Source organism: Micromonospora sp. S-DT3-3-22, assembly GCF_015354745.1.
GTDB classification, from domain to species: Bacteria; Actinomycetota; Actinomycetes; order Mycobacteriales; family Micromonosporaceae; genus Micromonospora; species Micromonospora wenchangensis.
Map to the genome: position 1 here is coordinate 1 of NZ_JACGMO010000023.1, position 57,671 is coordinate 57,671.

Annotated in this window: 51 protein-coding genes and 1 pseudogene (1 of these 52 running past the window's edge); 37 read left to right on the top strand and 15 right to left on the bottom strand. The window is 72.8% G+C overall.

Going from position 1 to position 57,671, the window contains the following annotated elements; all coding sequences use genetic code 11:
- Positions 1–172: 172 nt before the first annotated feature.
- A complete protein-coding gene (locus H1A17_RS09375) occupies positions 173–1,018 on the top strand; it encodes a polysaccharide deacetylase family protein (RefSeq protein ID WP_194821680.1) in 846 nt (281 codons plus the stop codon).
- An 11-nt stretch (positions 1,019–1,029) separates the two neighbouring features.
- Entirely contained in the window at positions 1,030–2,274 is a 1,245-nt protein-coding gene (locus tag H1A17_RS09380) for an MFS transporter (RefSeq protein ID WP_194821663.1), read from the top strand.
- 28 nt (positions 2,275–2,302) lie between these two features.
- Here H1A17_RS09380 and H1A17_RS09385 read toward each other — a convergent pair whose 3' ends face one another.
- Entirely contained in the window at positions 2,303–2,821 is a 519-nt protein-coding gene (locus tag H1A17_RS09385; protein WP_194821664.1) for a hypothetical protein, read from the bottom strand.
- A gap of 107 nt (positions 2,822–2,928) precedes the next feature.
- Here H1A17_RS09385 and thrB point away from each other — a divergent pair, with 107 nt between their 5' ends.
- The 4 genes from thrB to prfA all read left to right on the top strand — a co-directional run bounded on the left by thrB (position 2,929) and on the right by prfA (position 8,184).
- Positions 2,929–3,873, top strand: coding sequence for a homoserine kinase (gene thrB / locus H1A17_RS09390; RefSeq protein WP_194821665.1), 945 nt, complete (start codon positions 2,929–2,931; stop codon positions 3,871–3,873).
- Positions 3,874–4,167: 294 nt separating this feature from the next.
- Positions 4,168–6,252: a transcription termination factor Rho gene (gene rho, locus H1A17_RS09395; protein WP_194821666.1), complete on the top strand. Its 2,085-nt coding sequence runs from the start codon at positions 4,168–4,170 to the stop codon at positions 6,250–6,252.
- A 498-nt stretch (positions 6,253–6,750) separates the two neighbouring features.
- On the top strand, positions 6,751–6,975 hold the full coding sequence (gene rpmE, locus H1A17_RS09400) for a 50S ribosomal protein L31 (protein ID WP_088642795.1): 225 nt from the start codon (positions 6,751–6,753) through the stop codon (positions 6,973–6,975).
- Between the two features lie 120 nt (positions 6,976–7,095).
- Entirely contained in the window at positions 7,096–8,184 is a 1,089-nt protein-coding gene (gene prfA / locus H1A17_RS09405; RefSeq protein WP_145921464.1) for a peptide chain release factor 1, read from the top strand.
- 104 nt (positions 8,185–8,288) lie between these two features.
- Here the strand turns inward: prfA and H1A17_RS09410 are convergent, their stop codons facing one another.
- The gene (locus H1A17_RS09410) at positions 8,289–9,833 is read right to left on the bottom strand and encodes a GGDEF domain-containing protein (RefSeq protein ID WP_145921463.1); all 1,545 of its coding nucleotides are present in this window, start codon (positions 9,831–9,833) and stop codon (positions 8,289–8,291) included.
- 75 nt (positions 9,834–9,908) lie between these two features.
- On the opposite strand from H1A17_RS09410, the gene prmC reads away from it, so the two are divergent.
- From prmC to H1A17_RS09430, 4 genes are all read left to right on the top strand, one after another.
- Positions 9,909–10,856 (top strand): peptide chain release factor N(5)-glutamine methyltransferase, encoded by a 948-nt coding sequence (prmC, locus tag H1A17_RS09415; protein WP_194821667.1) that lies wholly within the window; start codon positions 9,909–9,911, stop codon positions 10,854–10,856.
- Entirely contained in the window at positions 10,856–11,503 is a 648-nt protein-coding gene (locus H1A17_RS09420; protein ID WP_145923016.1) for an L-threonylcarbamoyladenylate synthase, read from the top strand. The genes prmC and H1A17_RS09420 overlap by 1 nt, the downstream gene beginning before the upstream one ends.
- Entirely contained in the window at positions 11,504–12,115 is a 612-nt protein-coding gene (locus H1A17_RS09425; protein WP_145921462.1) for a phosphotyrosine protein phosphatase, read from the top strand.
- Positions 12,116–12,279: 164 nt separating this feature from the next.
- Positions 12,280–14,397, top strand: a complete 2,118-nt coding sequence (locus tag H1A17_RS09430; RefSeq protein ID WP_194821668.1) for a transglycosylase domain-containing protein — start codon at positions 12,280–12,282, stop codon at positions 14,395–14,397.
- A 130-nt stretch (positions 14,398–14,527) separates the two neighbouring features.
- Here H1A17_RS09430 and H1A17_RS09435 read toward each other — a convergent pair whose 3' ends face one another.
- A complete protein-coding gene (locus H1A17_RS09435; RefSeq protein ID WP_145921460.1) occupies positions 14,528–15,985 on the bottom strand; it encodes an SDR family oxidoreductase in 1,458 nt (485 codons plus the stop codon).
- 123 nt (positions 15,986–16,108) lie between these two features.
- Here H1A17_RS09435 and H1A17_RS09440 point away from each other — a divergent pair, with 123 nt between their 5' ends.
- From H1A17_RS09440 to H1A17_RS09495, 12 genes are all read left to right on the top strand, one after another.
- Entirely contained in the window at positions 16,109–16,540 is a 432-nt protein-coding gene (locus tag H1A17_RS09440; RefSeq protein ID WP_145921459.1) for a hypothetical protein, read from the top strand.
- A gap of 173 nt (positions 16,541–16,713) precedes the next feature.
- A complete protein-coding gene (locus H1A17_RS09445) occupies positions 16,714–16,950 on the top strand; it encodes an AtpZ/AtpI family protein (protein WP_088642787.1) in 237 nt (78 codons plus the stop codon).
- Between the two features lie 11 nt (positions 16,951–16,961).
- Positions 16,962–17,759 (top strand): F0F1 ATP synthase subunit A, encoded by a 798-nt coding sequence (gene atpB / locus H1A17_RS09450; RefSeq protein WP_145921458.1) that lies wholly within the window; start codon positions 16,962–16,964, stop codon positions 17,757–17,759.
- Positions 17,760–17,891: 132 nt separating this feature from the next.
- Positions 17,892–18,125 carry an ATP synthase subunit C gene (locus tag H1A17_RS09455; protein ID WP_067312849.1) on the top strand — a complete coding sequence of 78 codons (234 nt, stop codon included), beginning with the start codon at positions 17,892–17,894 and terminating at the stop codon, positions 18,123–18,125.
- A 29-nt stretch (positions 18,126–18,154) separates the two neighbouring features.
- The gene (locus H1A17_RS09460) at positions 18,155–18,694 is read left to right on the top strand and encodes a F0F1 ATP synthase subunit B (RefSeq protein WP_088642785.1); all 540 of its coding nucleotides are present in this window, start codon (positions 18,155–18,157) and stop codon (positions 18,692–18,694) included.
- Positions 18,694–19,515, top strand: coding sequence for a F0F1 ATP synthase subunit delta (locus tag H1A17_RS09465; protein ID WP_145921457.1), 822 nt, complete (start codon positions 18,694–18,696; stop codon positions 19,513–19,515). Before H1A17_RS09460 ends, H1A17_RS09465 begins: the two co-directional genes overlap by 1 nt.
- A gap of 86 nt (positions 19,516–19,601) precedes the next feature.
- Positions 19,602–21,245, top strand: a complete 1,644-nt coding sequence (gene atpA / locus H1A17_RS09470) for a F0F1 ATP synthase subunit alpha (RefSeq protein ID WP_194821669.1) — start codon at positions 19,602–19,604, stop codon at positions 21,243–21,245.
- A gap of 9 nt (positions 21,246–21,254) precedes the next feature.
- The gene (locus H1A17_RS09475; protein ID WP_145921455.1) at positions 21,255–22,184 is read left to right on the top strand and encodes a F0F1 ATP synthase subunit gamma; all 930 of its coding nucleotides are present in this window, start codon (positions 21,255–21,257) and stop codon (positions 22,182–22,184) included.
- Complete coding sequence (atpD, locus tag H1A17_RS09480) at positions 22,184–23,641, top strand: F0F1 ATP synthase subunit beta (protein WP_088642781.1); 1,458 nt, start codon at positions 22,184–22,186, stop codon at positions 23,639–23,641. Before H1A17_RS09475 ends, atpD begins: the two co-directional genes overlap by 1 nt.
- Positions 23,642–23,878: 237 nt before the next feature.
- Complete coding sequence (locus H1A17_RS09485) at positions 23,879–25,078, top strand: LCP family protein (protein ID WP_194821681.1); 1,200 nt, start codon at positions 23,879–23,881, stop codon at positions 25,076–25,078.
- 135 nt (positions 25,079–25,213) lie between these two features.
- The gene (locus H1A17_RS09490) at positions 25,214–25,492 is read left to right on the top strand and encodes a F0F1 ATP synthase subunit epsilon (RefSeq protein WP_067312863.1); all 279 of its coding nucleotides are present in this window, start codon (positions 25,214–25,216) and stop codon (positions 25,490–25,492) included.
- Positions 25,493–25,504: 12 nt separating this feature from the next.
- Positions 25,505–25,960, top strand: a complete 456-nt coding sequence (locus H1A17_RS09495; protein WP_088642779.1) for a DUF2550 domain-containing protein — start codon at positions 25,505–25,507, stop codon at positions 25,958–25,960.
- Between the two features lie 34 nt (positions 25,961–25,994).
- On the opposite strand, the gene H1A17_RS09500 is transcribed toward H1A17_RS09495, so the two are convergent.
- Both H1A17_RS09500 and H1A17_RS09505 read right to left on the bottom strand, forming a co-directional pair.
- Positions 25,995–26,420 carry a VOC family protein gene (locus H1A17_RS09500; RefSeq protein ID WP_145921454.1) on the bottom strand — a complete coding sequence of 142 codons (426 nt, stop codon included), beginning with the start codon at positions 26,418–26,420 and terminating at the stop codon, positions 25,995–25,997.
- On the bottom strand, positions 26,396–26,968 hold the full coding sequence (locus H1A17_RS09505; RefSeq protein ID WP_145921453.1) for a cob(I)yrinic acid a,c-diamide adenosyltransferase: 573 nt from the start codon (positions 26,966–26,968) through the stop codon (positions 26,396–26,398). The genes H1A17_RS09500 and H1A17_RS09505 overlap by 25 nt, the downstream gene beginning before the upstream one ends.
- On the opposite strand from H1A17_RS09505, the gene murA reads away from it, so the two are divergent.
- Both murA and H1A17_RS09515 read left to right on the top strand, forming a co-directional pair.
- Entirely contained in the window at positions 26,967–28,406 is a 1,440-nt protein-coding gene (gene murA / locus H1A17_RS09510; RefSeq protein WP_145921452.1) for a UDP-N-acetylglucosamine 1-carboxyvinyltransferase, read from the top strand. The two genes, H1A17_RS09505 and murA, sit on opposite strands and share 2 nt — an antisense overlap.
- A gap of 94 nt (positions 28,407–28,500) precedes the next feature.
- Positions 28,501–29,349: a 3-hydroxyacyl-CoA dehydrogenase family protein gene (locus H1A17_RS09515; protein WP_145921451.1), complete on the top strand. Its 849-nt coding sequence runs from the start codon at positions 28,501–28,503 to the stop codon at positions 29,347–29,349.
- An 89-nt stretch (positions 29,350–29,438) separates the two neighbouring features.
- Here the strand turns inward: H1A17_RS09515 and H1A17_RS09520 are convergent, their stop codons facing one another.
- The 3 genes from H1A17_RS09520 to H1A17_RS09530 form a co-directional block, all read right to left on the bottom strand.
- A complete protein-coding gene (locus H1A17_RS09520) occupies positions 29,439–30,284 on the bottom strand; it encodes an ABC transporter permease (RefSeq protein ID WP_145921450.1) in 846 nt (281 codons plus the stop codon).
- Complete coding sequence (locus H1A17_RS09525) at positions 30,284–31,186, bottom strand: ABC transporter ATP-binding protein (protein WP_145921449.1); 903 nt, start codon at positions 31,184–31,186, stop codon at positions 30,284–30,286. Before H1A17_RS09525 ends, H1A17_RS09520 begins: the two co-directional genes overlap by 1 nt.
- A gap of 175 nt (positions 31,187–31,361) precedes the next feature.
- Positions 31,362–31,658, bottom strand: a complete 297-nt coding sequence (locus tag H1A17_RS09530; RefSeq protein WP_067312880.1) for a DUF1540 domain-containing protein — start codon at positions 31,656–31,658, stop codon at positions 31,362–31,364.
- A gap of 779 nt (positions 31,659–32,437) precedes the next feature.
- Here H1A17_RS09530 and H1A17_RS09535 point away from each other — a divergent pair.
- Entirely contained in the window at positions 32,438–33,034 is a 597-nt protein-coding gene (locus H1A17_RS09535; protein ID WP_194821670.1) for a hypothetical protein, read from the top strand.
- A 65-nt stretch (positions 33,035–33,099) separates the two neighbouring features.
- Here the strand turns inward: H1A17_RS09535 and H1A17_RS09540 are convergent, their stop codons facing one another.
- The gene (locus H1A17_RS09540; protein WP_145923013.1) at positions 33,100–33,717 is read right to left on the bottom strand and encodes a DUF4126 domain-containing protein; all 618 of its coding nucleotides are present in this window, start codon (positions 33,715–33,717) and stop codon (positions 33,100–33,102) included.
- A 71-nt stretch (positions 33,718–33,788) separates the two neighbouring features.
- Here H1A17_RS09540 and nucS point away from each other — a divergent pair, with 71 nt between their 5' ends.
- Complete coding sequence (gene nucS, locus H1A17_RS09545) at positions 33,789–34,448, top strand: endonuclease NucS (RefSeq protein ID WP_145921447.1); 660 nt, start codon at positions 33,789–33,791, stop codon at positions 34,446–34,448.
- A gap of 32 nt (positions 34,449–34,480) precedes the next feature.
- Here the strand turns inward: nucS and H1A17_RS09550 are convergent, their stop codons facing one another.
- A complete protein-coding gene (locus tag H1A17_RS09550) occupies positions 34,481–35,980 on the bottom strand; it encodes an aldehyde dehydrogenase family protein (RefSeq protein ID WP_194821671.1) in 1,500 nt (499 codons plus the stop codon).
- 192 nt (positions 35,981–36,172) lie between these two features.
- Between H1A17_RS09550 and H1A17_RS09555 the strand changes: the two genes are divergently transcribed.
- The 4 genes from H1A17_RS09555 (at position 36,173) to H1A17_RS09570 (ending at position 39,795) form a co-directional block, all read left to right on the top strand.
- On the top strand, positions 36,173–36,640 hold the full coding sequence (locus tag H1A17_RS09555) for an FHA domain-containing protein (RefSeq protein ID WP_194821672.1): 468 nt from the start codon (positions 36,173–36,175) through the stop codon (positions 36,638–36,640).
- Positions 36,641–36,737: 97 nt separating this feature from the next.
- Positions 36,738–38,516: a 3-hydroxyacyl-CoA dehydrogenase family protein gene (locus tag H1A17_RS09560; protein WP_145921444.1), complete on the top strand. Its 1,779-nt coding sequence runs from the start codon at positions 36,738–36,740 to the stop codon at positions 38,514–38,516.
- 64 nt (positions 38,517–38,580) lie between these two features.
- The gene (locus H1A17_RS09565) at positions 38,581–38,907 is read left to right on the top strand and encodes a hypothetical protein (protein ID WP_088642767.1); all 327 of its coding nucleotides are present in this window, start codon (positions 38,581–38,583) and stop codon (positions 38,905–38,907) included.
- An 87-nt stretch (positions 38,908–38,994) separates the two neighbouring features.
- Positions 38,995–39,795 (top strand): alpha/beta hydrolase, encoded by an 801-nt coding sequence (locus H1A17_RS09570; RefSeq protein WP_194821673.1) that lies wholly within the window; start codon positions 38,995–38,997, stop codon positions 39,793–39,795.
- Between the two features lie 16 nt (positions 39,796–39,811).
- Here H1A17_RS09570 and H1A17_RS09575 read toward each other — a convergent pair whose 3' ends face one another.
- The 4 genes from H1A17_RS09575 to mce form a co-directional block, all read right to left on the bottom strand.
- Positions 39,812–40,900, bottom strand: coding sequence for an AI-2E family transporter (locus H1A17_RS09575; RefSeq protein WP_145923012.1), 1,089 nt, complete (start codon positions 40,898–40,900; stop codon positions 39,812–39,814).
- A 459-nt stretch (positions 40,901–41,359) separates the two neighbouring features.
- Complete coding sequence (locus H1A17_RS09580; RefSeq protein ID WP_194821674.1) at positions 41,360–43,555, bottom strand: hypothetical protein; 2,196 nt, start codon at positions 43,553–43,555, stop codon at positions 41,360–41,362.
- A gap of 177 nt (positions 43,556–43,732) precedes the next feature.
- On the bottom strand, positions 43,733–44,998 hold the full coding sequence (locus H1A17_RS09585) for a DivIVA domain-containing protein (RefSeq protein ID WP_088642764.1): 1,266 nt from the start codon (positions 44,996–44,998) through the stop codon (positions 43,733–43,735).
- 365 nt (positions 44,999–45,363) lie between these two features.
- Entirely contained in the window at positions 45,364–45,840 is a 477-nt protein-coding gene (gene mce, locus H1A17_RS09590) for a methylmalonyl-CoA epimerase (protein ID WP_145921440.1), read from the bottom strand.
- Positions 45,841–45,903: 63 nt separating this feature from the next.
- Here mce and H1A17_RS09595 point away from each other — a divergent pair, with 63 nt between their 5' ends.
- The 6 genes and pseudogenes from H1A17_RS09595 to H1A17_RS09620 all read left to right on the top strand — a co-directional run.
- On the top strand, positions 45,904–47,097 hold the full coding sequence (locus H1A17_RS09595) for an acetyl-CoA C-acetyltransferase (RefSeq protein ID WP_145921439.1): 1,194 nt from the start codon (positions 45,904–45,906) through the stop codon (positions 47,095–47,097).
- 249 nt (positions 47,098–47,346) lie between these two features.
- The gene (gene meaB, locus H1A17_RS09600) at positions 47,347–48,282 is read left to right on the top strand and encodes a methylmalonyl Co-A mutase-associated GTPase MeaB (protein WP_228543233.1); all 936 of its coding nucleotides are present in this window, start codon (positions 47,347–47,349) and stop codon (positions 48,280–48,282) included.
- A gap of 87 nt (positions 48,283–48,369) precedes the next feature.
- On the top strand, positions 48,370–48,783 hold the full coding sequence (locus tag H1A17_RS09605; RefSeq protein WP_145921437.1) for an Asp23/Gls24 family envelope stress response protein: 414 nt from the start codon (positions 48,370–48,372) through the stop codon (positions 48,781–48,783).
- Positions 48,784–49,070: 287 nt separating this feature from the next.
- Positions 49,071–50,759, top strand: a complete 1,689-nt coding sequence (locus tag H1A17_RS09610; RefSeq protein WP_145921436.1) for a methylmalonyl-CoA mutase — start codon at positions 49,071–49,073, stop codon at positions 50,757–50,759.
- 145 nt (positions 50,760–50,904) lie between these two features.
- Positions 50,905–51,828, top strand: coding sequence for a tetratricopeptide repeat protein (locus tag H1A17_RS09615; RefSeq protein ID WP_145921435.1), 924 nt, complete (start codon positions 50,905–50,907; stop codon positions 51,826–51,828).
- Between the two features lie 64 nt (positions 51,829–51,892).
- Positions 51,893–52,828: pseudogene (locus H1A17_RS09620) on the top strand (arginase family protein); the annotation flags it as partial.
- A gap of 190 nt (positions 52,829–53,018) precedes the next feature.
- On the opposite strand, the gene H1A17_RS09625 reads toward H1A17_RS09620, so the two are convergent.
- Positions 53,019–54,980 carry a penicillin-binding transpeptidase domain-containing protein gene (locus H1A17_RS09625; protein WP_145921434.1) on the bottom strand — a complete coding sequence of 654 codons (1,962 nt, stop codon included), beginning with the start codon at positions 54,978–54,980 and terminating at the stop codon, positions 53,019–53,021.
- A 362-nt stretch (positions 54,981–55,342) separates the two neighbouring features.
- On the opposite strand from H1A17_RS09625, the gene H1A17_RS09630 reads away from it, so the two are divergent.
- Positions 55,343–57,671: the beginning of an NAD-glutamate dehydrogenase gene (locus tag H1A17_RS09630; protein WP_194821675.1), read on the top strand. Its footprint extends 2,738 nt past the window's final position; the window shows 2,329 of its 5,067 coding nt (coding positions 1–2,329); it begins with the start codon at positions 55,343–55,345; its stop codon lies beyond the right edge, outside the window.

The window sequence follows — 57,671 nt, forward strand, 5'->3', positions numbered from 1 at the left end:
GACCCGCCGCGACCGGGTCGGGGGAGGGCCGCCGACGCGCCACGACGCGCCCCCGGTCCGGGGTCACCGGGCCGGGGGCGCGTCGCGTCGCGCCCGGGACAGCCGGCCGTTCACCGGGTACGGTCACCCCTGTGTTCCTCTACTGTCGGTCAGCGTCGATCCACCCTGGGTGATGGACGTAGATCGGGCGGAGCCGGCCGGGCCGGGCGGCGGGCGGTGGGGCCGGCGACGGGTGCTGAGCGGCGGGGCACTGCTGGCCGGCGGCGTCGCGCTGGGGGCCGCCGGCATGTCCCAGGGGGCCTGGCTGGCCGACCGGCACCTGCCGTTGTCCGCCGGCCCGGCCAGCGCCACCGTCGGCAACCGGCGGCAGGACGTCGGCTCCGGCGGGCTCCAGGTGGTGTGGCACGCCCCGACCACGCGACCGCTGGTCGCGCTGACCTTCGACGACGGCCCGCTGCCGCGGTGGACGCCGACCGTGCTGGACACCCTGGACAGCCACGCGGTGCCGGCGACCTTCTTCCTGGTCGGGGAGCGGGTGCGCCGGCACGCCGGGCTGATCCGGGGGCGGCTGGACCGGCACGAGGTGGGCAACCACAGTTGGCGGCACCGGGACCTGGCCCGGCTGGCCGCCGCCGACGTGCACGACGACCTGCGCCGGTCGCACGAGGCCATCGCCGAGGTCACCGGAACGCCGCCCCGGCTGCTCCGGCCCCCGTACGGGCACCTGGGCGGCGGGGTGCTGCACGCCGCCGTACGCCTCGACTACCGGGTCGTGCTCTGGTCGTTGCAGATGGTGGAGGGGGAGTACCCGGACGACCCGGCGGGGCACGCCCGGCGCATCGTGTCCGACGTCGTGCCGGGCACCATCCTGCTCGCCCACGACGCGGGCCCGGAGAACCGTCAGGTGGCGTTGCGGGGACTGGACTCGATGATCACCGGCCTGCGGGCCCGGGGGTACACCTTCGTCACGGTCTCCCAGCTGCTGGGCCATCCGATCGGCTCCCGACCCGGGGGGTAGGGTCCGGGCACGTGTCCTCTCCGCTCTCCGTTCTCGTCCGTAACCGGGACTTCCGCAATCTCTTCCTCGCCGAGCTGGTGGTCTTCGGCGCCGACTGGTTCGTCATGGTGCCGCTGCTGGTGCTGCTGCCGGAGCTGACCGGCAGCGGGGTGTGGGGCGCCCTGGTGCTGGCGCTGGACACCGGGGTGTTGGCGCTGCTGCTGCCGTACACCGGGACCATCGCCGACCGGTTCGACCGCCGGAAGATCATGATGGCCGCGAACGGCGTGACGCTGCTCGGTGTGCTGCTGCTGCTCGGTGTCCGCAACGCCGGTACGGCCTGGCTGGCCATGGTGGCGATCACGGCGGTGGCGGTCGGCAAGGCGTTCTACTCGCCGGCCGCCCAGGCCGCCCTGCCCAACGTGCTCGATCCGGCCGACCTGGCCGTCGGCAACGCCGTCGCCGGCTCCGCCTGGGGGACGATGACCGTGGTCGGGGCGTCCCTCGGTGGCGTGCTGACCGCGGCCGTCGGGCCGTACGCCTGCTTCTGGGTGGGGGTGGTCGGCCTGGTGGCGGCGGCGGGTCTGGCGGCGCTGATCCGCCGGCCGTTGCAGGCCGCCCGGGAGGCCGACCGGTCGACGCCGCGCACCTGGACGGCGATCCGCGAGGCGCTGGGGCACATCCGGCACCGGCCCCGGGTGCTGGCGCTGGTGACGGTGAAGTCGGCGGTGGGGCTGGGCAACGGCGTGCTGACCGTCTTCCCCCTGCTGGCCGCCGTGTACGGGGCGGGGCCGGTCGGCACCGGCCTGCTCTTCGCGGCGCGCGGGGCGGGGGCGCTGGTGGGGCCGATCCTGATGAGCCGGGTGCTGACCAACCGGGCCTGGCTGCTGCCCGGCCTGGCCCTGTCGATGTCGCTGTACGGGCTGGCCTACCTGGGCGCGGCGGTGGCGAGCTGGTTCCCGCTGGTGCTGCTGCTGGTCTTCGTGGCCCACTTCGGCGGCGGCAGCAACTGGGTCCTGTCGAACTTCGCCCTCCAGGGCGAGGTGCCGGACCGGCTGCGCGGCCGGGTGTTCGCCACCGACATGATGCTGGCGACCCTGGCCATCTCGGTCAGTCAGCTGGTGGTGGCCGGTGTGGTCGACCGGGTCGACGAGCGGGTGGTGCTGGCCGGCTGCGGCCTGGTCACCGTCGTGTACGCGGTGGGCTGGCGGATCGCCACCCGCCGGCTCTCGCTCACCGACCCGGCCACCGGGGGCGACCCGTCGACCGTCCGCTGACGGCCGGAGGCGGCGCGGTCGATCCGGCTCAGTCGGCGCGGTCGGCCTGTGGCGGGGCGGCCGGCGGGTGGTCGCTCCCGCCCCACCCGCCCCGACCCGGGTGCTCCGCGGCCTGACCGGCGGCGTAGCCGGGCGGCGGGCCACCCGGGTGCCCGGTCGGGGGGCCACCGGCCGGCGGCGTCCAGGTGCCCCACGGCTGACCGGGCACGGGGGACGGGGACGCGGCGCGGCGGCCGACGAAGACGGCGGCGACGATGAGGCCCAGGCCGATCGGGTAGCCGATCCAGCCGACCGCGCTGACGGCGAGGCTCCACATCTGGTACTGCCGTATCCCGCCGGAGCGGATCAAGTCCGGCAGGGCCGCGACCCAGGCGGTGGTGAGCAGTTCCAGCAGCAGCAGGACGACGGCCCCGGCGAGCAGGAACGACCGGGACCGGCCGGGCAGCCGGCGGCCGGCGGTGGCGCCGAGCACCAGGACGGTCAGCAGGGTCAGCAGGATGGGTAGGTGCCCCAGCACCTGGGTGAGCCGGTAACCGAGCATTGCCACGTCGCCTCCCGACCGGTCGATGGATCGGCGTCAGGCTAGCCGAGCTGATCCAGTTCCACCTTCCGGGCGAGGCGGTCCCCGTCGGTCCCGGGCCCTAGCATGATCCCGTGCCGACGACTTTCACCTCCGGGCCGGTGCGGGTGCGGGTGCCCGCGACCAGCGCCAACCTGGGCCCCGGGTTCGACGCCCTCGGGCTCGCCCTCGCCCTGCACGACGACGTGGCCGCCGAGGTGACCCCGGACGGCGTCCGGGTGGCGGTGACCGGCGAGGGCGCCGGCGACCTGCCGCCGGACGACCGGCACCTGGTGGTCGTGGCCATGCGGGCGGCCTTCGACCTGCTCGGCGCGCAGCCGCCGGGGCTGGCCCTGGAGTGCGTGAACCGGATTCCGCAGGCCCGGGGCCTGGGTTCCTCTTCGGCGGCGATCGTGGCCGGGGTGCTGCTGGCCCGGGGGCTGGTCGCCGACGGCGCGCAGCGGCTCGACGACGAGGCGGTGCTGCGGCTGGCCGCCGAGATCGAGGGGCATCCGGACAACGTCGCGCCGTGCCTGCTCGGCGGGTTCACCATCGCCTGGATGGAGCCGACCGGTGGCCGGGCGGTCTCGCTGCCGGTCGCGCCCGGGGTCTCGCCCACCGTCTTCGTGCCGGCCGTGCGGGGGCTGACGGCCACCGCGCGGGCGGCGTTGCCGGCGACGGTGCCGCACGGGGACGCGGCGCTGAACGCGGGTCGGTCGGCGTTGCTGGTGCACGCGGTGACCGCCGCGCCGGAGCTGCTGCTGCCGGCCACCGTCGACCGGCTGCACCAGGACTACCGTGCGGCGGGAATGCCACAGACCGCCGCCCTGGTCAGCGAGTTGCGTGTGGCCGGTGTGGCGGCTGTGGTCAGTGGGGCGGGCCCGACGGTGCTGGCGTTCACCGCACCGCCCGACGGGTTCGACCCGGGAACAGAATGGGAAGTCTGGCGGTTGCCGGTAGAGGTGCGCGGAGCGACGCTCGCACGGGGTAGACTGGGACACGCCGAGCGGGACCCTGTTGCCGCAGGTCGGAAGAGTTGATTACGCTCTAGACTCAGCACAGCCGCGAAGCACGCGATCTCTCTGCGGGTCGGCGCACCCCGAAGCTCTCGGCGGTCAGCCCGTCACCCCTGCCAAGGCCCACGCCGCACCGCAGTTTCCGCAGGTCGCCGCAGACGGCGAGACCTGCTCACCGACGTTGGTGAGTTGGGAAACCGCCCGGCTGCTGTGCCACAGACTCCCGCGACGCGTCATGCGAGGCGGGTGCACCGAGGCCGCCCGGCCACCTTGCTTGTCGATCCCGGGCAGTCCCGGCCTATCGAGGGAAGGAATCCATTGAGCGACACCACCGACGTGACGTCGGATGTTTCCAACGTCGCTGGCGATGCCACCACCGCCGCCCCCGCCCGCCGTCGGCGCAGCGGTACCGGTCTGTCGGCGATGCTGCTGCCGGAGCTGCAGAGCCTGGCCGCGTCGCTCGGCATCTCCGGGACCGCTCGCATGCGCAAGGGCGAGCTGATCAGCGCGATCTCCGAGCGGCAGCAGGGCGGCGCCGCGACCGGCACCCCTCGACCGCGGGCCGAGGTGGCGGCTGCGGCTGCTCCCGTCCGGGAGGAGGTGCACGCTGAGGTGACCCCGGAGCGTGCCGCCGAGCCGGCGTCGGCCACCCCTGCCGCCACCACCGAGACCGAGGGTCGGACCCGGACCCGGCGCAGCCGGGCCAGCACCGCCGAGTCGCGGCCGGCCGCCGAGGCACGGCCCGTCGAGACCCGTACCGAGGAGCCGCCGGTCGAGGCCGGTGAGCGTCCCGAGCGGGCCGAGGGTCGTACCGGCCGGGACCGTGGCGAGCGCGCCGGGACCGAGCGGGCCGGTAACGAGCGGACCGGGACCGAGCGGACCGGTAACGACCGGGCCGAGCGGACGGACAACGACCGGGCCGGCCGTGGCGACCGGGCCGAGCGCGCGGGCAACGACCGGGGCGAGCGGGCCGAGCGGGCCGGTAACGACCGGGCGGAGCGGACCGAGCGCAGCGACCGGGGCGACCGCAACGACCGGAGCGAGCGCAACGACCGGGGCGAGCGGGCCGACCGCAACGACCGGGGTGGCGACCGTGGTCAGCGCGACAACCGCGACAACCGGGACGACTCCGACGACGACGAGGGCGGCGGCCGGCGGGGCCGGCGCAGCCGGTTCCGGGACCGTCGTCGGGGCCGGGGTGACCGGGCCGAGGGCGGCAACGACACCGGCGGTGGCCGGGAGCCGCAGGTCGGCGAGGACGAGGTGCTGGTCCCGGTGGCCGGCATCATCGACGTGCTCGACAACTACGCCTTCGTGCGGACCACCGGCTACCTGGCCGGCCCGAACGACGTCTACGTCTCCATGTCGCAGATCAAGAAGTACGGCCTGCGCCGGGGCGACGCGATCACCGGCGCGGTCCGGGCCGCCCGGGACAGCGGAGGCGGCGGCGACCAGCGGCGGGACAAGTACAACCCGCTGGTGCGGCTGGACACCATCAACGGCATGGAGCCGGACGAGGCCCGCCGCCGTCCCGAGTTCTACAAGCTCACCCCGCTGTACCCGCAGGAGCGGTTGCGGCTGGAGACCGAGCCGCACATCCTGACCACCCGGGTGATCGACCTGGTGATGCCGTTGGGTAAGGGGCAGCGGGCGCTGATCGTGTCGCCGCCCAAGGCCGGCAAGACCATGGTGCTCCAGGCGATCGCGAACGCGATCACGCACAACAACCCGGAGTGCCACCTGATGGTGGTCCTTGTCGACGAGCGGCCCGAAGAGGTCACCGACATGCAGCGGTCGGTGAAGGGCGAGGTCATCGCGGCCACGTTCGACCGTCCGCCGCAGGACCACACCACGGTCGCCGAGCTGGCGATCGAGCGGGCCAAGCGACTGGTCGAGCTGGGGCACGACGTGGTCGTGCTGCTCGACTCGGTGACCCGGCTCGGCCGGTCGTACAACCTGGCGGCGCCGGCCTCCGGCCGGATCATGTCCGGTGGTATCGACTCGACGGCGCTCTACCCGCCGAAGCGGTTCCTGGGTGCGGCCCGCAACATCGAGAACGGCGGCTCGCTGACCATCCTCGCCACCGCGCTGGTGGAGACCGGGTCGATGGCGGACACGGTCATCTTCGAGGAGTTCAAGGGCACCGGCAACGCGGAGCTGAAGCTCGACCGGAAGATCGCCGACAAGCGCACCTTCCCGGCCGTGGACGTCAGCGCCTCGGGTACGCGCAAGGAGGAGATCCTGCTCGCGCCGGAGGAACTGGCCATCATCCACAAGCTCCGCAAGGTGCTGCACTCGCTGGACTCGCAGGCGGCGCTGGACCTGCTGCTCGACCGGCTCAAGCAGTCCCGCACCAACATCGAGTTCCTGATGCAGATCGCCAAGTCGACACCGGGGGAGTGACCCGCTCCGGGTGAGACCGCCACGAAGGGCACGGCCGCAGCGGCCGTGCCCTTCGTCGTACCCGGGAATTGCGTTTGTGGACTTTTCTTTCGATGGGCCTGGCGGCTCTTGAAAATTCTGTACGTGGCCGGGTTGACTGGGGGCGGGCCGGTCCCGGCCGAGCGGGCCGGGCCCGGCCACCGACGGGCGGCGGGGGAACCTGGGGAGGCGTCCGCCGCCCGGCGGCCCGGCCGGGTGGGCTTCTGAACCTGGGGGAGGAGCCCACCCGGTCCGCCCGCCGGGCGAGGAATGCGGGGCCTGAGCGGCGGGAATGCGGATGGCGGGACGGGCGTTACCACTGCCGGACCGATCGTGCGGCCCGCCCGTCGGGTCGGCTCACGCCCATGGCACACTGGTCAATCGGCCACCGGTTCCGGTTCACGCCCGAGTCCGTCGCGCACCAGGCGGCGGGGGATCAGCGGCGACCCGGCGACCACCTGACGAAAGGACCGAGGCGACATGAAGCCCAACATCCACCCGGAGTACACGACGACCGAGGTCAAGTGCTCCTGCGGCAACTCCTTCACGACCCGCAGCACCGCCAAGGGCGGCTCGATCAGCGTCGAGACCTGCAGCGCCTGCCACCCGTTCTACACCGGCAAGCAGCGCGTCCTCGACACCGCGGGCCGGGTCGCCAAGTTCCAGCAGAAGTACGCCAAGGTCCAGGCGAAGAAGGCCAAGTAGCTCCACCGACGACGCCCGTGTCCGGCCCCGTGCCGGACGCGGGCGTCGTCCGTTGCGCCCACCCGTGACCTCCGTGTCCCGTTCCACCGCCGCCGGACCCGTCGAAGGAGCACCCCCCGCATGAGCAGCGAGCGCCTGGCCGCCCTCCTCGACGAGTACGCCGAGCTGGAGAAGCGGCTGGCCGACCCGGCCATCCACGCCGACCAGAACACCGCCCGCCGGGTCGGTCGCCGCTACGCCGAGCTGGTCCCGCTGCACAAGGCCGCCGGTGAGCTGGAACAGGCCCGCGCCGACCTGGTGGCGGCCCGCGAGCTGGCCGCCGAGGACCCGGCGTTCAGCGAGGAGGCCGACTCCATCGCGGCGACCCTGCCGGCGCTGGAGGAGCGGCTGGCCGAGCTGCTGATCCCCCGCGACCCGCACGACGCCAAGGACGTGATCATCGAGATCAAGGCCGGCGAGGGCGGCGAGGAGTCCGCGCTGTTCGCCGGGGACCTGCTGCGGATGTACACCAGGTACGCCGAGCGGCACGGCTGGCTGACCGAGGTGATCGACGCGCAGGACTCCGACCTCGGCGGGGTCAAGGACGTCTCGCTGGCGATCAAGACCAAGGGGGTCCCGGACGGCGGCAACGGCGTCTGGTCCCGGTTGAAGTGGGAGGGCGGGGTGCACCGGGTGCAGCGGGTCCCGGTGACCGAGTCGCAGGGCCGCATCCACACCAGCGCGGCCGGTGTCCTGGTGCTGCCCGAGGCCGAGGACGTCGACGTCACCATCGACCCGAACGAGCTGCGGATCGACGTGTTCCGCTCGTCGGGGCCGGGCGGCCAGTCGGTGAACACCACCGACTCGGCGGTACGCATCACCCACCTGCCCACCGGCGTGGTGGTCTCCTGCCAGAACGAGAAGTCCCAGTTGCAGAACCGGGAACAGGCGATGCGCATCCTGCGGGCCCGGCTGCTGGCGGTGGCCCAGGAGCAGGCCGACGCCGCCGCCTCGGACGCCCGTAAGGCGCAGGTGCGCACCGTGGACCGCTCGGAGCGCATCCGCACCTACAACTTCCCGCAGAACCGGATCACCGACCACCGGATCGGCTACACCGCGTACAACCTCGACCTGGCGCTCGCCGGGGAGCTGGACGGCGTCCTGGACGCCCTCGCCGAGGCGGACCGGGCCGCCCGGCTCGCCGGCGACACCGAGCTGACCCGCCGCTGACCCGGTCCGGGGGCCGGCCGGGCGCACAGCGGCCCGGCGCGGCTCGCCACAGCGCGCCTGACGGTGTCGTGGCGGGCCGGTGGGAGAACTTCCAGGGGTGAGGGTCAGGAGGCGCGGGAGCGGGCCTTGGCGCGCAGCATCTCCCGGTCGGCGATCTCGAACGCGAGCCCGAGGGCGTCGCGCAGCGCGGTGCCGGTGCCGGCGACCTCGGCGAACCCGATGCTCACCCCGACCGGGGTGCCGGGCACCAGCGACTCCCAGTCCTCGGTGCGCACCGCCGCGTCGATCCGGCGGGCCACCTCGGCAGCCTCGGCCATGCCGGCCCCGGAGAGCACCACCACGAACTCGTCGCCGCCGTAGCGGGCCACGAAGTCGCCCCGCCGCATCACCCGGTTGATCACCCCGGCGATGCGTTGCAGCACCAGGTCACCGGAGTGGTGGCCGTGGGTGGTGTTGACCGCCTTGAAGCCGTCGAGGTCGCAGACGCCGATCACCACCCGCTCGCCCCGGGACACCACCGAGCCGATGTAGCGCTCCAGCCGCCGCCGGTTGGGCAGCCCGGTCAACGGGTCGGTGAGCGCCTCACCCTCGTAGCGGGCGGCCTCCCGGCGCATCTCCTCGTGGTCGATGCGGGCCGCGATGCCGTCGATGTAGACGTCGCGCAGCCGGTCGTTGCGCTGGGCGGCCAGCCGGAACGCCATCCGGTCGGCGCGGTGCGCGGCGGCGTGGTCGCCGGCCCGGGAGAAGGCGATGCTGCGCAGCCGGGACAGCTCCGCCGCGCCGAGCGTCTCGGCCGACACCCGGGCCGAGTCCAGCCGGGTGATCGCCTCGATCGGGCGGCCGTCGGCGACCGCCAGGCAGACATGGCCGAGCTGGCGCATGTCCCGGGCACGGGCGCTGTCCCCGCCGTGGTCGAGCAGCCGGGCCGGCTCCGGGCCGACCGGGGTCGCGTCGCCGAGCGCCGCCCGGCGGACCGCCGCGTAGCCGTACGCGGCGAGGCTGCTCGGCCGCAGCCGGTCGGCCCGCCCGTCGTCGACGAACCGGGCCAGGTCGGCCGCGATGTCGCGGAGCACCCGCAGGCAGCCGTCGCTGTCGCCGTTGTGGTCCAGCGCGACGGCGTTGCGCAGCCGGATGCCGGGGGCGGCGAAGGTCTCCTCGGGGATGCCGGCGGCGGCGCCGTGCTGGCGGGCCCGCTCGATCGCGCCCAGCGCGTAGCCGTGGAAGCTGAGGTAGGAGTAGGCCATCGCCAGGTCGTGCCAGCCCCAGGCGGTGTCCCGGTCCCGGTCCTCCGCCGCGCCCAGTGCCCGGGCCGCCCGGACCAGGTGCATGACGCAGCGGTCGAGCGCGCCCTGGTGGTGCGCGGCGAGCGCGGCCAGCGCGTTGAGGTGCCCGTGCAGGTAGGGCTCGGGCAGGTCGCGCACCGCCCCGGAGGCCTCCTCGATGGCCCGGGTGAACTCGGCCGTCCGGCCCAGGTTGATCAACGCGCAGAGCCGCTGCACCAGCGCGTCCGCCCGGGTGTACGGGTCGGCGGTGGTGCGCAGCACCCGGTCGAGGACGCCGACCGCCTCGGCCGAGCGGCTCGCCTCCTGGAGGCTGCGGGCATGCGTCAGGGCGTCAACCTGGTCATCGACCCGGTCGAGCCACCCCACCTGGCGAACCTCCCGTCGGTGTGCGCCCGGCCGCACCCACTCGTGGCGGGACCGACGACGCCTCATGATTATGGCGTGACCTCACTCCCACGCCACCCGTCCGAAGGGACAGAACGCGAGCGGACCTCGCCCGTGGTGGCCCGCGCCGCCCGTACCCTCGCCGCCGCCGGGGTGGCGTCGGCCCGGTCCGAGGCGGAGCAGCTCGCCGCGTACGTGCTGGAGGTGCCCCGGGGCCGGCTGGCCCTGACCGACGGCTTCACCGCCGCCCAGCGGGCCCGCTACGACGCGCTGGTGGCCCGGCGGGCCGACCGCGAGCCGTTGCAGCACCTGACCGGGCGGGCCGGCTTCCGGCACCTGGAGCTGGCCGTCGGGCCGGGCGTCTTCGTGCCCCGCCCGGAGACGGAGCTGCTGGCCGGCTGGGGCATCGACCGGGCGCTGACCCGGCCGGACCCGCTGGTGGTCGACCTGTGCAGCGGTTCCGGGGCGATCGCGCTGGCGGTGGCCCGGGAGGTGCCGGCGGCCCGGGTGGTGGCGGTGGAACGGTCCCCGGACGCGCTGGCCTGGCTGCGGCGCAACGCCGCCGAGCGGGCCGCCGTCGGGGACCGGCCGGTCGAGGTGGTGGCCGCCGACGTCACCGACCCGGGGCTGCTGGCCGACCTGGTCGGCGCGGTGGACGTGCTGCTGTGCAACCCGCCGTACGTGCCACGGGCGGTGCCGGTCCCGCCGGAGGTGGCCGGGCACGACCCCGACGAGGCGGTGTTCGGCGGGGCGGACGGGCTGGTGGTGCTGCGGCCGGTGCTGCGCCGGGCGGCCGAGCTGCTGCGACCCGACGGCGAGCTGGGCGTGGAGCACGACGACACGCACGGCGGGGCGGTGCCGGCGCTGCTGACCGCCGACGGCCGGTACACGGCGGTGCGGGCGCACCGGGACCTGGCCGGGCGGCCCCGGTTCGCCACCGCGTCCCGCCGGTCGGACGGCCCGCACGCCGTCCCGGCGTCGGCGTGGCAGACTGGCTCCTCGTGATGCTCTACGACTGTCGGTCATCCGCCGACCGGGACCGCGGCATCGCCGCGGCGATCGAGGCGGTCAAGAACGGCGAGCTGGTCGTTCTGCCCACCGACACGGTCTACGGGATCGGTGCGGACGCGTTCACCCCGTACGCGGTCAAGGCCCTGTCCGACGCCCGGGGCGGCAGCCAGGCGGCGCCGCCGGTGCTGATCGGCTCCCGGCACACCCTCGACGGCCTGGTCTTCTCGCTGCCCCGCGCGGCCCGTGACCTGGTCGAGGCGTTCTGGCCCGGTGCGTTGACCATCGTGGTGGAGCACTCGCCGAGCCTCGCCTGGGACCTGGGCGGCGACGCCGACGGGACGGTGGCGGTCCGGATGCCGCTGCACCCGGTGGCGCTGGAGGTGCTGCGGGAGACCGGCCCGATGGCGGTGGCCGCGGCCAACAAGGTGGGCCAGTCGCCGTCGTTGACCGCGGAGGAGGCCCGCGACCAGCTCAGCTACTCGGTGCGGGTCTACCTGGAGGCCGGGGCGTGTCCCGATCCGGTGCCGAGCACCATCGTCGACCTGACCGGGGAGACGCCCCGGCTGCTGCGGGCCGGCGCGATCACCCTCGACCAGCTCCGCGACGTCGCGCCGGACATCCTCGACGAGCGGGGAGCCTGAGTGCCGCCGTTCACCGTCCTGCACGTCTGCATGGGCAACATCTGCCGTTCCCCGATGGCCGAACGGCTGCTGGTGCTCGCCGTCCGCGAGCGGCTGGAGCGGCTCGGCGTCGACCCGGCCGGGGCGGACGCGCTGCTGCACAGTCACAGCGCCGGCACCGGCGGGTGGCACGCGGGGGAGGAGATGAACCCGCCGGCCGCCCGGCAGGTGTTGGGTCGCGGTGGTGACGTCGAGGGTTTCGCCGCCCGCAAGCTGCGTTCCGACCTGATCGACGCCGCCGACCTGGTCCTCACCGCCACCGCCGACCAGCAGGAGTACGTGGTGGCGCTGCGTCCGGACGCGGCGGCGCGCACGTTCGTGCTGGGTGAGTTCGGCCGGCTGCTCGGCGCGTTGGACACCACCGCCCTGCCGCCGGCCGGGGCCACCCCGGACGCGGTGTACGCCCGGGGGGTGGCCCTGGTGGCGGCGGTCGACGCGGCCCGGCAGGGGGCGGGCGCGCTGCACTCCGACGACCTGGACGATCCGTGGGGCCGGGGCGACCAGTGCTTCAGCCGGGTGGCCGACGAGATCGAGGAGACGGTGCACCCGCTCACCTCGGCCCTGCTGCCGTGACGGCCGGCTGAGCGGCGGCCCGTCCGGGTGACCGGCGCGGCGTGTCCCGGCCCGCGCGCCGTGTCCGTCTCGCGAACTTCCTCCGGTTTCGGGGAAAGATGAGAGTTCGGGCGGTTTTGCGGGTCATGCTGAACGGGTCCTGACGACTCCTGCGGGGAGTACTGATGATCCGGGCCCTCCACAAGGCGTTCACCGTGCTGCTCGCCGGCGTCCTCGCCGGCCTGGTGCTGGCCGCGGCGGCCCTGCCGCTCGCGCTGGTGTTCGGCCTCGGCTTCGGCGGCCTCGCCTCGTCCTACGCCGAACTGCCCAACACCCTGCGCACCCCACCCACCGCCCAGCGGTCCACCCTGTACGCCGCCGACGGCGTCACCCTGGTCACGTCCTTCTACACCGAGGACCGGGTGGACGTGCCGCTGGCCAAGGTGGCCCCGGTGATGCGGCAGGCCATCGTGGCCGCCGAGGACGCCCGGTTCTACCAGCACCGGGGCGTCGACCTGCGGGGCGTGGTCCGGGCGTTCACCGTCAACCAGCGCGACGGCCGGGCCCGGCAGGGCGCCTCCACGCTGACCATGCAGTATGTCCGCAACGTGCTCAGCAACGATCCCCGGTTGACCAAGGAGCAGCGGAAGAAGGCCACCGAGATCAGCACCGCCCGCAAGCTCCAGGAGATGCGGTACGCCCTGGCGCTGGAGCGCGAGCTGACCAAGGACGAGATCCTCACCCGCTACCTGAACATCGCCTACTTCGGCGCCGGGGCGTACGGGATCGCCGCCGCCACCAAGCGCTACTTCTCCACCACCCCGGCCCGGCTGACCCTGGCCCAGGCGTCGCTGCTGGCCGGGCTGGTCCGCTCCCCGGACAGCGACGACCCGATCAACGGCGACGCCGACGCGGCGCTGACCCGGCGCTCGTACGTGCTGGACCGGATGGTGGCGCTGGCCCAGGTCGGGCCGGTCGACGCGGCGCAGGCCCGCGAGGAACCGCTCGATCTACGGCCCAGCCGGACGCCGAACGACTGCACCGCCGTACCCGAGCAGCGCAACGACTGGGGCTTCTTCTGCGACTGGTTCACCCAGTGGTGGAGCGACCAGCCCGCCTTCGGCGCGACCGCCGCCGAACGGCAGGACACCCTGCGCCGGGGCGGCTTCCGGATCGTCTCCTCGCTCGACCCGGCGGTGCAGCGGGCCGCCGTACGCCAGGTGACCGGCATCTACGACGTGGACGACCCCCGGGCGGCGCCGGCGGCGGTGGTCCAGCCCGGCACCGGGCGGGTGCTGGCCCTGGCGGTGAACCGCCACTACAGCGTCGCCCCCAACCCGGCCGGGCAGCAGAACTACCCGAACACGGTCAACCAGCTCGTCGCCGGTGGCAACGGCATCGAGGGCTACCAGGCCGGTTCGACGTTCAAGCTGTTCACCCTGCTGGCCGCCCTGGAGTCCGGGCTGCCGCTGGAGACCGCCTTCGTCGCGCCGAGCCGGATCGTGACCCGGTTCCCGACCGACGACCCCCGGTCGAGCTGCGGCGGCCGGTGGTGCCCGGTCAACGCCACCCCCGAGTGGATGGACGGCTACCGCACCATGTGGACCGCCTTCGGCCGGTCGGTGAACACCTACTTCGCCTGGCTCACCGAGAAGGTCGGCGCGGAACGGGTGGTCGAGATGGCCGAGCGGCTGGGCATCCGGTTCCGCGCCCCCGACGACGCCGAGCTGGCCCGCTCCGGGGCGCGCAACTGGGGGGCGTTCACCCTCGGCGTCTCCTCCACCACCCCGCTCGACCTGGCCAACGCGTACGCCACGGTGGCCGCCGAGGGGACCTGGTGCGCGCCGCTGCCGGTCGTGTCGATCACCGACAGCGCCGGGAAGGAGGTGGCCGCCGGCCGGCCCGACTGCCGGCAGGTGATCGACACCGAGGTGGCCCGCGCCGCCGCCGACGCGGCCCGCTGCCCGGTCGGCGACCAGTCGATGTACCGCCGCTGCGACGGCGGCACGGCCGAGCAGCTCCGCCCGGGGCTGGGTCGCCCGGTGGCCGGCAAGACCGGCAGTTCGGAACGGAACGAGACCGAGTCGGTGGTGGCGTTCACCCCGCAGCTCGCGGTGGCCCAGATCGCCGCCAACCCCGACGACCCCCGGGACGCCGTCGGCGCCGCCGTCCAGTCCCGGATGGTCGACGCGGTGGGCCGTATCCTCGCCGCCGCCCTGGCCGACAGCCCGGTCCGCGACTTCGTCCCGCCCAACGAGTCGATCACCTACCGCCTCGCCCCCACCCCCCGCGACGGCAACTGACCCCACCCACCCCACTCCACCCCACCCACCCCGCCTCACCCCGTCGATCATGGAGTTGTGGTGCTCGCATAACGGACCAAAACGGTCTGATCCGTCCACCACAACTCCATGATCGACACGAGGTGGGGGATCAGGGGGTTGGGGTGTGCCGGGCGATGTTGCGGGCCATGCCGCCGAAGACGACGGCGTGGAACGGGGCCACCGACAGCCAGTAGAGGTGGCCGGGCAGGCCCCGGGGGAGGAAGACGGCGCGTTGCACGTACCGGCTGTGGCCGTCGCCGGCCGGCTCGGCGCGCAGCTCCAGCCAGGCCCGGCCGGGCAGCCGCATCTCGGCGCGCAGCCGCAGCAGCTCCCCGGGGACGATCTCCTCCACCCGCCAGAAGTCCAGCGCCTCGCCGACCTGCAGGCGGTGCGGATCGCGCCGGCCCCGGCGCAGCCCCACCCCGCCGACCAGCCGGTCCAGCCAGCCGCGTACCGACCAGGCGAGCGGAAACGAGTACCAGCCGTGCTCGCCGCCGACGCCCTCGATGACCCGCCAGAGCGCGGCCGGCGGGGCGGCCACCTCCTGCTCCCGGACGTCGGTGTAGGCGGTCCCGCCGGACCAGTCCGGGTCCGACGGCAGGGGTTCGGCCGGGGCGTCCGGGCCGCTCGCGTTCGACCAGCGGGTCTCCACCTGGGCGTCGCGCACCTTGGTCAGGGCCAGCGCGACGGCGTCGTCGAAGCCGGTCAGCCCGCCCGGCGGGTCGGGCAGCCACCGGGCGATGTCGTGCTCGTGCGCGACCGCCTCGTGGATCAGGCTCTCCACCAGCGGGCGGGCGATGGCGTTCGGCACCGGGGTGATCAGCCCCACCCAGTGCGAGGACAGCGCCGGGGTCAGCGGGCGGACCGGCACGATGATCCGGCGGCGCAGCCCGGCGACCCGCGCGTACCGCTGCATCATCTCCCGGAAGGTGAGCACGTCCGGGCCGGCGATGTCGAACGCCCGGTCCACCTCCGGGGGCAGGCCGGCGCAGCCGACCAGGTAGCGCAGCACGTCCCGGACGGCGATCGGCTGGATGCGGTTGCGGACCCAGCGGGGGGTGACCATGGCCGGCAGCCGTTCGGTGAGGTGGCGCAGCATCTCGAACGAGGCGGACCCGGACCCGATGATCACGGCGGCCCGCAGCACCACCGTGGGCACCTCGCCGGCCAGCAGGATCCGGGCCACCTCGGCCCGGGACCGCAGGTGCGGCGAGGTCGAGCCGCCGGCCGCCGGCTCCGGCCCGCCCAGGTAGACGATCCGGCGTACGCCGGCCGCGGCGGCGGCCTCGGCGAAGTTGGTGGCCGCCTCCCGGTCGGCCGCCTCGAAGTCGGCCTGCCCGAGCGAGTGCACCAGGTAGTACGCGACGTCGACGTCGGCGAAGGCGGCCGGGAGCGTCTCCGGCCGGCGCAGGTCCCCCTCGGCGATCTCGGCCTGCGCCGCCCAGGGCACGTCGCGCAGCCGACCGGCCTTACGGGCCAGACAGCGCACCTGGTGCCCCTCGGCCAGCAGGCGGGGCGCGAGCCGTCCACCGATGTATCCGGTCGCGCCGGTGACGAGGCATCTCACGGACACCAGTGTGCGGCTCCGTACACTCTTTCGCTGTGGAGAACGTGAAGCGCACCTGGTGGGGGCCGGACCGGGGGCGGCCCGTCGTGGCCGCGCCGCACGCCGACGGCCCGGAAGACCCGCGTGGCTGAGCCCGGGGCGCGCGGGCCGGCGGTGGCCGACGACCAGGGGTGGCGGCTGCGTCACCTGCCGGTGCTGCTGGCCGCCTCGGCGGTGCTGGGGGTGGTCGCCGCGCTGGTCGGTGCGGTGACCGGCGGCGGCGTGGCGGCCCTCGGCGCGGCGGCCGGGGTGGCGGTGACGGTGGTCAGCTACAGCCTGACCACGGTGGTGCTGGCCAGGGCCGACGCGGTCAACCCGCAACTGGTGCTGCCCCTCGGGCTGGGCCTCTACATCGCCAAGTTCACCCTGCTGGGGGTGGTCATGGTGGCGGTGGCATCGACCGGCTGGGACGGCCTGGTTCCACTCTGTGTCGGCATCGCCGCCGGTGTGGTGGTCTGGACCGGAGTACACATCTGGTGGCTGACCAGGGTGTATTCCCGTCGACCCGGCTCCTGACTGTCCCACATGGTGGGCGGGCGGGCGACTGTCCGCGTGCGGTCGTTCTCTCCCTTGCGGAAGGGGAGTAGCGTGCCCCCAGACGATGGAGCCCGCCCGATGCCCACACAACGACGGTTGTGCGGGGGGTGAGGCACAGCCTCGTCTTCCCGGCTGATATCGTTCGCCCCGTCATGGCTGGTGACCAAAACCCCCGACCCACCGGTGGCCCGGACGACGTTCCGACCGGCGCCGGTCAGGGTTGGACCGCGCTCTCGTACCTCATCGGGGGCATGCTCGTCTGGGGTTTCATCGGCTGGCTGGTCGACCAGTGGCTCGACTCCGGCGGCATCGCCACCGGGATCGGTGTCGTGCTCGGCATGGCCGGGGGGATCATCCTGGTCGTCCGCCGGCTCGGCACGCCTACTTAGGAAGGGACGCGGTGTTCGGACAGGCGAACGTCCTGGCAGCGGGCCAGGCGGCATTCCCACCCAGCGTGGAGGACTTCTACCTGCCCAGCATCCTGCCCTGGGGTGCGCACGACTCGTACTGGTTCACCAAGATCACGGCGATGGTGTGGGTCGCCGTCGGCATCCTGATCATCTTCTTCCTGGCGACCTACCGGAAGCCGCAGCTGGTCCCGACCAAGAAGCAGTGGCTCGCCGAGTCGATCTACGGCTTCGTGCGGAACAACATCGCGGTCGACATGATCGGACACCGGGGGGTGCGGTTCGCGCCGTACTTCACCACGCTGTTCTGCTTCGTGCTGCTGACCAACTTCTTCGCGATCGTGCCGTTCTTCCAGATCTCGCCGAACTCGCACATCGCCTTCCCGGCGATCCTCGCCGTGATCAGCTACCTGATGTTCAACTACGTCGGCATCCGGCACCACGGCTTCGTGAAGTACTTCAAGAACTCCCTGATCCCGCCGGCGCCCTGGTACATCCTGCCGCTGCTGATCCCGATCGAGTTCTTCTCCACCTTCCTCGTGCGGCCGTTCTCGCTGGCCGTGCGTCTCTTCGCCAACATGTTCGCCGGGCACATGCTGCTGCTGGTCTTCACCCTCGGCGGCTTCGCGATGCTCAGCGCCAACGCCTGGCTCGCACCGGTCTCGGTGCTGTCCTGGGTGATGACCATCGCGCTCACCTTCCTCGAGTTCCTGGTCATCTGCCTGCAGGCCTACGTCTTCACCGTCCTCACCGCAAGCTACGTGCAGGGCGCGCTCGCCGACGAGCACTGATCCACCGGGCGGGGGCTCGAAAGCGAGCACTGGTCCACGGGCGGGGGCTCGCTCGCGAGCACTGGTCCACCGCATCAACCCGTTGTCGTCCCGCGTGAGAGTCACGCGAGATACCCAGGAGGAACCACACCCATGGACGCTAGCGTTCTCGCCGAGGTCACCGGCAGCACCGCCGCCATCGGCTACGGCCTCGCCGCCATCGGCCCGGGCATCGGCGTCGGCCTGGTCTTCGCCGCCTACATCCAGTCGACGGCCCGCCAGCCGGAGTCGTCCCGGATGACCCTGCCGTACGTCTGGATCGGCTTCGCCGTCATCGAGGCGCTCGCGCTGCTGGGCATCGCCTTCGGCTTCATCTGGGCCGGCTGACCCGGCCCCTGCAGACCGGGAGGTCATCCATGTACTTCCTCGCCGCTGAGGGTGGTGAGTCGACCCACAACCCGATCATCCCGCTCTGGCAGGAGATCGTGGTCGGCAGCGTCGCCTTCGCCGTGCTCTGCTTCGTGCTGATGAAGTTCGTCTTCCCCCGCATGGAACAGACGTTCCAGGCCCGGGTCGACGCGATCGAGGGCGGGATCAAGCGTGCCGAGGCCGCCCAGGCCGAGGCCAACCAGCTCCTTGAGCAGTACCGCGCGCAGCTCGCCGAGGCGCGTACCGACGCCGCCAAGATCCGGGACGACGCCCGGGCCGACGCGGAGGGCATCCGTCAGGACATCCTCGGCAAGGCGCGGGAGGAGTCCGACCGGATCATCGCGGCCGGCAAGGAGCAGCTCGCCGCCGAGCGGGCCACCATCGTGCGTGAGCTGCGGGCCGAGGTCGGCACCATCGCGGTGGACCTGGCCAGCAAGATCGTCGGCGAGTCGCTTGCCGACGAGGCACGCCGCAAGGGCACCGTCGACCGGTTCCTGAGCAACCTCGAGAGCACGGGGGCCCGCTGATGCAGGCCGCCAGCCGGGAGTCGTACGCGGTCGCGGCCGAGCGCCTCGACGCGTACGTCCGCGGGGCGGAGCCGTCGGCGGTGGCGACCACCGCCGACGACGTCCTCTCCGTCGCCGCCCTGTTGCGGGGCGAGCCGCGGCTGCGCCGGGCGCTGTCCGACCCGGCCCGCAGCGGCGACGACCGTGCGGCGCTGCTCAACGGCATCCTGACCGGCAAGATCGGCGCGGATGCGCTCGACCTGCTGTCCGGCCTGGTCGCCGGCCGCTGGTCGACGCCGTCGGAGCTGCTCGACGGCACCGAGCGGCTCGGGGTGGAGGCGCTGCTGGCCAGCGCCGACGCCGCGGGCGACCTCGGTGAGGTCGAGGACGAGCTGTTCCGCTTCGGCCAGGTGGTCGCCGGTCAGTCCGCGCTCTCCGCGGCGCTGGCCGACCCGATCGCCCCGGCCGGGCAGCGGGCCGGACTGGCCCGGGAACTGCTCGCCGGCAAGGCCCGGCCGGTCACCGTCCGCCTCGTCGAGGTGGCCCTCGGCGGGTTCGGGGGGCGCTCCTTCACCGGGGCGCTCACCCGGCTGGTCGAGTTGGCCGCCGACCGGCGGGACCGTCAGGTCGCGTACGTGACCGTGGCGGCTCCGTTGAGTGAGTCCGACGAGCGACGGCTCGGTGCCCGTCTCTCCGCGATGTACGGTCGAGAGGTTTCCGTCAAGCAGACGGTCGACCCGGAGGTGCTCGGTGGGGTGAGCGTGCGGGTCGGTTCCGACCTGTACGACGGCACCGTCCTGCGCCGCCTCAACGAGACCCGCAACGCGCTCGTGCAGCGCTGACAGCGGCCTCGCCGCCCTTTGATCGACGCCATTCGGACCGGTCGGTACTAGGTATCCCGGGCCCCTGATACTTAAGGAAGCAGAGGATGGCCGAGCTGACCATCTCGACGGAGGAGATCCGCGGCGCCCTGGAGCGCTACGTCTCCTCCTACTCGACCGACGTCTCCCGCGAGGAGGTCGGCACCGTCGCCGACACCGGTGACGGCATCGCCCACGTCGAGGGCCTGCCCTCGACCATGACCAACGAACTCCTGGAGTTCGAGGACGGCACGCTCGGCGTGGCGTTGAACCTCGACGTGCGGGAGATCGGTGTCGTCGTTCTCGGTGACTCCGCCAAGCTGGAGGAGGGGCAGCGCGTCAAGCGCACCGGCCGGGTGCTCTCCGTACCGGTCGGCGACGCCTTCCTCGGCCGCGTGGTCAACGCGCTCGGCCAGCCGATCGACGCCCTCGGCGACATCGCCGACGAGGGCTACCGCGAGCTGGAGCTCCAGGCCCCCAACGTGATGTCCCGGCAGTCGGTCGACGAGCCGCTGCAGACCGGCATCAAGGCGATCGACGCGATGACCCCGATCGGTCGGGGCCAGCGGCAGCTGATCATCGGCGACCGGAAGACCGGCAAGACCACCGTCGCGCTGGACACCATCCTCAACCAGCGGGACAACTGGCGCTCCGGCGACCCGAAGAAGCAGGTCCGCTGCATCTACGTCGCCATCGGCCAGAAGGCCTCCACGATCGCCTCGATCAAGGGCATCCTGGAGGACGCGGGCGCGCTGGAGTACACCACCATCGTGGCCTCCCCGGCGTCCGACCCGGCCGGCTTCAAGTACCTCGCCCCGTACACCGGCTCGTCCATCGGGCAGCACTGGATGTACGGCGGCAAGCACGTCCTGATCGTCTTCGACGACCTGAGCAAGCAGGCCGAGGCGTACCGGGCCGTGTCGCTGCTGCTGCGCCGCCCGCCGGGCCGTGAGGCCTACCCGGGTGACGTCTTCTACCTGCACTCCCGCCTGCTGGAGCGCTGCGCGAAGCTCTCCGACGAGCTGGGTGGCGGTTCGATGACCGGCCTGCCGATCATCGAGACGAAGGCCAACGACATCTCGGCCTTCATCCCGACCAACGTCATCTCCATCACCGACGGCCAGATCTTCCTGGAGTCCGACCTGTTCAACCAGGGCGTCCGGCCGGCCATCAACGTCGGCACCTCGGTCTCCCGGGTCGGTGGCGCCGCGCAGATGAAGCCGATGAAGAAGGTCTCCGGCTCGCTGCGGCTCAACCTGGCCCAGTTCCGTGAGCTGGAGGCGTTCGCCGCCTTCGCCTCCGACCTGGACAAGGCCTCGCAGGCCCAGCTGAACCGGGGTTCCCGGCTGGTCGAGCTGCTCAAGCAGCCGAACTACTCGCCGTACCCGGTGCAGGAGCAGGTCGTCTCGGTCTGGGCCGGCGTCGAGGGCAAGCTGGACGACGTCCCGGTCGGCGAGATCCGTCGCTTCGAGTCCGAGTTCCTCCAGTACCTGCGGCACAAGCACGAGGGCGTGCTGGCCTCGATCGCGGACGGCAAGTGGGGCGACGACATCGCCGCCTCGCTGGACTCGGCCATCGGCGAGTTCAAGCAGGTCTTCCTCGGCAAGGCCGACGAGCGCCGGGTCAACGACGCGCCGGCCAAGCCGCTGGAGGGCGAGTCGGACCGGGAGACGGTCACCCGCTACGCCGGCGGCGACGCCGAGAAGCAGTAGGGCTGACTCATGGCGGCCCAGGTACGCGTTCTTCGCCAGCGAATCCGTTCGGCGAAGGGGATGAAGAAGATCACCAAGGCGATGGAGCTCGTGGCGACGAGCCGCATCGCCAAGGCCCAGGCCCGGGTGACGGCGTCCCTGCCGTACGCCCAGGCGATCACCGGCGTGCTCACCGCGCTGGCCTCGAACGCCCGGATCGACCACCCGCTGCTCACCCCGCGCGAGCGGGTGCGGCGGGCGGGCGTCCTGCTGGTCACCTCCGACCGGGGCCTGGCCGGCGGGTACAGCTCCAACGCGATCAGGACCGCCGAGTCGCTGATCGCCCGGCTCACCGCCGACGGCAAGGAGCCGGTGCTCTACGTCATCGGACGCAAGGGCCTGACGTTCTACCGGTTCCGCAACCGGCAGATCGCGGCGAACTGGACCGGCTTCTCGGAGCAGCCCACCTTCGCCGACGCCCGTGAGGTCGGCGAGACGCTGATCGCGGCGTTCACCGCCGGTGCCGACGACACCGACGGCGACGCCGGGCCGGACGGCGTGCTCGGCATCGACGAGTTGCACATCGTCTACACCGAGTTCCACAGCCTGATGACCCAGAGCCCGGTCACGAAGATCATCGGCCCGATGCAGGTCGAGGACCGGCCGCGCTCCGAGGGGCTGCTGCCGGCGTACGAGTTCGAGCCGGAGGCGGAGTCGCTGCTCGACGCGCTGTTGCCGAAGTACATCAACACGCGGATCTACGCGGCGTTGCTGGAGTCGGCGGCGAGCGAGTCGGCGGCCCGGCGGCGGGCGATGAAGAGCGCCACCGACAACGCCGAAGAGATGATCGAGAAGTACACGCGTGAGATGAACTCGGCCCGCCAGGCCGGGATCACCCAGGAGATCAGTGAGATCGTCGGCGGCGCGAACGCGCTGGCCGCGTCGGGAAGTGAAGTGTGATGACTGTATCCGCAGTTGCCGGGGGACCGGCAGAGACCAGTACGGCCACCGGTCGCGTGGTTCGGGTCATCGGCCCGGTCGTCGACGCCGAGTTCCCGCGCGACGCCATGCCGACCCTGTTCAACGCCCTGCACGTGGAGGTGAACCTCTCCGGCGGCGCGAAGACGCTCACCCTGGAGGTCGCCCAGCACCTGGGTGACAACCTGGTCCGGGCCATCTCGATGCAGCCGACCGACGGTCTGGTCCGGGGTGCCGAGGTGACCGACTCCGGCTCGCCGATCACCGTTCCGGTGGGCGACGCGGTCAAGGGCCACGTCTTCAACGCCATCGGCGAGTGCCTCAACCTCACCGAGGGCGAGACGCTCGACGCGGACGACCGGTGGGGCATCCACCGCAAGGCCCCGGCCTTCGCGGACCTGGAGCCGAAGACCGAGATGCTGGAGACCGGCATCAAGGTCATCGACCTGCTCGCCCCGTACGTCAAGGGCGGCAAGATCGGCCTGTTCGGCGGCGCCGGCGTGGGCAAGACGGTGCTCATCCAGGAGATGATCACCCGGGTGGCCCGGAACTTCGGTGGTACGTCGGTCTTCGCCGGCGTGGGTGAGCGCACCCGTGAGGGCAACGACCTCATCGCCGAGATGACCGAGTCCGGCGTCATCGACAAGACCGCGCTGGTCTACGGCCAGATGGACGAGCCGCCGGGCACCCGGCTGCGGGTGGCGCTGTCGGCGCTGACCATGGCCGAGTACTTCCGGGACGTCAAGAAGCAGGAGGTGCTGCTCTTCATCGACAACATCTTCCGCTTCACCCAGGCCGGTTCCGAGGTCTCCACCCTGCTCGGCCGGATGCCGAGCGCGGTGGGTTACCAGCCGACCCTGGCCGACGAGATGGGCGAGCTCCAGGAGCGGATCACCTCCGTCCGGGGCCAGGCCATCACCTCGCTCCAGGCGATCTACGTGCCCGCCGACGACTACACCGACCCGGCGCCGGCGACCACCTTCGCCCACCTGGACGCGACCACCAACCTGGAGCGGTCGATCTCCGACAAGGGCATCTACCCGGCCGTGGACCCGCTGGCGTCCTCGTCCCGGATCCTCGCCCCGGAGTTCGTCGGCGAGGCGCACTTCGCGGTGGCCACCGAGGTCAAGCGCATCCTCCAGCGCTACAAGGACCTCCAGGACATCATCGCCATCCTCGGTATCGAGGAGCTCTCGGAGGAGGACAAGCTCACCGTCGGCCGGGCCCGCCGGATCGAGCGCTTCCTCTCCCAGAACACCTACGCCGCCGAGCAGTTCACCGGCGTGCCGGGCTCGACGGTCCCGATCGAGGAGACCATCGACGCGTTCCGGAAGATCAGCGAGGGCGAGTACGACCACTTCCCCGAGCAGGCCTTCTTCATGTGCGGCGGTCTGGAGGACCTGGAGCGCAAGGCGAAGGAGCTGATGTCGGAGGGCTGAGCTCTCGGACAGTCGTGCTGCGAAGGCCACCCCGGTCGACCGGGGTGGCCTTCGGCCGTTGCGCCTGGTGGGGCCGGTGTCCGGTTGCCGGGCGAGCGGTCGCTGCGGGGGCGCGGTACCGTTTCGAGAACGACTCTCGGGTTCGGGGGTCGGTGTGGTGCAACTTTTCGACCGGGTACGCCCGTCTCCTCTTCGTGGGCGTGACGAATCCTCGTGACGAGTCCCCGTGCGCGACGAATGGAGCTGCTGGTGGGTAAGACCGGCAAGGGCGGCAGGGACGGTAAGGCCGGTAAGGGTGGCGGGGCCGGTAAGGCCGGCGGGGACGGCAGGCGGTCGATCTGGTCCGGGGCGCCCCGCTGGGCCCGCGCGTGCACCATCTTCGGGGTCGTGCTGCTGATGCTCAGCGGCGCGGTCCTGGTGGGCTACGAGACGCTGCTGTCGCGCTACGAGGGTTCGGTGGGCAAGGCCGACCTGTTCGGCGACAAGGCGGCCGGGGCGCAGGAGCGCAAGAGCAACGTCAAGGGCCCGCTGAACATCCTGCTGGTGGGCATCGACCCGCGGGACGCGAAGACGCCGCCGCTGGCCGACTCGATCATGGTGCTGCACGTGCCGGAGTCGTTGGACCGGGCGTACATCTTCTCCGTGCCGCGTGACCTCTACGTCGACATCCCCAAGTTCGACAAGGCCGGCTACCGGGGCGGCTCCGGCAAGATCAACGGAGCGATGTCGCACGGCAGCATCGTCGAGGGCAAGAACCCCAGCGCGGCGCAGGGCTTCGAACTGCTCGCCAAGACCGTGCAGAAGGCGACCGGGATCACCCGGTTCGACGCCGGGGCGATCATCAACTTCACCGGCTTCCAAAAGATCGTCGACGCGATGGGCGGCGTCGACATGTACATCGAGCGGGAGGTCCGCTCCGAGCACCGCGAGCCGAACGGCAAGCACCGCAAGGGCAACCCGTACGGCGAGGGGTACATCGGGCCGCAGGCGGTCTACAAGAAGGGCAACCAGCACCTCAGCGGCTGGCAGGCGCTGGACTACGTCCGGCAGCGCTACCCGAGGAACGGCGTCCCGGACGCCGACTACGGCCGGCAGCGGCACCAGCAGCAGTTCATCAAGGCGATGATCAGCCAGGCGTTCAGCGCCGACGTGGTGACCAACCCGATCAAGCTGGACCGGGTGATCCGGGCCGCCGGCCAGTCGCTGACCTTCAACGGCCGGGGCAACAGCGTGGTCGACTTCGCCATCGCGCTCAAGGGCATCCGCTCGGAGAACGTCGAGCTGATCAAGCTGCCCGGGGAGGGGATCGGCACCGGCAACGCCTACCGGGGGGAGCGGTTGCTGCCCGCCGCCGACGACTTCTTCGCCGCCCTCAAGAACGAGCAGTTGGACGCCTTCCTGCTGGAGCACCCGGAGTTCCGTAACAAGGTCAAGTGACCCCTGCGGGTGCCGACAGCACCGTCCGGCCAGCCGACACGCCGGATGGTGGTGCAGGTCTCGGCACCCGCGTTGGGTCGGCGACGGCGGTCCGACTAGACTTTCGACAATCCGTCGCCGCAGCAAGGAGACAGCGTGGCACAGCAGCTTCACGTCGACCTCGTAGCCGTCGAGGAGAAGGTCTGGTCCGGCGAGGCCGAAATGGTCGTCGCCCGCACGACCGAAGGCGAGCTGGGTGTGCTGCCGGGGCACGCGCCGCTGCTCGGCCAGCTCGCCGAGCCCAGCCAGGTCCGGATCAAGCAGGCCGGCGGCCAGCAGGTCGCCTACGACATCACCGGCGGATTCCTGTCGGTCGGCGCGGAGAGCGTCACCGTGCTCGCCGAGAGCGCCACCCCGGCCACTCCGGCCCGCTGAGTCCACCCGCCGATGGAGATCGTCGAAGGGATCGGAATCGGCATCGCGGTGATCCTCGCCGCGCTCCTGATCCTCTTCGTCCGGCGGGCCCTGGTCACCCGTAGCGGCGGCATCATCCGGCTGAGCGTCCGGGTCACCACCGTCCTGGACGGCCGGGGCTGGTCACCGGGCTTCGCGCGGTTCGTCGGCGACCAGCTCCGCTGGTACCGGATGTTCAGCTTCGCCCTGCGGCCCAAGCGGGTGCTCTCCCGCAAGGAGCTGGTGGTGGAGCGGCGGCGGCTGCCCGAGGGTCAGGAACGGCTCTCCATGCCGTCCGACTGGGTGATCCTCCGCTGTACCAGTCAACACGCGCCGGTCGAGATCGCCATGGCCCGATCCACGGTGACCGGTTTCTCCTCCTGGCTCGAGGCCGCCCCGCCCGGGGCGGCCTCGCCACGTATGGCCTCCCAGGACTGGCCCGCCGCCTGACCCGGCACCGGCCCGGTCGCCCTGCCGGGCGCGGTCAGGGTGCGGCGACGGCGGCCACCAGCTCGACCTCGTAGCCCTGCCGGTCGGTGAGGTAGGCGGCGTAGCTGTCCGGGCCACCGGCGTGCGGGTGGCGGTCGGCGAACAGCAGCGCCCAGCCGTGGGCCGCGGCGTCGGCCACCAGCCGGTCCACCGCGTGCGGCGGACCGGCGTGGAAGGCCAGGTGGTTGAGGCCCGGGGCGCGCCGGTCGTGGGTCCGCCCGGTCAGCGCCGGGGACTCCTCGACGACCAGGTACGTCGGGCCGTGCCGCCAGGAGCAGCCGGCCGGCCAGTCCTGGTACGGCGTCCAGCCCAGTTCACCGAGCAGCCAGCCCCAGCTCCGCTTCGCGGCGGCCAGGTCGGGTACCCAGACCTCGACGTGGTGCAGCCCGCCCGTGCTCAGCGCTTGCCGCCCGGCACCCATAGCACATCGCCGCCCGGATTGGCCGTTCTTGACAGGATGAACAGCAGGTCGGAGAGGCGGTTGAGATACTTTGCCGGAAGGGAGCTGGTGCGATCCGGATCGTGGGCGACCAGGGCCCAGGCCGCCCGTTCGGCGCGCCGGGCGATCGTCCGTGCCACGTGCAGCAGCGCCGCGCCAGCGGTGCCGCCGGGGAGGATGAAGGAGTCGAGCTTGCCCAGTCGCCCGTTGTACTCGTCGCACCAGCCTTCGAGGCGTTCGACGTACTCCTCGGTGACCCGCAGCGGCGGGTACGCCGGGTCCGGCTCGACGGGGGTGGCCAGGTCGGCGCCGACGTCGAACATGTCGTTCTGGATCGACTCCAGTACGGCCCGCAGCTCGTCGTCGAGCTGCCCCAGGGCGAGCGCCACGCCGAGCGCGGCGTTGCACTCGTCGACGTCCGCGTACGCGGCGATCCGTGGATCGGTCTTCGGCACCTGCTCGTTGTTGCTCAGCCTGGTCATGCCGGCGTCGCCGGCCTTGGTGTAGATGCGCGTGAGGTGGACGGCCATGACGCACAGCCTACGGATACCGGACCTGACGATCCCGGCACGGCCCGCTGCGGCCGGTTGGCCGGTGGAGGTGGGGCCGGGTGACGCCGGCGATCCGGCGGTCGACGCGGTCGACGTCATCCGGGTCGGCGGTGACGCCCGGCTGGCCGGCACGGTGCACGTCGTCGGGGCGAAGAACTCGGCGCTGAAGCTGATGGCGGCGGCGCTGCTGGCCCCGGGGCGTACGGTGATCACGAACGTGCCCCGGATCACCGACATCGCCATCATGGGCGAGGTGCTGCGCCGGCTCGGCTGCGCGGTCTACTTCGCGGCGGACGACCCGGTGGACCCTATGGTCGGGTACGGCGGGCAGGCCCGCTCCCGGTCGGTCGTCATCGACGTGCCCGAGCAGCCCGGCGCGGACGCCGACTACGACCTGGTGCGTCGGCTGCGGGCGTCGATCTGCGTGTTGGGCCCACTGCTGGCCCGCCGGGGGTACGTGCGGGTGGCCCACCCGGGCGGGGACGCGATCGGCTCCCGGGGTCTGGACATGCACATCGCCGGGCTGGCCCGGATGGGCGCGGAGGTCTCCGGCGAGCACGGCTTCGTCATCGCCGCCGCCCCGGACGGGCTGCGGGGCGCCGAGATCGTGCTGGACTTCCCGAGCGTGGGCGCCACCGAGAACCTGGTGATGGCGGCGGTGCTGGCCCGGGGCGTGACGACGATCGACAACGCGGCCCGGGAACCGGAGATCGTCGACCTCTGCACGATGCTCAACCGGATGGGCGCCCGGATCTCCGGCTGCGGCAGCTCCACGCTGCGTATCGCCGGGGTGCCCGCGCTGCGCCCGGTGCGGCATGCCACGGTGGGGGACCGGATCGTCGCCGGAACGTGGGCGTTCGGCGCGGCGATGACCCGGGGGGACGTGACGGTCACCGGGATCGACCCGGCCTATCTGGAGGTCGCGCTGGACAAGCTGGTGTCGGCCGGCGCGTTGGTGGAGACCCGGGGCGACGCCTTCCGGGTACGCGCCGACGACCGCCCCGCCGCCGTGGACGTGGTGACCCTGCCGTACCCGGGGTTCGCGACCGACCTGCTGCCGATGGCGATCGGCCTGGCGGCGGTCAGCGAGGGGGCGTCCCTGATCACCGAGAACATCTTCGACGGCCGGTTCATGTTCGCCAACGAGATGGTGCGTCTCGGTGCCGACATCAAGACCGACGGCCACCACGCCGTGGTCCGGGGCCGGGACCGGCTCTCCGGTGCGCCGGTACGGGCCACCGACATCCGGGCCGGCGCCGGGCTGATCATCGCGGGGCTGTGCGCGGACGGGGTCACCGAGGTGTCGCACGTGCACCACGTGGACCGGGGCTACCCGGACTTCGTGGCCGACCTGCGGGCGCTCGGTGTGGAGGTGGAACGGGGCACCGTCCCGGAGACCCCCGAGCTGACCATCTGACCCGCCTCCCGCCGCCGGTCCGGGGCTTAGCGTTCGTTCAGGCTCGCCGACTAGGGTGCTGGCAGACACTCAATCGCAGGCGAGGGAGAAGCAGATGGCGGGTCGACTCGCGGTCGTCGGGGCCGGGCTGATGGGTTCCGGCATCGCCCAGGTGGCGGCGCAGGCGGGCTGGCAGGTGACGCTGCGCGACATCGACGACGCGGCCACGAAGCGCGGTGTGGACGGCATCCGGAAGTCGCTGACGAAGTTCGCCGAGAAGGGCAGGATCGACCCGGCCGAGGTCGAGGCGACCCTGGGCCGGATCACCCCGACCACCGACCTGGAGGCGGCGGCCGACGCGGACATCGTGGTGGAGGCGGTCTTCGAGAAGATCGAGATCAAGCACGAGGTGTTCCGCGCGCTGGACAAGATCTGCAAGGCGGACGCGGTGCTCGCCACCAACACGTCGGCCATCCCGGTGACCCAGATCGCCACCGCCACCGAGCGCCCGGAGTCGGTCGTCGGCACCCACTTCTTCTCCCCGGTGCCGATGATGAAGCTGTGCGAGCTGGTGCGCGGCTACAAGACCGGCGACGCGACCCTGGCCACCGCCAGGGCGTTCGCCGAGGAGATCGGCAAGACCGTGGTGGTGGTCAACCGGGACATCGCCGGTTTCGTCACCACCCGGCTGATCTGCGCGCTGGCCATGGAGGCGGTCAAGCTGGTCGAGTCCGGGGTGATGTCGGCCGAGGACCTCGACACCGCCTGCAAGCTCGGCTTCGGCCACGCGATGGGCCCGCTGGCCACGGTCGACCTGACCGGCGTGGACGTCCTGCTGAACGCCACGAGGAACATCTACACCGACACGGCCGACGAGAAGTTCTTCCCGCCGGAGCTGCTCCAGCGGATGGCCACCGCCGGTGACCTGGGCCGCAAGACCGGCCAGGGGTTCTACTCGTACTGAGCCCGGCCCGCGACGTCGCCGATGCTGCGGTGTCCCCACCGGGCGGACACCGCAGCATCGGCACAACTGCGTCGAGCACACCCGGCGGGTCAGCCGTCCCGCTTGGTGGTCCAGCGGAAGGTGGTCAGGCAGAGCACCAGGCCGATCAGGCACCACAGCGCGAGGACCAGGGCGACCCGGCCCAGCTCGAAGGAGCCGCCGGGTTCCTGCGCGCCGAAGCTCTCCGGCAGGAAGACCGCGCGCAGGCCCTGGCACATCCACTTGAGCGGGAAGAACGCCGCCACCTGCTGCATCCAGGTGGGCAGGTCGGTGAAGACGAAGAACACCCCGGAGATGAACTGGAGCACCAGGGAGACCGGGGTGACCACGGCGGAGCCGCTGCGCGCGGTGCGGGCCAGCGACGAGATGGCGATCCCGCACAGGGTGCAGGCGGTCACCCCGAGCACGGCGACCCAGCCGAAGGTGAACCACTTCCCGGCGGTGGCCGGCAGGTCGAGGTCGAACAGGGCCACGGCGACCGCCAGCAGCAGCGCGGTCTCGGCGACACCGATCACCACCACCATGATCACCTTGCCGGCGAACCAGACCCACTTCGGCATCGGGGTGCCCCGGTAGCGCTTGAGCACGCCCCGGTCCCGCTCGATCGGGATCCAGATGCCGAGGTTCTGGAAGCTCACCGTCATCAGCCCGGTCGCGATCATGCCGGTGATGAAGTACTGGGTGAACTTCACCCCGCCGCCGATCGTCCCGTCGAAGATCGACGCGAAGATCAGGATCATGATGATCGGGAAGCCCATCGTGAACACGACGGACTCCCGGCTGCGCAGGAACTGGGTGATCTCCAGCCGGCCCTGGCGCAGGGCGAGCGCGCCCGGCCCGACCCGCCGGCGGCCGGTGGTGGCGGACGGGGTCGCCGGCTTCGTGGTGGTGGTCATCAGTGTCCGATCATGCTCAGGTAGACGTCTTCCAGGGTCGGCCGGGTCACCGTCAGACCGGGCACCTCGCCGCCGAAGCGCGCGGCCAGCTCCGCCACCAGCGCCGTCGGCGTCGCGCTCTGCTCCGTGTGCGGCGTCCCGTCCGGGGTACGCCAGGAGACCGTCGCCAGGGCGTCCTGACGGTTGCCGAGCAGGTCCGGCGGGGCCACCTCGATCACCCGGCCGGCGGCGATCACCCCGACCCGGTCGGCGAGCGACTCGGCCTCGTCCAGGTAGTGGGTGGTGAGCACGATGGTGGTGCCGGCGGCGGCGAGGTCCCGGATCAGCTCCCAGAACTCGCGCCGCGCCTCCGGGTCGAAACCGGTGGTGGGCTCGTCGAGGAAGAGCAGCTCGGGGCGGCCGATGATGCCCAGCGCCACGTCGAGCCGGCGCTTCTGCCCGCCGGAGAGGGTGTGCGTACGGGCGTTGGCCTTGGCCCCCAGCCCGACCCGCTCGACGACCTTGTCCGGGTCGTCCGCCTCGGGATAGAACCCGGAGAAGTGCCGGACGACCTCGGCGACGGTCAGCTCGTCGAACTCGCCGGTGCCCTGGAGCACGATGCCGACCCGGGACCGCCAGTCGGCCGCCTGCCCCCGGGAGGTACGCGGTGCGCCCGCCCGTGGGCCGCGCGGGCGGGACCCGAGGACGAGACCGGGGTCGGTGCCGAGCACGCTCACCTGGCCGGCGTCGCGCTGCCGGTAGCCCTCCAGGATCTCCACCGTGGTCGTCTTGCCCGCGCCGTTCGGTCCGAGCAGGGCGAACACCTCGCCCCGGCGGACGTCGAGGTCCACCCCCGCCACCGCGACGTTGTCGCCGTACGCCTTGCGCAGTCCCCGTACGGAGATCGCGAGCTCGTCATCCATGCCGTCCAGTGTGCGACCAGGCCGTGAGGCGCGGCGGTCCGGGGTGTGCCGGTGTCGGCCGGGTCGCGTCGAGGCGGCCCGCTCGTCCCCGACGGGGTCCTGTGAGGTGCTGCACAGCCGGGACGGCCGGCGGGGCCGGGGGCGTGTCGGCCCCGGCCCCGCGGTGGTCGGTCGGTCAGCGGCTCTGGTAGGTCATGCAGTCGGCCAGGTCGTTGTCGGGGCCGACGGTGATCGCCGGGGCGCGGCACTCCAGTTCGGCGTTGTGCCGGCAGTCGGCCCGGCTGCACGCGCCGACCTGGGCGATGAGCCGGTCGAGGCCGCCGCGCACCGGCAGCTCCACGAAGGTGTGGCAGTGCGCGTGGTCGGTGCTGCCGATGGTGATGGCGAACGCGTGGCAGTCGTTGGTGTGGTTGTAGGCGCAGGACGAGGCCGCGCACTCCTGAACCCGGGGCATTTCCATCGCTGCGGTCATGACAACCTCACTTTCGGTAGATATGCCACAAATGATAAGTGCCGGTCTGGTGGGCGCGGGCCGTTCCACCGCTGATCACCCCGTAGGAAGACCCGCCACCACGGCGACCGCGCCCGGACGCCCCCGTTCCCGCCCCGCCCACCCCTCCCACCCCACCCTTCCGCCCCGACCCTTCCGCCCCGACCCTTCCGCCCCGGTGATCAAGAGAATTGCGGCCTGGGAGAGCGCTCTCGACGACGCAAACCTCTTGATCACCGGGGCTGGCCGGGGTGGGCCGGGCGGGCCGAGGCGGGTCGGGCGGGGCCGGGGCGGGTCGGGTGGGGCGGCGGGCTCGCGCCCGGCCGGGTGGTCGGTCCGGCCTCGGTCGTCGGTGAGGGGGCCGCGCCTGGCCGTCCCGCGCGTCACGGGTGCGGCCGGATGACCGGTTCAGCCCGGTCGGGGCGTCACCGGTGTCCGGGGTGGGGTCGACCGGGCGGAGCGTCCCGTGACCGGCGGCACCCCGACGGCGGAATCCCGGCCGGCCCGCAGTCGTTACACCCTCTGTACGACCGCAGCAGCACCCCGCCCGGCCAGCCCGGAGGCGGGCAGCGCCCCGGAATGATGCGGGGCCCCCGGTCGTTACATCTGGTTCCGGCGCGAGCGGCAGGGCCCGCCGGAGAGCTACCGACTTTCCCTCATGAGCGCCTCGTCGTGGTGCTTACGCCCCCACCGCCGGCTCCGCCGGTGGCCGGTCCCCCGACCGGTCGGGTGGCGTCGACCCCCTCGAAGGAGCATCCCCCATGAAGACCACCATTCTGCGTAAGAGTGTTCTCGGTATCGCCGGTCTGGCCGTCGCCGGTGGTCTGGCCGCCGGTCCGCTGAACCACGGCACCGCCGAGTCGACCGCCACCGACCACACCGTGGCCGTGGTGCAGGCCGACAAGCCGGCCGTCGACAAGGGCAAGCTGATCCCGCACGGTGTGCAGGGTGAGCAGTCGCGCATCGACCTCAACGACGAGCAGACCGCCAACGTCAAGGCGATCATCGCCGCGACGAAGAAGGCCGGCATGGACGAGCGTGCCGCCGTGGTGTCGATCGCGACGAGCCTGCAGGAGTCGAAGCTGGAGAACCTGGGTCACCTGGGTGACCGTAACGACCACGACTCGCAGGGCCTGTTCCAGCAGCGCCCGTCCAGCGGCTGGGGCACGGTGGAGCAGATCACCGACCCCGAGTACGCCACGATGGCGTTCCTCAAGGGCCTCAAGCAGGTCGACGGCTGGCAGGACATGCCCCTGACCAAGGCCGCCCAGACGGTGCAGGTGTCGGCGTACCCCGACCACTACGCCCAGTGGGAGACCCAGGCCGCCGACCTCGTCGCCCAGCACTGGAACAGCTGACCCGTACGACGATGATGGCCGGCACCCCGCCCGGGGTGCCGGCCATCGACGTGCCTGGCGGTGGGTCAGACCCGGTAGCCGGCGGCGCGGGCCGCCTCGCGGTCCCGGCGGCGCTCCCGGCGTCGGCGCAGGAACCAGACCACGAACGCCACCATGCCCAGCAGGAACGCCAGCACCAGCACCGGCAGGATGATCGCCACCAGCGACATCAGCACGCTCGTCGCGTCCTCGGCGGTGCTGGCCACCGGTGCGCCGAAACCCGCCGTGGTCGCGTTGACCACCGGTCGGGCCGCCGCCTTGAACAGGTGCACCCCGAGCGCGATGGCGACACCGGCCGCCACCGGCACCCACTGGTGGGACGAGAAGAACCCGCCCGGGTCGCTCACCGTCACCGTCTCCGAGCCCGACCCCGCACCGAACGCGAGCCCGCCGGCGGTGGGGCGGACCACCGTCTGCACGACGTCGTTGACGTGGTCGACCACGGGCACCTTGTCGGCGACGACCTCGACGGCGAGCAGCGCCGCGAGGATCGCCAGCACCCAGCCGTTGCCCAACCACTGCCAGCCGCTGGGCAGGTCGATCAGGCTGGTGTAGCGGGCCAGCAGACCCATGGTGAGCAGGGGAATGTAGGCGTTCAGGCCCGCCGAGGCGGCGAGCCCGGTACCGGTGAGGACTTCGAACACCATCTCAGCATCGCACCGGCGCGCCAGTGCCGCGCGACGGTGACCGGCCGGTCCTCGGCTACCCTCGTCGGGTGCGTCTGGTGATTGCGAAGTGCTCGGTGGACTACGTCGGACGGCTCTCGGCGCACCTGCCGCTGGCCACCCGCCTGCTCATGGTCAAGGCGGACGGGTCGGTGTCGATCCACGCCGACGACCGCGCGTACAAGCCGTTGAACTGGATGAGCCCGCCCTGCCGGCTGGAGGAGGCCCCCGGCGTGTGGCGGGTGGTCAACAAGGCCGGCGAGGAGCTGCGGATCACCCTGGAGGAGGTCTTCCAGGACACCTCGTACGAGCTGGGCGTCGACCCGGGGCTGCGCAAGGACGGCGTCGAGGCGCACCTGCAGGAGTTGCTGGCCGCCAACCCGGAGACGCTGGGGGAGGGCTTCACCCTGGTCCGGCGGGAGTACATGACCGCGATCGGTCCGGTCGACCTGCTCTGCCGGGACGCCAACGCCGGCGCGGTCGCCGTCGAGGTGAAACGGCGCGGCGAGATCGACGGCGTCGAGCAGCTCACCCGCTACCTCGAACTGATGAACCGGGATCCGCTGCTCGCCCCGGTGACCGGCGTCTTCGCCGCCCAGGAGATCAAGCCGCAGGCCCGGGTCCTCGCCACCGACCGGGGCATCCGCTGCGTGGTGGTCGACTACGACCGGCTGCGCGGCATCGTGCGTGACGAGCTGACCCTGTTCTGACCACCGGTCGGCGGGCCGCCCGCCGGTCGGGGTCAGCGCCTGCCGTACAGCGCCTTGGTGACCTTGATGATCCGGGCCACGTCGGTCGGGGTCCGCTCGAAGGTCATCGCGGGCAGCAGCGAACGGGCCCGTCGCCGGGTGACCGACTTGGCCCGGCCGAACTCGCGCAGCCCGTCCTCACCGTGGATGCGGCCGAAGCCCGAGTCGCCCACCCCGCCGAACGGCAGCGTGGACATCCCGGCGAAGGTTAGCGCCGAGTTGACCGACGCCATCCCCGAGCGCAGCCGGCGGGCGATCGCCACCGCGTCGCGCCGCCCGAACACCGAACCCCCCAGGCCGTACGGCAGGGCGTTGGCCCGGCGTACGGCCTCGTCGGCGTCGGTGACCCGGGTGATGGTCACGGTCGGGCCGAAGGTCTCCTCGCGGATCGCCGACGCGGACTCGGGGACGTCCACCAGCACGGTCGGGTGCACGTACGGCGGCTGCACGGCGGCGGGACCACCCAGCACGGCCCGCCCCCCGGCGGCGATGGCCTCGTCGATGTGCCGGCGGATCACGTCGAGCTGGCTCGGCATGGTGATCGGGCCGAGGTCGGCCCCGTCTGCGCCGACGGTCAGCCGTTCGGCGCGGGCGACCACCTTGCCGACGAACGCGTCGTGCACCGCCGCCACCGCGTAGACCCGTTCGATGCCGATGCAGGTCTGGCCGGCGTTGGTCAGCGCGCCCCAGACGCACGCCTCGGCGGCGGCGTCCAGGTCGGCGTCGGCGTCCACGATCATCGCGTCCTTGCCGCCGGCCTCCAGCAGCACCGGGGTCAGCGACTCGGCGCAGGCGGCCATCACCCGACGGGCGGTCGCCGTGGAACCGGTGAAGGCCACCTTGTCGACGCCCGAGCGGCACAGCGCCGCGCCGACGTCGCCGAGGCCGTGCACCGCCGTGAACACCGGCTGCTCCGGCACGACCTCGGCGAACGCGTCGACCAGCCACTGCCCGACGACCGGGGTGTACTCGCTGGGCTTGAGGACGACCGCGTTGCCGGCGGCCAGCGCGTAGGCGGCGGAACCGACCGGGGTGAACACCGGGTAGTTCCACGGGCCGATCACCCCGACCACGCCGTGCGGCTGGTATTCGAGGTGACCGGAGAACTCGGCGAGGATCAGCCGGGAGCGGACCCGGCGGGGCCCCAGCACCCGGCGGGCGTTGCGGGCCGCCCAGTCGATGTGTTCGATGGCGGTGAGCACCTCGACGACGGCGTCCCCGACCGGCTTGCCGCCCTCGACGTGGATCAGCTCGGCCAGCTCCTCGACCCGCCGGGCGAGCAGGGCCCGCCAGTGCAGCAGCCGGGCCCGGCGGCCGGTGAAGCCGAGGCCGGCCCACCACTGCCCGGCCGTGCGGGCGCGGGCGACCGCGCGGTCCACCTCCTCGGCGGTGGCGACCGGCACGCTGCCGGCCTCGTCGCCGGTGGCCGGGCTCGTCGAGACCAGCCGACCGTCGGAGATGACCGGGGTACCCGGGACCTGCACAGCCGTCATGGCGGAAGTCTAGACCCGGAAGCTACCCGCTGGTAGTTGTGAACACAGCTCAGCTATCGCCCCGTCGCCGCCTGTTCGGTGGACACCGGTCGTCCGCCAGGGGTCGCGGAGATGGCCGGGCGGGTGGTGAGCTGGTCACGCGGAGCTGGCAGGCTGACCGCGGGGCGACGGTGGGTGGGGAGCTGACTGTCCATGCAGGATCATCCGGAACTGATGCCACTGCTGACGGTGGCCGCTGGCCCGATGCGCGGGGCGAGCTTCCGCGTCCGGCCCCAGCCACAGGTGATCGGTCGCGCGCCGGCCGCCGACATCGCGGTCGCCGACGCGCACCTGAGCCGGCGGCACGCCGAGGTGCGGCTGACCGCCGACGGGGTGGTCCTGGTCGACCTGGGATCGACAAACGGCACCTGGCTCAACGACCGGCGGATCACCGGCGCCGAGCCGCTCACCGACGGCGACGTGATCCGGCTCGGCCGTACCGAACTGCGCTACTTCGACCCCGGGCTGGCCACCACCGACCCGGTCGGCCTGCGCTTCGCCGGGGGGTCCGTCGGCCGCCGGGACCACCGGCCCACGCTGCCGCTGCCGTCGCGCCTCCCCGGCCCCACCGACGCCCTGCCGGCCACCCCGGTCCCCACGCCCAGCGCCGTCGACGCCTGACCGGAATCGGGACCGACCTCCCCCGCGCCGGTCCCGGCGGATAACCTTAGCGTTCGTTCATGCCGGCGACGGCGGAATCAACCAGGGGAGGCCGGTCGTGGCGCGGGAGTTCACCAGGGTGGGCGTGGTGGGTCTGGGCACCATGGGTGCCGGCATCGTCGAGGTGTTCGCCCGCAACGGTGTCGACGTCGTCGCGGTGGAGATCTCCCCGGACGCCCTGGCCCGGGGCCGGGCCACCCTCACCCGGTCGACCGACCGGGCCGTGGCGCGGGGCAAGCTGGCCGAGGCCGACCGGGACGCCCTGCACGCCCGGGTCGACTTCCAGGTCGGGCTGGACGCGCTGCACGCGGTGGACCTGGTGGTCGAGGCGGTCCCCGAGCGCCTCGACCTCAAGCGGCGGATCTTCGCCGAGCTGGACCGGATCTGCCCGCCCGCCACCATCCTCGCCACCAACACCTCCTCGCTGAGCGTCACCGACATCGCCGTCGCCACCGGCCGCCCCCAGCAGGTCGTCGGCCTGCACTTCTTCAACCCGGCACCGGTGATGAAACTGGTCGAGGTCGTCCGCACCGTGGTCACCGCCACCGACGTGGTCGACGACGTCGAGGCGCTCTGCGCCCGGCTCGGCAAGGTCGGCGTGACTATCGGCGACCGGGCCGGGTTCATCGCCAACGCCCTGCTGTTCGGCTACCTCAACCAGGCGGTGGGCCTGTTCGAGGCCCGCTACGTCACCCGCGAGGACCTCGACGCGGCGATGACGCTGGGCTGCGGCCTGCCGATGGGCCCGCTCGCCCTGCTGGACCTGATCGGCCTCGACACCGCGTACGAGATCCTGAACACCATGTACCGGCACGGCGGGCGCAACCGCCGGCACGCCCCGGCGCCGCTGATCCGGCAGATGGTCACGGCGGGACTGCTCGGCCGCAAGACCGGACGCGGCTTCTACACCTACGAGAAGCCGGGCTCGGCGAAGGTCGTACCCGACGGGTCGACCCCGACCGCCGCCGACGACGCGCCGGGCACCACGGCCGTGACCAGGGTCGGTGTCGTCGGCTCGGGGACGACGGCGGCCGATCTCGCCGCGGTGTTCGCCGCCGCCGGCTACCAGGTGGTCGCCGTCGGCGCGGACGGGCCCGCCGGGACCACCGGGGCGGTCCGGGCCACGCTCGCCGAGGACGTCCCGCGCGACCGCCCCGACCCGGCCGGCCGGGACGCCGCGCTGGCCCGGATCACCTGGGCGGACGCGCTGGAACCGCTTGCCGACGTCGACCTGGTGGTCGAGGCGACGGCGGGGGAGCTGGACGCCACGCAGGCGCTGTTCGCCCGCCTCGACGAGGTCTGCAAGCCGGGCGTGGTGCTCGCCACCACCACCTCCGCCCTGCCGGTGATCGAGCTGGCGATGGCCACCCGCCGACCCGCCGACGTGCTCGGCCTGCACTTCTGCGCTCCGGTGCCGGCGCGCCCGCTGGTCGAGGTGGTGACCACCGTCCGGACCTCGACGGAGGCCACCGCCACCGCCCGCGCGGTCTGCGCCGCCCTCGGCCGGACCACGCTGGTCTGCGGCGACCGGGCCGGCTTCGTGGTCGACGCGCTGCTCTTCCCGTACCTCAACGACGCGGTGGCGATGCTGGAGGCCGGATACGCCACCGTCGACGACATCGACCACGCGATGACGCTCGGCTGCGGCTACCCGACGGGCCCGTTCGCGCTGCTCGACGCGGTCGGCCTCGACGTGGCGCTGGCCGTGCAGCGGGCGTTGTACCGGGAGTCGCGCGAACCGGGGCTGGCCCCCGCGCCGCTGCTGCACCACCTGGTCACCGCCGGTCACCTGGGTCGCGCCGCCGGCCGGGGCTTCCGCGACCACGCCCGGGACTGACCCGACCCCGGGGCGACCGACCTCACCCCGCCGGGGATGCGGACCTGACCGTAACCTTGGCGAGGTGAGCCCCCGTCGCAACCGTCCCCGCCGCGAGGACACCGGCCAGCTCGACGCCGAGCGGGCCCGGCACGGCGTGGAGTCGGTGCAGCAGTGGCGCGACGGCGAGTGGCAGGTACGCGGGATCAGCGGCGGGGCGTCCGTCAAGACGTACCGCTGCCCCGGATGCGACCAGGAGATCCGACCCGGGGTGGCGCACCTGGTGGCCTGGCCGGCCGACGGCGCGGGGGACCTCACCGACCGGCGGCACTGGCACAACGGCTGCTGGCGGGCCCGGGACCGGCGGGGACCGAACCTGCTGCGCGGCCGGGGCGCTCCCCGCTACGGATGACCCGGTTTCCGGCCGGGTGGGCGACCTGGATCACCCCGGTTCCGCCCCGGTCGAGCGACGGCGGCGGGTTCGGGTCAGACTGGGGCGGTGAGCACACCGATCCGCGCGTCGTCGATCCTGCCCGGCCACCGGGAGGACATCGAGCTGCACACCGCCGACGGCCTGCGGCTCGTCGGCGAGCTGGCCCGCCCGGTCGACCGGACGCCGGCGGGCACCCTGGTCTGCCTGCACCCGCTGCCCACCCACGGCGGGATGATGGACAGCCACGTCTTCCGCAAGGCGGCCTGGCGGCTGCCCGCCCTGGCCGACCTGGCGGTGCTCCGGTTCAACACCCGGGGCACCAGCAGCGTGCGGGGCACCAGCGAGGGAGCCTTCGACAACGCGGTGGGCGAACGGTTCGACGTCGCCGCCGCCATCGAGTACGCCGAGTTCCACGAGCTGCCGAACATCTGGCTGGTGGGCTGGTCGTTCGGCACCGACCTGACCCTGAAGTACGGCTGCGACCCGGCGGTGGCCGGGGCGATCCTGCTCTCCCCGCCGTTGCGTTTCTCGCAACCCGGTGACCTGGCCGTCTGGGCGGAGTCGGGTCGGCCGCTGACCGCGCTGGTGCCCGAGTTCGACGACTACCTGCGCCCCGACGAGGCCCGGCAGCGCTTCGCGGCGGTGCCGCAGGCCGAGGTCGTCGGCGTGCCCGGGGCCAAGCACCTGTGGGTGGGTGACGCCGAGCGGGTGCTCGACGAGATCGTCCGGCGGGTGAACCCGGCGGTGCCGCTGCCGCTGCCGACGAGCTGGGACGGCCCGATGGAGACCGGCGACGTCAGCGCGTACGCCGACCGGACGGTGGCCGCCTTCGCCGACACCCCCGTACCGGGTCCGGCCGCCGGCTGAGCCTCTCCCTCGGCCCTCAGCGCCGGTCCTGGCGGGGGAGCACCACCTCGCGCAGGATCAGCTGGAGGGCGGCCACCACCGGGATGGCGATCAGCGCGCCGACCACCCCCATCAGAGCCACCCCGAGCAGGGCGGCGAGCAGCGCGGCCACCTCGTTGACCTCCACCGACCGCCGCATGATCTTCGGGTAGATGAGGTAGTTCTCCACCTGCTGGTAGAGCACGAAGAAGACCACGCAGGCGATACCGACCGGCAGCGCGGTGGCGAAGCCGACCAGGCTGACGACCACCGCGCCGAGGGTGGCCCCGATCTGCGGGATCAGGTCGGTCACCGCCACCACCACGGCCAGCGCGAACGGGTAGGGCAGCCCGACGACCAGGGCGAAGACGAAGCTGGTCGCGCCGGCCAGCACCGCGATGCTCAACGCCCCCACCATGTACGCGCCGACCTTGGTGAGGATCTCGTCCCCGATCAGGCTGACCCGCTGCCGGCGCGACCTGGGCACCAACGCGTACCCGAGATCGCGCAGCCGGTCGAAGTAGGCCAGGAAGTAGATCGTCAGCACCAGCACGGTGAGCACCCGGAAGATCGTTCCGAAGATCAACTGGGCGCCGCCGAGGACCCCGCCGAGCGCCCGGCCCACGGTGTCCGCGTTCGCCAGCGCCTGCACCCGCTGCATCACGTCGTAGCGGACCACCAGGTCGTTGACGGTGCGGTTGCGGCGCAGCTCCTCGACGTAACTGGGAAGCTGGTCGATGAACTGCCCGGTCTGGGTCACCACCGGCGGTACCAGCGCCACCAGCCCGGCGACGATCAGCAGCACCAGGGTCAGCGCCACCACCGTCACCGCCAGCCCGTGCGGCAGCCCCCAGCGGCGCAGCCGGACCACCGCCGGGTTGAGCCCCACCGCCAGGAAGAGCGCGATCACCACCAGGACCAGGATGCCGCCGGCATTGCGGATCCCCAGGAACACCGTGTACGCCAGCAGCACGCCGAGTGCCCCGGTGAAGCCGACCAGGAAGCTGCTGCGGCGCAGTGGCCGCCCGGGTCGACCGAACCGCCCCGACCCGCTGCCGACCGCCCCGGCGGCGTCGTCTCCCGGCACGTCCTGTGCCGGTGCGTTCTGCCTCAGGGCGTGTTGTGCCGCGTCCTTCCCCGGCGCGTGCTGCGCTGCGGCCTGTGCTGGCGTGTCCTGCTCCAGGGCGTCCTGCGCGGGTACGCCCGGGGCCCTGGTGTGGGAGGTGTCGGTGCCCCGGCCGGTCGGCGCGGCGGGCTCTCCGCGCGTGGCGTGCTCGCCGTCCGTGGTGGGCGGCGGCTCGGAGCGGGCCGTCACCGGTTCCGCCCCGGCCCGGGCCGTCGGTACGCCCGCAGGGGCGCTGTCCCGGGTCGCATCGTCGCGTGCCGGGCCGTGCTGTGCCACCGGACCTCCCCAGTTCCGCCCCCGGCGCGGCACACCCGGAGTGGATCAACTAACCCACCCGGCGACCACCTACCGTACGGGCTCCTGCCCGCAGGGTAGTGGTGCGGGTGTCCCGCCGGCCACCGCGGGGTCGCCCCGGGGCGGTCACTCGGACTCGACGGTCACCGTGCTCGGCTTGGCGCTGCGCTCGTCGGTGGTCGGCTTGCTGGGCCGCTTGCCGTTCTCCCCGGTGCTGGTGATCTTCGTCGGGGTGGCGCCCCGGCCGGCGGTGCCGGGAACCGCGGCGACGGTCGGTTCACCGTCCACCCCGGCGCTCGCCGTCCCGCCGTCCACCGTGGTCACCGGCTCGGCCTTCGGCTTCGCGGCACCGTCCGTACCGCCGGTCGGCTTCGTACCGTTGGTGGCCGGCCTGGTGACGGCCACGACCGCGTCCGCGCCGGCCGCGACCGGTTCCTTCCCGGCGTCGCTGTCGGCGGGTGCCTTGCCGCCGCCGGCCGGGCCGGAGCCCACCGGCTGCGGTGCCGGGGCGTCGGCGGTGCGCGTCGGCTTCGGCTTCCTGCCGTTGCCGAGCGGACCCGTCCCCGGCCGGTCGCCGTCCGGGGACGACGCCACGGCGTCGGGGCCCACCGGCGTCGCGGCGCGCGCCCGCAGGGCGGTGACGTCCCGCTGGAGCTCGTCGTGCTCCTGCCGCGCCTGCCAGGTCTCCTGACGCAGGTCGGCGAGCTGCTGCTGGGCCTGGGCGATCTCCAGCATCACCCGGGCGAGCTGCTGCCGGCCGGCCGCCGCCTCCTGCTGGGTGGCGGCGAGGTGCTGCTGGGTGGTGGCCAGATGCTGCTGGGTGGTGGCCGCGTACTCGTCGAACTGCCGGCGCGACGCGGCGACGTGCTCGTCGGCCTGGCGACGCTTCTCGGCGGTCTCCCGCTCGACCCGGTCGATCAGCTCGGTGGTCTCCTGCTCCACCCGCCGCCGTAGCTCGGTGGTCTCCTGCTCGGCCGTGCGGCGCAGCGTCGCCGCGTCCGCCTCGGCGACCCGGCGGATCTCGGCCGCGCCCTGCTCGATCTCGTCCCGCCGGGCGGCCCACTCCCGCTCCAGCTCGGCCTGCCGCGTGCCGTGCTGCTGTTCCAGCTCGTCGTGCCGGGCCTGGTGCTTGCGGTCCAGCTCGTCGCGGCGCTTGGCGAACTCCTGCTCGGCGGCGGCCCGGCGCTGGGCGAGCTCCCGGTCGGCGGCCTCCCGCCGGCCGTTGACCTCCTGCTCCACCCCCGCGCGCCAGGCTCCCAGCTCCTGCTGCGTCTGGGCGCGGGACTGCTGCACGTACGCCTCGGTCTCGGTGCGCATCCGCTGCACGTACGCCTCGGCCTCGGCCCGGCTGTGCCGGGCCGCCTCGGTCGCCTCGGTGGTCAGCCGCTGCGCCTCCTGCCGGGCCCGCTCCCGGGTCGCCTTGGCCGCGCCGTCGGCGTCGTCGGTGACCTGCTTGGCCTGCTGGAGCGCCTTGGCGTGGGTGGCACGGCTGGTCTCCGTCGCCGAATCGACGAGCCGCCGGGCCTCCTGCTGCGCCTTGAGGTGCACCTCCTTGGCGGCCTCGCGCAGGTCGGTGGCCTCCTTCTGGGCCTTGGCCAGCGCCGCCTTCGCCATCTCGCGGAGCTTGGTGGCCTCCTGCTGGGCCCGGGCGTGGATCTCCTTGGCGGTGTCGCGGAGCTGGGTGGCCTCCTGCTGGGCCCGGTTCAGGGCGTCCTGGGCGGCGGTCCGCAACCGGTTGGACTCGTCCTCGGCGGTGGCGCGCAGCAGGGTCGCCTCGTCCTTGGCGGTGCTGCGCAGCCGGGCGGCCTCCTCCTTGGCGGTACGCACGGCGGCGTCCGCCTCGGCCTTGCGGGCCGTGGTGTGCCGTTCCTCCTCGGCCCGCCGGGCGGCGAGCGCGATCTCGAAGTCCTTGAGCGCCCGCGCGGCCTGCTCGCGGGCCTCGTCGATGATGTGCTCGGCGGCGGCCCGGCGGGCCTCGATCTCCTCGTTGGCGGCGACCAGGATCGCGTCGGCCTGCTCCTCGGCGAGGGCGAGGATCTGCTCGACCCGGGGGCCGAGGTGCTTGAAGGAGGCCCGGTCCACCACCCCGACCTGCTTGCGCACCTGGGCGAGATCCCGCTGCAGGTGCTCGACCTGACCGGCCAGCTTGTGGATCTGGGTGTACGCCTGTTCCCGCTCACCCGTCAGCGTGGCGATCTCGTGCTCCGCACGAGCGACGTACCGGTCGACCTGTCGTTTGTCGTATCCCCGCAGAGCGGACTCGAAGCTGGGCTCCGTGGTCACATCCCCGCCGAGAGCGAACAGTTCCTCGCCGTGCGACATGCCCCCATCCTCACACGCATCCGGCCCTCCGGGGGCGATACGGACGCCGCTGTGGGGAGCTGTTTCAGTGCTGTCCCGCGACAGGGTGTCACAGGGCGGGAACGGGCGCGGCGCGGGGGTGCACCGGTCATCCGGTGTCCCTCCGCGCCGCGACTCATGCCCCGTCGATGTGTTCGGTCAGCTGGCGGTCTCCGCGGTCGCCCGGGACTCGGCGTCGGCCTTCGCCGGCTCCGCCTTGGCCGGCGCGGCGGCCTGCTGCTGGGCCGGAACACCCGGCACGATCCCGGCGAGGCCGGAGAGCATCTGGCCAAGCTGCGAGGTGACCGCGTCCTTCTGGCGGGTGAGGTCCTCCACCTCGCGGCGGGCCGCCTGGGTGGTCAGGTCCGCCTCGGTGCGCGCCTCGGTGAGCAGCCGCTTCGCCTCGGCCTTGGCCTCGTTGAGGGTCTTCTCGGCCAACGCCTTGGCCTTGTCGACGGTGTCGTTGGCGGTGCGCTCGGACTCGACCCGGCGGGCCTCGGCACGCTGCTCGATCTCCTTGGCCCGCTCCTGGGCGGCCCGCGCCCGCTGCTCGGCCTCGCCGACCAGCTTCTGGGTCTGCGCCACCTGGGCGGCGTGCCGCTCCGACTCCTCGCGCTCGGCCTTCTCCCGCCGCTCGGCGAGCTGGAGCTCCAGCGCCTGGAGGTCCTTGTCCCGCTTGTCCCGGGCGTCGGTGAGCAGCTTGGTCGCCTCGGCGCGCTTCTCCTCGGCCTCCCGCGCGGCCTTCGCCCGCTGCTGGGTGATCTCCCGCTCGGCGGTGGCGCGCAGGGTGGCGACCTCCCGCTCGACGGTGGACTTCAGCTCGGCCACCTCGTGCGCGGTGACCGTACGCAGCTGCTTGGTCTCCCGGTCGGCGTCGGCACGCAGCGTGTCGGCCTCCCGACGGGCCTGCACCCGGGCCTCGGCGGCCTCCCGCTCGGCGGCGGTGCGGACGGTGCCGGCCTCCCGCTCGGCGGTGGCCTTCATCGCGGCTGCCTCGGCGCGCGCCTTGTCGGTGATCTCCCGCGCCTCCAGCCGGGCAGCGGAGAGAATCCCTTCCGACTCGCGCTTGGCCTCGTTGCGGTGGTCGTTGGCCTGTTCCTCGGCCAGCCGGAGGATCTGCTCGACCCGGGTGCCGAGACCGGAGAGGGTCGGCCGGCTGTTCTCCTCGAGCTGCTTGTTGGTGTCGGTGAGCTTCTGCTCAAGGGCGGCCTGCCGCTGCTCGGCCTGGCGGAGCCGACGCTGGGCGTCGTTCATCCGCTGCTCGGCCTCGGCGCGGGCCTGCTCCGACTGGGTCAACGCCGCTGTCATCCGGCCGAGGAAGTCGTCGACCTGGTGGGTGTTGTATCCGCGCAGGCCCACCGTGAAGTCGGGCTGCGAGTTCGCGTTATCGAAGAACGCGAGAGGGGAGGACTGCTGCTGGGGCATTGGGACATACTTGCAGACCCCCCGGGGTCGTTCGCAAGAGCGGTGCCGAGCTTTCGTGTCCTCTTTACATGGTCCACCGGGTCGTACCGGCGGCCGGCACCAAACGGCGATCTTGGCAGGTCCGGGCGGCCCCGCCGCCGCCACCGCCCGCTATCCCGGCAGTGCCCGGACCCCTTTCCCCGCCACCCCCGGAATAACGCCCCCACACAATGCCCGCCCCGGTCCGCCCCGCCCCGGCGATCAACGGTCTGCCCCGCCCCGGTGATCAAGAGGTTTGCGTCAGATCTGGAGATCGGGATGACGCAAACCTCTTGATCAACACGGGACGCGGGGGCGCGGGGAGCGGAACGCGGGGAGGGCGGGGGTCAGTGGGGGGTGTCGGCGGGTTGGACGAGTTCGATGAGCACGCCGCCGGCGGCCTTGGGGTGGACGAAGTTGACCCGGGAGTTGGCGGTGCCGCGCTTCGGGGTGTCGTAGAGCAGTCGTACGCCGCGTTCGCGCAGGATCGCGCAGGCCGCGTCGATGTCGGCGACCGTGTACGCCACCTGCTGCACGCCCGGGCCGTTGCGGTCGAGGAACTTGGCGATGGTCGACTCCGGCGACAGCGGGGCGAGCAGCTGCACGCAGCCGCCCTCGGCGGTCGGGCCGACGGCCATCATCGCCTCGCGTACGCCCTGCTCGGTGTTGGTTTCCTCGTGTATGCAGCGCATCCCGAAGGTGCGCTGATAGAAGTCGATCGCGGCGTCCAGGTCGGCGACCGCGACCCCGACGTGATCGATACGGCGCAGCCCGATGTCTGTGACGTAGTCGGCAGCGGGCTCGACGGGGGTGTTCTCAGCCATGCCGCTAGTCTTGCCGAACAGCCGTTAAGGCGTACAGCTCGGTACCCCCCTCGGAGGCAGACAGTGGCATCGGTCATCGTCAGCGGCGCGCGGACCCCGATGGGCCGGCTGCTGGGCAACCTGAAGGACCTCCCGGCGACGAAGCTCGGCGGCATCGCGATCAAGGCGGCGCTGGAGCGCGCCGGGGTCGCCCCCGACCAGGTGCAGTACGTGATCATGGGCCAGGTGCTCCAGGCCGGCGCCGGGCAGATCCCGGCCCGGCAGGCGGCGGTGGAGGCGGGCATCCCGATGTCGGTGCCGGCGCTGACCATCAACAAGGTGTGCCTCTCCGGCCTGGACGCGATCGCCCTGGCCGACCAGCTCATCCGGGCCGGCGAGTTCGACATCGTGGTGGCCGGCGGGATGGAGTCGATGACCAACGCCCCGCACCTGCTGCTCGGCCAGCGCGCCGGCTACAAGTACGGCGACGTGACGATCAAGGACCACATGGCCCACGACGGGCTCAGCGACGCCTGGGACTGCTGCTCGATGGGCGAGTCCACCGAGCGGCTCGGCGTACGGCACGGCATCACCCGCGAGGAGCAGGACGCGTTCGCGGCGGCCAGCCACCAGCGGGCCGCCGCCGCCCAGAAGAACGGCCACTTCGCCGACGAGATCACCCCGGTGGTCATCCCGCAGCGCAAGGGCGACCCGCTGGTGATCAACGAGGACGAGGGCATCCGGCCGGACACCACCGCCGAGTCGCTCGCCAAGCTGCGCCCGGCGTTCGCCAAGGACGGCACGATCACCGCGGGCTCCTCGTCGCCGATCTCGGACGGCGCGGCGGCCGTTGTCGTGATGAGCAAGGCCAAGGCGAACGAGCTGGGCCTGGCCTGGCTGGCCGAGGTCGGCGCGCACGGCAACGTGGCGGGCCCGGACAACTCCCTGCACTCGCAGCCGTCCAACGCCATCCAGCACGCCCTGAAGAAGGGTGGCCTGAGCATCGACGACCTCGACCTCATCGAGATCAACGAGGCGTTCGCCCAGGTCGGCATCCAGTCCGCGCGGGACCTCGGGGTCAGCACCGACAAGATCAACGTCAACGGCGGCGCCATCGCGCTGGGGCACCCGATCGGCATGTCCGGCGCCCGGCTGGTGCTCACCCTCGCACTCGAACTGAAGCGGCGGGGCGGCGGCACCGGCGCGGCGGCGCTCTGCGGTGGCGGCGGCCAGGGCGACGCCCTGATCATCCACGTACCGGCCGACGCCCAGAGCTGACCCGAAGGCGCCGGCCCCGCGAGCCCGACAGCTGCCCCGCAGTCGTGAGCGAAGGTGACTCGGTGGCGAGCGCGAGGAGTGAGCGGGGTTTGCGAGCCCCGCAGTCGTGAGCGAAGGTGACTCGGTGGCGAGCGCGAGGAGTGAGCGGGGTTTGCGAGCCCCGCAGTCGTGAGCGAAGGTGGCCCAGTGACTGTCGAGAACGCCCCCGCCCCGGCCGCCGTCCCGGTTCGTCGCAGTCGGGACGTACCGATGCTGGTGCGCCGGGCGCGCGAGGGTGACCCCCGGGCGGTGGCCCGGCTGATCACCCTGGTCGAGTCCGGTGACGAGGTGCTGCCGCAGGTGGCGGCGGCGCTCGCGCCGTACGCCGGGCAGGCCCAGGTGGTGGGGTTGACCGGCTCCCCGGGGGTGGGCAAGTCGACCACCACCAACGAGCTGGTGCGGGCGTTGCGGGCGGGCGGGCACCGGGTCGGCGTGCTGGCGATCGACCCGTCCAGCCCGTTCACCGGCGGGGCGATCCTCGGCGACCGGGTGCGGATGCAGGACCATGCCACCGACCCGGGCGTCTACATCAGGTCGATGTCCAGCCGGGGCCACCTCGGTGGGCTCTCCGCGGCGACCCCGCAGGCGGTCCGGGTGCTGGAGGGCGCCGGCTGCGACGTGGTGCTGGTGGAGACGGTCGGGGTCGGCCAGGCCGAGGTGGAGGTGGCCTCGCTCGCCGACACCACGCTGGTGCTGCTCGCCCCGGGGATGGGTGACGCGATCCAGGCGGTCAAGGCCGGCATCCTGGAGATCGCCGACGTCTTCGTGGTCAACAAGGCCGACCGGGACGGCGCGGACGCCACCGTCCGCGACATCCAGGGCATGATCGCGCTGGGCGAGCGCGGGCCGGGGCAGTGGCGGCCGCAGGTGGTCCGGTCGGTCGCCGCGCGGGGCGAGGGGATCGACGACATCGCCGCCGCGATCGACAAGCACCGGGCCTGGCTGGAGCAGCACGACGAGCTACGCCGCCGCCGGGAGAAGCGGGCCGCCGCCGAGATCGAGGCGATCGCGCTGGGCGTCCTGCGCGCCCGGATCGGTTCCCTGAGCGACGGTACGGACCTCCCGACGCTCGCCGCGAAGGTGGCCGAGGGTGCCCTGGACCCGTACGCGGCGGCCGACGAACTGCTCGCCCAGATCGGCACCTGATCCGTCCACAACGGAGCACGATCGGCTAGTACGCTCGCACCGCGCCACGGACCCGTGGGGCGGTGCGACGGCTTTCCGGGGGCGATCATGGACCACGAGGCGACGCAGGAGTTGTCGGTGACGCCGGATGCGGTGGCCGGCGGGACGACGCAGGTCTCCGACGAGGTGGTGGAGAAGATCGCGGTGGCCGCCGCGAAGTCCGTGCCCGGGGTGGCCGAGCTGGGTGGTGACGTGGCCCGGTTCTTCAACGCCGTCCTCGACAAGGTCGGGCTGGACCGGGTGGGCGACGCCCGGCGGGGCTGCTCGGCGCACGTCACCAACGGCGCGGCCGTGGTCAACCTGGTCCTGGTGATCTCCGCCGGCCACCCGGTGCCCCAGGTCACCGATGCGGTACGCGCCGCTGTGACAGCAGCGGTGGAGTCGTACGGCCTCCGCGCCGACGAGATCAACATCCGCGTCGACGACGTAGCGATGAACGACCCAGAAGCCCCCATCGCCTGAGCAGCCACCCACAAAAGCCCCCGCCCAGCCCAGCCCCCGCCCAGCCCTCGCCCCCCTGCCCGCCGATCAACCGCTCCGCCCGGTGATCAAGAGGTTTACGTCAGGCTACGGCGGTGATCAAGAGGTTTGCGTCAGGATTCGGGGGCGGGTTGACGCAAACCTCTTGATCACCGGCGGTGGCGGGGGCCGGCCGGGCCATAGGGGGTGGGGCGGGTTGGCTTAGTGATCGTTCAGGTTGTCGTTCTACACTCGGGGTTCGGTCGAGGACTCGAGGAGGAGCCCCGCGGATGAACGCCGACGAGATCGCCGCCGGACGGGCACGCTGGCAGGCCCGGTACGACGCCGCGCGCAAGCGGGACGCCGACTTCACCACCCTGTCCGGCGCCACCGTGCAGCCGGTGTACGGGCCACCCGAGGGGACCGCCTACCCCGGGTTCGAACGGATCGGTTGGCCGGGCGAGTTCCCGTACACCCGGGGGTTGCATCCGACCGGCTACCGGGGTCGGGCCTGGACGATCCGGCAGTTCGCCGGGTTCGGCAACGCCCGGCAGACCAACGAGCGGTACAAGATGATCCTCGGCGCGGGCGGCGGCGGGCTCTCCGTCGCCTTCGACATGCCGACCCTGATGGGGCGGGACTCCGACGACCCGCAGGCGCTCGGCGAGGTCGGGCACTGCGGGGTCGCGGTGGACTCCGCCGCCGACATGGAGGTGCTCTTCGACGGCATCGACCTGGCCGGCGTCACCACCTCGATGACCATCTCCGGCCCGGCGGTGCCGGTGTTCTGCATGTACCTGGTCGCCGCCGAGCGGCAGGGCGTCGACCTGTCCCGGCTGGACGGCACGTTGCAGACCGACATCTTCAAGGAGTACATCGCGCAGAAGGAGTGGCTGTTCGACCCCGAGCCGCACCTGCGCCTGATCGGCGACCTGATGGAATACTGCGCCGCCGAGATCCCGCGCTACAAGCCGCTGTCGGTCTCCGGCTACCACATCCGCGAGGCGGGCTCGACCGCCGCGCAGGAGTTGGCGTACACCCTGGCCGACGGGTTCGGCTACGTCGAGCTGGGGCTCTCGCGCGGGCTGGACGTCAACGTCTTCGCCCCCGGGTTGAGCTTCTTCTTCGACGCGCACCTGGACTTCTTCGAGGAGATCGCCAAGTTCCGCGCCGCCCGCCGGATCTGGGCCCGCTGGCTGCGCGACGTCTACGGCGCGACCAGCGAGAAGGCCCTCTGGCTGCGGTTCCACACCCAGACCGCCGGGGTGTCGCTGACCGCGCAACAGCCGGTCAACAACGTGGTACGCACCGCCGTGGAGGCCCTCGCCGCCGTGCTCGGCGGCACCAACTCGTTGCACACCAACGCCCTCGACGAGACCCTGGCCCTGCCCACCGACGAATCCGCCGAGATCGCCCTGCGCACCCAGCAGGTGCTGATGGAGGAGATCGGGGTGACCAACGTGGCCGACCCGCTCGGCGGCTCCTGGTACGTCGAGGCGCTCACCGACGCCATCGAGGCCGAGGCGGAGGAGATCTTCGCCCGCATCCGGCAGCTCGGCGGCGACGGCCCGCACCGGATCGGCCCGATGACCTCCGGCATCCTGCGCGGCATCGAGGACGGCTGGTTCACCGGCCACATCGCCGAGTCGGCCTTCGTCTACCAGCAGGCTCTGGAGAAGGGCGACAAGAAGATCGTCGGGGTCAACTGCCACACCGGCACGGTCGCCAAGGAGCTGGAGATCCTGCGCATCTCGCACGAGGTGGAGCTGGAGCAGCGTCGGGTGCTCGCCGAGCGCAAGGCCACCCGGGACGACGCGGCGGTGGCGGCGGCGGTGACCCGCATGATCGAGGTCAGCCGTACCGGCGGGAACATGATCCCGCCGATGCTCGACGCCGTCCGCGCCGAGGCCACCCTCGGCGAGATCTGTGACGCCCTGCGCGCCGAATGGGGCACCTACCGCGAACCCGCCCGCTTCTGATCCTCCCCACCCCACCCCCCGGTCGGGGTGGGGGGCGGGGGTGTGGGGGTGGGGGGTGGCGGGGGGAGAACGGGAGGTGAGAGTGGCAACTGTGGGCGTTGCGGCTGAGCCGACAACGGTGGGGATCGTGCGAGACTAGGTAACCATGAGCGACCCACGGATCACCTCGTCGATCTTCACCCGCGGCGCGGTCGACCTCAGCGCGCTGCGCGGCACCGCCCCGGCCAGTTCCCGTCCCGCCACACCGAGCCAGACCGGCGCACCCACCGGCGCACCGGGCGGTCCCGCCACCGGCGGCACCGCCGCCGTGCTCGACGTGACCGAGGCGAACATCCAGTCCGGGGTGCTCGAACAGTCGATGACCACACCCGTGGTGGTCTTCTTCGGCGCGGCCGGCTACCCGGACAGCGACCAGTTCGCCCCGGTGCTGGAGCGGTTGGCGGCCGAGGGCGCCGGCCAGTGGGTCCTTGCCCGGGTCGACGTCCAGGAGAATCCGCGGATCGCGCAGATGTTCCAGATCCAGGCGATCCCCACCGTCTACGCGGTGGTCGGCGGGCGGCCGATCGACGCCTTCCCCGGGGTTATCCCCGAGCCGCAGCTGCGCCAGTGGCTCGCCGCCGTGCTCAAGGCCGGTGGCGTCACCGTCGCCGAGCCGGAGGACCCGCGCCTCGACGAGGCCGACGACGCGTTGATGAGCGGCGACCTCGACGCCGCCGAGCAGGCGTACCGCAAGATCCTCGCCGAGTCCCCGGCGGACGCCGCGGCCGAGGCCGGCCTGGCCCAGGTCGGGGTGGCCCGGCGGGTCGCCGGTGCGGACCCGCAGGCCGCCCTCGCCGCCGCGCAGGCCAACCCCGACGACGTCGAGGCCCAGCTCCTAGCCGCCGACATCGAGGTGCTCAGCGGCATGGCCGAGCAGGCGTACGGACGACTGGTCGGGCTGGTCCGGCGGACCGTCGGCGACGACCGGGACCGGGCCCGCCAACACCTGGTCTCGCTGTTCAGCATCGCCGGCCCGGACGACCCCGCCGTGGCCTCCGCCCGTCGCGCCCTGGCCAGCGCCCTGTTCTGATCCCCTGACACCCCGCGCGGGCCGGCCACACGGCCGGCCCGCCGACCATCGAGGACGGGAGCCCGTGATGCGCCGAATCGCCGTCCTCGACGCGCCGACCAACCTGGGTCTGCGCCCACCCACCTCCACCTCCGTCCCCGGCTGCGGCAAGGCCCCCGGGGCGCTACGGGACCACGGCCTGCTCGCCCGGCTCGGGGCCCGCGACGCCGGCTGCCTCACCGCCCCCCGGTACGACCCGGGCGACTGGCGTCCCGGCGACGGGGTCTGCCACGCCCGGGAGATCTCCGGCTACTCGACGGCGCTGGCCGACCGGATCGGCGCGATCATCGACCGGGGGGAGTTTCCGCTGGTCCTCGGCGGTGACTGTTCGGTGCTGCTCGGCTCGGCGCTGGCCATGCACCGGCTCGGTGAGGCGGTCGGCGGGCGGATCGGGCTGGTCTTCGTCGACGGCCACTCCGACTTCCGGCACCCCGGCAACGCCTCCTACGTCGGTGCGGCGGCGGGGGAGGACCTCGCCCTGGTGACCGGGCGGGGGCAGGCCGACCTGGCCGCCATCGAGGGACGTCGACCGTACTTCCGGGACATCGACGTGGTGGTGCTCGGCATCCGGGCGCAGGACGAGTACCGGCTCGACCTCCAGGCCGCCGGGATCATCACCCGGCCGGTGCCGGCCCTGCGCGCCGAGGGGGCCGCCCGCAGCGCCCAGTGGGCGCACGAGCAGCTGGCCGACTGCGCCGGCTACTGGGTGCACATCGACGTGGACGTGCTCGACCCGGCGGTGATGCCGGCCGTGGACGCCCCCGACCCGGGCGGGATCGCCTTCGCCGAGCTGGAGATCCTGCTCGCCGGGCTGGTGGACACCCCGCACTGCCTCGGTGTCGAGCTGACCGTCTTCGACCCCGACTACGACCCGGACGGCGCGTACGCTGCCGAGATCGTCAACACGGTCGTCGCCGGGCTGGCCCCGGTCGTCGCCCCGGACGCCGTCGCGCCCCGACTGCTGCCGCCCCAGCCGCACCCCGCCGAACCCGACCCGGCCGACGCACCGGGTCGCGCCGAGGAGCCGGTCGCCTGACCGAGCCCCGGCCCGCGTGACCGAGCACGCGTGACCGAGCAACGGGGCCGATATGGCGCGGTCCCGCGAGCCGGACACCGCTACATCGCCCCCGTTGAGCGCGAGACCGGGCGGGTCAGCGGAGGGTGCGGAGGAAGCGTTCGGCGATCGGGACGGCGCTGGCCGTGCTCGATCCGCCCTGCTCGACGAAGACGGCGAACGCGACGTCGCCCCGCCACCCGACGAACCAGGCGTGGGTGTGCGCCGGATCGTCGTCGTACTCGGCGGTGCCGGTCTTGCCGTACACCGGGCCACCCGGCACGTCGGCCAGCGCCCTGGCGGTGCCGGCGGTGACCACCTCGCGCATCATCGTCTTCAGCGCCGCCACCGACTCGGCCCGCAGCGGCTGGCCGGCCGCGGCGGGCGCGGCGGGAGCCGGGTCGAGCACCAGTTTCGGCTGCTCGAAGCGGCCCCGGGCGACGGCGGCGGTCACCCCCGCCATGGCCAGCGGGCTGACCACGGTGGTGCCCTGGCCGATCGCGGCGGCGGCCTGCTCGGTCGGCCCGCCGCCGGTGGAGACCTTGCCGGTGAAGACGTCCGCGCCGAGGTCCCACGAGCCCTCCAACCCGAGGGTACGGCCGGTGGCGGCCAGCCCGTCCGGGCCGAGCTGCGGGGCCAGCGCGACGAACGCGGTGTTGCAGGATTTCGCGAAGTCGGTGCGGAACGGCACCCTGCCCAGCACGAAGTCGTCGGAGTTCTTGAACGGGCGGCCGTCCACCACACTGGTCTTGGGACAGTCGACGATGGTCTGCGGGGTCACCGCCCCCTTGTCCAGCAGGGCCAGGGCGCTGACCGTCTTGAACGTGGAGCCCGGTGGCACCTGGGCGGTGAACGCCAGGTTCTCCCCGGCCGCCCCGGGGCCGTTGGCGGCGGCGAGCACCGCGCCGTCGCTGACCCGCACCGCCACCAGGGCCGAGCGTCGCCTCTCGCCCCGCAACGCGCCGTCGGCGGCGTTCTGGGTGGTCACGTCGAGGCTGGTGCGGACCGGCTGGCCGGGGCCCGGCTCCTGCCGGAACGCCTCGGTGACGAGGGTGCTGCCGCCCTCGGCGGTGGGCCGGCGGATCTCCACGGTGGTGCCGGGAGCGCCGCGCAGCCGCTCGTCGTAGCGGCCCTGGAGTCCGCCGTGGCCGACCAGGTCGCCCTTGGCGTACCGGTCGGGGTGGGCGGCGAGGTCGTCGGCCTGCGCCGGGTCGACCGTGCCGAGCAGGGCGCGGGCGAACTCCCGGGTCGGCGCCAGGTCGAGCTTCTCGGCCCGGAACTTCGTCCCCGGCAGGTCGTAGATCCGGGAACGGATCTGCCGGTACGCCTCGTCCCGCAACGTCACCACCTCGACGAACGCGTCCGGATCGGCGTCGCGGAGCCGTTGCGGCAGGTCGGCCAGTTCGACCGGGGGGCTGATCGGCGGCCGGACCGCCCTGAACGCCGCGTCGAGCCGCCCCACCAGCGCCGGGACGTCCGGGATCTCGCCGGGTTGCAGTCCGATCCGGACCACCGGCCGGGGCGTCACGATCGGCTGTCCCGCGCCGTCGAGCAGCCCGGCCCGGGGCGCGGCGGTCCGTCGCAGCGTCAACCGGTCGCCCCTGTCCAGTTGCTCGTGCAGCACCTTCGGTTCCCAGATCACCTGCCACTGGTCGTCGCCGGAGTTCTGCCGCAACCGGACCGGCCGCTGGTAGGCCCAGTCCGCCCCACCCGGCAGCGTCCACCGGATGTCGACCGTGGTGGTGGCGAGGTTCCTGGTGACCTCGGCCTCCCCGACGCGGCGCAGGGTGGGCGGGGTGCCGGCGAGGTCGCCGGAGAGGGCCTTGAGTTCCTCGACGACGGTATCGGCGGGCACTCTCGCCCCGGTCGGGTCGACGAAGCCCACCTTGTCCAGATCGCCGGAACGCCAGCCGGCGAGGAACGCGTCCACGCTGCCCGTCAGCCCGTCGTCGGCGGAGCAGCCGACGAGGGCGCCGGCCGCCAGCACGGTGGCGGTCAGGGCCGCGAGCCCCCGCCGCAGGGGCGTGCCGGGGCTGCGGTAGGGGTACGACAGGGGCATGGAGCTGCACCTTCCGGACGGCGGGCTGCCCTGCACGCTAGTACGCCGTCGCCGCCCGTACCGCCCCGCGCGGTCGCCGGAGCCACCCGGCCAGGCCGTACGCCGGTACGGACCGGCCGTGGCGACTGCGGCGGCCGGGCCCCGGCGGGCGGCCCGAAGTGGTGGGCGCGAGGGTGTGATGAACATCCCGAGGCGGGGTACTCGGCACCCGGCCGATCGTGCATCTGCCACAGATGCCAGGCCAGAGTCCCGAACCGGACGTCCCACCGGTGGTCCACCGACCAAGGCACGAAGCGGCAGGGCCTATGGTGGGGCGGCAGAGTGACCCACAACGCGGTGGGTCGTCGAGGGGAGTGGCACCGATGGACCGGCGTCCGGCGATCAAACCGGTACCCGACCTCCGGCAGAGCGACACCGGCCGGGACGACAGCTTCGATTCGGCGACCGACGGGGACAGCCCGCCGATCGACGGGGACGGCTACGGCCGACTCGACACAGGCGTGACCGGGGTGACCGGTTCGAGCATCGACACCCTCTACGACCTGGGCCTTCCGGTGGAGGCGCTCGGCGAGGACGTGGAGGACGCCGAACTCGACGAGCCGGTGCCCAACGCGGAACGCCTGGTGGCGCAGGCGGTGGCGCTGGCCGGGGACGACCACGACGCGGCGACCCTGGTGGGCCGGTTCTGGCGGTTCGCGCCGGACGAGGAGCTGATCGGGTTCACCGCCGAGGAGATGCTCGACGCCGCGCGGGCGCACCGGGACCTGGCCCAGCAGCGGGTGCCGGGCGAGCTGAAGCTGCGCATCCTGCCCCCCGACGCCGACCAGCACCACACCGTCGTCGAGATCGTCACCGACGACATGCCGTTCCTGGTCGACTCGGTGACCGCCCTGCTCAACGCCCACCACCTCGACGTGCACCTGCTGGTGCATCCGCTGGTGGTGGTCCGGCGGGAACCGCTGGGCCGGCTGACCGAGGTCTCCGCCGACGTGGAGCCGGACGACGCGATCGCCGGTGACCTGGTGGAGAGCTGGATGCGGATCGAGATCGATCCGGTCCGCGACGCCGACCAGCGGGACCAGTTGCGCCGCGAGTTGCAGCGGGTGCTCACGGACGTGCGGGAAGCTGTCGAGGACTGGCCGAAGATGCGCCAGCGGGCGCTGGCGCTCGCCGACGAGCTGGCCTCGGCCCGGACGGCGGACGACCGCCCGCCGGTGCCGGAGAAGGACATCACCGACTCGGTGGAGCTGCTGCGCTGGCTGGCCCACGACCACTTCACCTTCCTCGGCTACCGGGAGTACCGGCTGGTCGACTCCGGTGGTCAGGGCGGCCCGGCGCTGGAGGCGGTGCTCGGCACCGGGCTGGGGATCCTGCGGTCGGATTCGCCGGAGGCGCGGGCGTTGTCGTCGATGACGCCGGAGGCGCACGAGAAGGTGATGGAGAAGCGGCTGCTGATCATCACCAAGGCGAACTCGCGGGCCACCGTGCACCGCTCGGCCTACCTGGACTACATCGGCTTCAAGATCTTCGACTCGGCCGGTGCGGTGGTCGGCGAACGGCGGTTCCTGGGCCTGTTCTCCACGGCGGCGTACCGGACCAGCGTGCGGGAGTTGCCGGTGGTCCGCCGCAAGGTGGCCGAGGTGCTGGACCGCTCCGGACTGAGCCAGCGCAGCCACTCCGGCAAGGACCTGCTCCAGATCCTGGAGACCTACCCGCGCGACGAGCTGTTCCAGATCAAGACCGACGACCTGTACCACGCGGTGACCGGCGTGCTGCGGATGGCCGGCCGCCGGCAGCTGCGGGTGTTCCTGCGCCGCGACGCGTACGGGCGGTTCATCTCCTGCCTGATCTACCTGCCCCGGGACCGGTTCACCACCCAGAACCGGCTGCGCATGCAGGACATCCTGCTGCGCGAACTGAACGGCATCGGGGTCGACTACACCACCCGGGTCACCGAGTCGATGCTGGCCCGGGTGCACTTCATCGTCCGGACGGACCCGAACAACCCGCCCGGGGACATCGACGCCGACCTGCTCGCCGAGGAGTTGGCCGACGCGACCCGGCTCTGGGACGACGACTACCGGCTGGTGCTGGAACGCAAGCTCGGCGACGAGCAGTCCAAGCACCTGTTCACCAGGTACGCCGACGCGTTCCCGGAGGGCTACAAGGACACCCACACGCCGTACGAGGCGATGAAGGACCTGGCGAAGCTGGAGTTGCTGGAGGAGCCCGGCCAGCTGGAGATGCACCTGTTCCGCAAGCAGTGGGCGCCGCGGGCCGGGCAGCGGGCCGACGAGGCGATGGACGTCCGGTTCAAGGTCTACCGCTACGGCGAGCCGATGATGCTCTCCGCCGTGCTGCCGGTGCTGCACTCGCTGGGCGTCCGGGTGGTCGACGAGCATCCGTACGAGGTGGACCGGATCGACGGGCGGGTCTTCCTGTACGACTTCGGGCTGCGGCTGCCCGAGGGGCACCAGGAGCTGGCCGAGGTGCGTCCGCACGTGGAGAACGCGTTCGCCGCCGCCTGGCGGGGCGAGGCCGAGGTGGACGGTTTCAACGAGCTGGTCCTGCGCGGCGGTCTCACCTGGCGGCAGGTGGTGGTGCTGCGGGCGTACGCGAAGTACCTGCGGCAGACCGGGGCGGTCTTCTCCCAGGAGTACATGGAGCAGACCTTCATCGCGTACCCGCGGA

Coding starts and splice junctions, on each gene's coding strand:
- H1A17_RS09375 (WP_194821680.1), top strand. CDS start 173: ATGGACGTAGATCGGGCGGAGCCGGCCGGGCCGGGCGGCGGGCGGTGG.
- rpmE (WP_088642795.1), top strand. CDS start 6,751: ATGAAGCCCAACATCCACCCGGAGTACACGACGACCGAGGTCAAGTGC.
- prfA (WP_145921464.1), top strand. CDS start 7,096: ATGAGCAGCGAGCGCCTGGCCGCCCTCCTCGACGAGTACGCCGAGCTG.
- H1A17_RS09420 (WP_145923016.1), top strand. CDS start 10,856: ATGCTCTACGACTGTCGGTCATCCGCCGACCGGGACCGCGGCATCGCC.
- H1A17_RS09430 (WP_194821668.1), top strand. CDS start 12,280: ATGATCCGGGCCCTCCACAAGGCGTTCACCGTGCTGCTCGCCGGCGTC.
- H1A17_RS09445 (WP_088642787.1), top strand. CDS start 16,714: ATGGCTGGTGACCAAAACCCCCGACCCACCGGTGGCCCGGACGACGTT.
- H1A17_RS09455 (WP_067312849.1), top strand. CDS start 17,892: ATGGACGCTAGCGTTCTCGCCGAGGTCACCGGCAGCACCGCCGCCATC.
- H1A17_RS09460 (WP_088642785.1), top strand. CDS start 18,155: ATGTACTTCCTCGCCGCTGAGGGTGGTGAGTCGACCCACAACCCGATC.
- H1A17_RS09465 (WP_145921457.1), top strand. CDS start 18,694: ATGCAGGCCGCCAGCCGGGAGTCGTACGCGGTCGCGGCCGAGCGCCTC.
- atpA (WP_194821669.1), top strand. CDS start 19,602: ATGGCCGAGCTGACCATCTCGACGGAGGAGATCCGCGGCGCCCTGGAG.
- H1A17_RS09475 (WP_145921455.1), top strand. CDS start 21,255: ATGGCGGCCCAGGTACGCGTTCTTCGCCAGCGAATCCGTTCGGCGAAG.
- atpD (WP_088642781.1), top strand. CDS start 22,184: ATGACTGTATCCGCAGTTGCCGGGGGACCGGCAGAGACCAGTACGGCC.
- H1A17_RS09485 (WP_194821681.1), top strand. CDS start 23,879: ATGGAGCTGCTGGTGGGTAAGACCGGCAAGGGCGGCAGGGACGGTAAG.
- H1A17_RS09495 (WP_088642779.1), top strand. CDS start 25,505: ATGGAGATCGTCGAAGGGATCGGAATCGGCATCGCGGTGATCCTCGCC.
- H1A17_RS09500 (WP_145921454.1), bottom strand. CDS start 26,420: ATGGGTGCCGGGCGGCAAGCGCTGAGCACGGGCGGGCTGCACCACGTC.
- murA (WP_145921452.1), top strand. CDS start 26,967: ATGACGCACAGCCTACGGATACCGGACCTGACGATCCCGGCACGGCCC.
- H1A17_RS09505 (WP_145921453.1), bottom strand. CDS start 26,968: ATGGCCGTCCACCTCACGCGCATCTACACCAAGGCCGGCGACGCCGGC.
- H1A17_RS09515 (WP_145921451.1), top strand. CDS start 28,501: ATGGCGGGTCGACTCGCGGTCGTCGGGGCCGGGCTGATGGGTTCCGGC.
- H1A17_RS09520 (WP_145921450.1), bottom strand. CDS start 30,284: ATGACCACCACCACGAAGCCGGCGACCCCGTCCGCCACCACCGGCCGC.
- H1A17_RS09525 (WP_145921449.1), bottom strand. CDS start 31,186: ATGGATGACGAGCTCGCGATCTCCGTACGGGGACTGCGCAAGGCGTAC.
- H1A17_RS09530 (WP_067312880.1), bottom strand. CDS start 31,658: ATGACCGCAGCGATGGAAATGCCCCGGGTTCAGGAGTGCGCGGCCTCG.
- H1A17_RS09535 (WP_194821670.1), top strand. CDS start 32,438: ATGAAGACCACCATTCTGCGTAAGAGTGTTCTCGGTATCGCCGGTCTG.
- H1A17_RS09550 (WP_194821671.1), bottom strand. CDS start 35,980: ATGACGGCTGTGCAGGTCCCGGGTACCCCGGTCATCTCCGACGGTCGG.
- H1A17_RS09555 (WP_194821672.1), top strand. CDS start 36,173: ATGCAGGATCATCCGGAACTGATGCCACTGCTGACGGTGGCCGCTGGC.
- H1A17_RS09580 (WP_194821674.1), bottom strand. CDS start 43,555: ATGTCGCACGGCGAGGAACTGTTCGCTCTCGGCGGGGATGTGACCACG.
- H1A17_RS09585 (WP_088642764.1), bottom strand. CDS start 44,998: ATGCCCCAGCAGCAGTCCTCCCCTCTCGCGTTCTTCGATAACGCGAAC.
- mce (WP_145921440.1), bottom strand. CDS start 45,840: ATGGCTGAGAACACCCCCGTCGAGCCCGCTGCCGACTACGTCACAGAC.
- meaB (WP_228543233.1), top strand. CDS start 47,347: ATGCTGGTGCGCCGGGCGCGCGAGGGTGACCCCCGGGCGGTGGCCCGG.
- H1A17_RS09605 (WP_145921437.1), top strand. CDS start 48,370: ATGGACCACGAGGCGACGCAGGAGTTGTCGGTGACGCCGGATGCGGTG.
- H1A17_RS09610 (WP_145921436.1), top strand. CDS start 49,071: ATGAACGCCGACGAGATCGCCGCCGGACGGGCACGCTGGCAGGCCCGG.
- H1A17_RS09615 (WP_145921435.1), top strand. CDS start 50,905: ATGAGCGACCCACGGATCACCTCGTCGATCTTCACCCGCGGCGCGGTC.
- H1A17_RS09625 (WP_145921434.1), bottom strand. CDS start 54,980: ATGCCCCTGTCGTACCCCTACCGCAGCCCCGGCACGCCCCTGCGGCGG.